The following is a 55,185-nucleotide window of genomic DNA, read 5'->3' as shown; positions in this document are numbered from 1 at the left end:
GCCGAAGCGCCGCCGCGTCTGACCAGCTGACACAGGAGATACGAGACAATGGCGCGTTACACCGGGGCCGACTGCAAGCGTTGCCGTCGGGAAAAGCAGAAGCTCTTCCTCAAGGGAGCTAAGTGCGAGAGCGCGAAGTGCCCGATCGAGATCCGTCCTTACCCCCCGGGTGAGCACGGACGCGGGCGCACCAAGGACAGCGAGTACCTGCTTCAGCTGCGTGAGAAGCAGAAGTGCGCGCGCATCTACGGTGTCCTCGAGAAGCAGTTCGTGAACTACTACAAGGAAGCGAACCAGAAGACCGGCAAGACCGGTGAGAACCTTCTGCGCATCCTTGAGACCCGCCTCGACAACGTGGTCTACCGGGCCGGCTTCGCCAAGTCCCGCGACCACGCCCGTCAGCTGGTCCGTCACGGACACATCACCATCAACGGCCGCAAGAACGACATCCCGTCGGCGCGCGTGGCCGTGAACGACATCGTCGAGGTCCGCGAGTCGTCCCGCACCCTCACCCCCTTCCAGGTGGCGCAGGGCGAGGCCGGCGACAAGACCGTGCCGGCGTGGCTCGAGGCCAACGCGGGCAAGCTGCGGATCCTCGTGCACAGCCTGCCCGAGCGCCAGGTGATCGACACCCAGGTGCAGGAGCAGCTGATCGTCGAGCTCTACTCGAAGTAATCGCTGTACTTTCTTCGGGAAAGCTCGTGGTCACGGGCGGTGCGGCAACCGTCACCCGACGGTTTCGCCGCACCGCCCGTACCCTCGTAGTACAGGGGGCGTCAAATAGCGGGCGCCCACGACAGAAGGACCACAGAACATGCTGATCGCTCAGCGACCCTCGTTGACCGAAGAGGTCGTCGACGAATTCCGCTCCCGGTTCGTGATCGAGCCGCTGGAGCCGGGCTTCGGCTACACCCTCGGCAACTCCCTGCGCCGTACGCTCCTCTCCTCGATCCCGGGTGCCGCGGTCACCTCCATCCGGGTCGACGGCGTCCTGCACGAGTTCACCACGGTGCCGGGTGTCAAGGAGGACGTCACCGACCTCATCCTCAACATCAAGCAGCTCGTCGTCTCCTCGGAGCACGACGAGCCCGTCGTGATGTACCTGCGCAAGCAGGGCCCGGGTGTCGTCACCGCCGCCGACATCGCGCCGCCGGCCGGTGTCGAGGTGCACAACCCCGACCTCGTCCTGGCGACGCTCAACGCCAAGGGCAAGCTGGAGATGGAGCTGACCGTCGAGCGCGGTCGCGGCTACGTCTCCGCGGTCCAGAACAAGCAGCAGGGCCAGGAGATCGGCCGCATCCCGGTCGACTCCATCTACAGCCCGGTGCTCAAGGTCACCTACAAGGTCGAGGCGACCCGAGTCGAGCAGCGCACCGACTTCGACAAGCTCATCGTCGACGTCGAGACCAAGCAGGCCATGCGCCCGCGCGACGCCATGGCGTCCGCCGGCAAGACCCTGGTCGAGCTGTTCGGCCTGGCCCGCGAGCTGAACGTCGACGCCGAGGGCATCGACATGGGCCCGTCCCCCACGGACGCCGCCCTGGCCGCGGACCTCGCCCTGCCGATCGAGGAGCTGGAACTCACCGTCCGCTCCTACAACTGCCTCAAGCGCGAGGGCATCCACTCGGTGGGCGAGCTCGTCGCCCGCTCCGAGGCGGACCTGCTCGACATCCGCAACTTCGGCGCGAAGTCGATCGACGAGGTCAAGGCGAAGCTGGCCGGTATGGGTCTGGCCCTCAAGGACAGCCCCCCCGGATTCGACCCCACCGCCGCGGCGGACGCCTTCGGCGCCGACGACGACGTGGACGCGGGCTTCGTCGAGACCGAGCAGTACTAGCCCCTGCGGGGTGCGTGTTCCGCGCCCCGTCCCGGGTGAGCGTTTCCCTGCTGCGCAGGGCGAGCGTTTTGAGGGGCGCGTGGGGGCACCTGCCAGGCGGAGCCTGGAGGAGAACTGCGCGCTCAGCCACATACGTGGCGCGGGTCGTCACCGGCCCGGTGGGTCAGATGCGGTCGCATCCGGACCACCGGCCGGTGGGGGGTTGCTCGCGCAGTTCTCCCCCTAGGCTCCGCCTGGGAGGTGCCCCCACGCGCCCCTGGTGGTTGCCCCTCGGGGCAGAACAGAACCTCCCAGGGCGGCAGCCCTGGGGACTCCGGGGCTCAGCCCCGGGACATACGAGCCGGCGGCCGCCGGTTCGCACTGACATCGGTACCTGATACGGCCGGTGCAGCGAAGAAGGAGAAAGACCATGCCTCAGCCCGCCAAGGGTGCCCGTCTGGGCGGCAGCGCCGCGCACGAGAAGCTGCTCCTCGCGAACCTCGCGAAGTCGCTCTTCGAGCACGGCCGCATCACCACCACCGAGGCCAAGGCGCGCCGTCTGCGCCCGGTCGCGGAGCGCCTGATCACCAAGGCGAAGAAGGGCGACATCCACAACCGTCGCCAGGTCCTGCAGGTCATCACGGACAAGAGCATCGTCCACACGCTCTTCACCGAGATCGGCCCGCGGTACGAGAACCGCCCGGGTGGCTACACCCGCATCACCAAGATCGGTCCCCGTCGCGGCGACAACGCCCCGATGGCGGTCATCGAGCTGGTCGAGGCGCTGACCGTGCAGCAGTCCGCTGTGGGCGAGGCCGAGGCCGCGACCAAGCGTTCCGCGAAGGACAAGGACGCGGCCGGTGAGGCCGCCCTCGCCGAGGTCAAGAACGACAAGGCCGAGGACGTCGAGGACGCGAAGCCGTCCGAGGAGTCGGACGAGGCCAAGGACGCCTGAGGCGTCCCGCAGGTACACCGGACGGACCCGCACCCTCCCGGGGGTGCGGGTCCGTTCCCCGCTCGAGGAGGACTGATCGTGAGCGACGAGCCCGCCCCCGGCTCTGTACGGGTCCGGCTGGACCTGGCGTACGACGGGGCCGACTTCTCCGGCTGGGCCAAGCAGCGGGAGCGGCGGACCGTGCAGGGGGAGCTGGAGGACGCCATCCGCACGGTGCTGCGGCTCGCCGAACCCGTCGAGCTCACCGTCGCCGGGCGCACCGACGCGGGTGTGCACGCGCGCGGGCAGGTCGCGCACGTCGACCTGCCGGGTGAGGTGTGGGACGCCGAGCGGGACAAGCTACGGCGACGGCTCGCCGGGCGGCTCCCCTGGGACGTCCGGGTCTTCGGCGTCGCCGAGGCCCCCACCGGCTTCGACGCGCGCTTCTCCGCGATCTGGCGGCGGTACGCCTACCGGGTGGGGGACCACCCCGGCGGGGTGGACCCGTTGCTGCGCGGACACGTCCTGTGGCACGACCGGCCCGTGGACGTCGAGGCCATGAACGAGGCCGGGCAGCTGCTGCTCGGCGAGCACGACTTCGCCGCGTACTGCAAGAAGCGGGAGGGGGCGACGACGATCCGCCGCCTGCTCCAGGTGAGCTGGGAGCGGCGGGAGGACGACGGGGTGGCCGTCGCCACGGTGAAGGCCGACGCCTTCTGCCACAACATGGTGCGGGCGCTCGTCGGGGCGATGATCCTCGTCGGGGACGGGCACAAGCACGTCGGCTTCCCCGCGGAGGTCCTTGCCGGACGGGTACGGCACTCCGCGGTGAACGTCGTCCGGCCGCACGGCCTCACCCTGGAGGAGGTCGGCTACCCCCCGGCCCACCTGCTGGCCGCGCGCAACGCGGAATCCCGCAACCTCCGCACGCTCGCTCCGCGGGGTACGTGCGCGTAGGGGGATGCCCCTTGCCCTTGCAGGGCGAGTGCGGATCCGGGGGGCTGGTCGCGCAGTTCCCCCCGCCCCTAAAACGCTCACCCTGCGCGGTAAGGGCTTGTTTCTCCCGCGCAGGGCAACACACCAGGGGCGCGGGGAACTGCGCGCGCAACCACCCACCGGCGGACGGTCGCGAACCCCACCGCAAGGGGCAGCCCGGAGCGCCTACTGGCGGGAGGGATCCGCAGCGGCGGCGTCCTTGCCGCGCTGGACGATGCGGGTGAACGCAAAATCACTCGCGTCGTTCGCCGCCTGCTTCCCCACCGTGTCGTCCGCCGCGAGCGTCGTCCCGTTCTTGAAGCCGGAGATGGCGAAGTAGGCGTACCGGCCGACCGCGTTGGAGGTCATCTGGCAGCGGACACCGCGGCAGAAGGAGGGGACGGCGCCGCCGTTCAGGGGGGCGACGTACTGCGAGACCGCCTGGACCTTCTTCGCGTGGGCGGCGTCCTGGAAGACGGCCACGCCGACGGTGACGGCGAGGTCGCCGTTCGTGTACGTGGCGCGGATGAGCTTCTGGCAGCCGTTGGCGCTGAGGGCCGTGGCGAGGGAGGCGCGGGCGTTCGCGGCGCAGGACGTCGTGACGTCGGTGCGCGACTTGATGTACGTACGGCCCTGCCACACGAACTGCTTGCCGGGGAAGAGGCTGTCCGGGGTGAGCGGCGCCTTGTCCTTCGCGGCGGTGCCGAGGTAGTCGAGCGGGTTCGCGGGGGGCGGCGGGGCGACGGAGGAGAAGGAGGGGGCGGGCGGCAGCGGCTCCTCGCTCGCGGTCGTGCTGCCGGAGGACGAGGGGGACGCGACGGGCTTGTCGTCGCTGCTCTTGCCGGACATCACCACGGCCGTGGCGACACCTCCGGCGATCACGGCGACGGCGACGATCCCGCCGGTGAGCATCAGGACCCGCTTGCGGCGGGTGCCGGAAGCTTCCTGCTGCTCGGCGAGCGCGTTCCAGTCGGGGGTGCCGCGGTCCGGCCCGGAGGGAGGGGCGGGGGCGGGGGCCGGCGCGGGGGAGGGGACGGGCGCGGGCGCCGGGGCCTGCTGCGGAACGGGCGCCGGGGCCGGTGCGGGGGCCTGCTGCTGGGCCCCGTACGGCTGCGTGGGGACGTAGTGCGACGGCGGCTGTTGCTGCTGCGGCGGCACGTACGGCTGCTGCTGCTGGGCGGGCGCGGGGGCCGGGCCCTGCCCCTGATGGCCCGCGTACGGCGGCGGCTCGACCGGCGTCTGCTGCGTCGCGGCGTACCCCGGCTGCTGCGCGGGCGCGGGTGCGGGCGCCTGGGCGGGGGCGGCGTCACCGGCGTACGCGGGGCGCTCGACGGGCGCCGGGCCCTGCGGCCCCTGCGGGGTCTGCTGGTCGGCGGGGCCGCGGTGGCGCGGGACGGGGCGGATGATCTGCGTCGACGGGTCCGTGTCGCGCGGCGCCTCCGCCGCGGGCGGCTGCTGCCCGCTCCAGGGGGTGCCGGGGCCGGGCCCGGCGGGCGGTGCGGACGGCGCGGCGTCGGGCTGCGGGGACCACGCCGGGCCGGGCTCGGGAGCCTGCGGGGGCGGGGTCTGCTGCCGGAACTGCGCGCGCGGGTCCGCGGTGTTCTGGCGGGAGGGGATGACGCGTCCCTCCAGGACTTCACGCTCGCCGTCGGCGGCGCTGTGACGCGGTTCCTGCGGTGGCTGCTGCCCGGGGCCATCGGTCATGTCGCGCATCATATGGCCGCGCCGCCCACCGGCCTACCGCCGCCCGCCAGGGGGCCCGGGGGCTGTCCGGCGGGCTGCGGGCGGGTGGCAAAAACGGGTTGGGGGGCGTCCGGCCGGGCGGGGACAATCGGTGCCATGGGACATGTGGAAGCAGCGCACCTGGAGTACTACCTGCCGGACGGGCGGGCGCTGCTCGGCGACGTCTCCTTCCGCGTCGGTGACGGCGCGGCCGTCGCGCTCGTCGGGGCGAACGGCGCGGGGAAGACCACCTTGCTGCGGCTGATCTCCGGCGAGATCGCCCCGCACGGCGGCGCCGTCACGGTCAGCGGCGGGCTCGGTGTGATGCGGCAGTTCGTCGGCAGCGTCCGCGACGACTCGACCGTCCGCGACCTGCTGGTCTCCGTCGCCCACCCGCGGATCCGGGCGGCCGCCGCGGCCGTGGACGCGGCCGAGCTGGCGATCATGGCGCAGGACGACGAGCCCGCGCAGATGGCGTACGCGCACGCGCTCGGCGACTGGGCGGAGGCGCGCGGCTACGAGGCCGAGACGCTGTGGGACATGTGCACGATGGCCGCGCTCGGCGTCCCGTACGAGCGGGCCCAGTGGCGCGAGGTGCGGACGCTGTCCGGCGGCGAGCAGAAGCGGCTGGTGCTGGAGGCGCTGCTGCGCGGCCCCGACGAGGTGCTGCTGCTGGACGAGCCGGACAACTATCTGGACGTCCCCGGCAAGCGCTGGCTGGAGGAGCAGATCGCGCAGACCCGCAAGACCGTGCTGTTCGTCAGCCACGACCGCGAGCTGCTGTCGCGTACCGCCGAGAAGATCGTCAGCGTCGAGACCGGCCCGACCGGTGCCACCGCGTGGGTGCACGGCGGCGGCTTCGACACCTTCCACGCCGCCCGCAAGGAGCGCTTCGCGCGCTTCGAGGAGCTGCGCCGCCGCTGGGAGGAGGAGCACGCCAAGCTCAAGGCGCTCGTGCTGCGGCTGCGGCAGCAGGCGGCGAACAGCCCCGACATGGCCTCCCGCTACCACGCGGCGCAGACCCGGCTGAAGCGCTTCGAGGACGCGGGCGCCCCGCAGGAGCCGCCGCGCGAGCAGGAGATCAGCATGCGGCTCAAGGGCGGCCGTACCGGGGTGCGCGCGGTCACCTGCGCGCAGCTGGGCCTCACGGGTCTGATGAAGCCCTTCGACCTGGAGGTCTTCTACGGCGAGCGGGTCGCGGTGCTGGGCTCCAACGGCTCCGGCAAGTCGCACTTCCTGCGGCTGCTGGCCGGGGACGAGGGCGTGGCGCACACCGGCGAGTGGAAGCTGGGCGCGCGGGTCGTGCCGGGCCACTTCGCACAGACCCACGCCCACCCGGAGCTGGCCGGGCGCACCCTCGTGGACATCCTGTGGGCCGAGCACGCGCGCGACCGCGGCCGGGCGATGTCGGTGCTGCGCCGCTACGAGCTGGAGCGGCAGGGCGACCAGCCCTTCGACAAGCTGTCCGGCGGGCAGCAGGCCCGCTTCCAGATCCTGCTCATGGAGCTGCAGGGCACCACCGCCCTGCTGCTGGACGAGCCCACCGACAACCTGGACCTGGAGTCCGCGGAGGCCCTCCAGGAGGGTCTGGAGTCGTACGACGGCACGGTGCTCGCCGTGACGCACGACCGCTGGTTCGCCCGTACCTTCGACCGCTTCCTGCTCTTCGCGGCGGACGGCACGGTACGCGAGACGAAGGAGCCGGTGTGGGACGAGCCGCGGGTCGTACGGGAGCGGTGAGGGCCGCGGCGGGGGGCGCGCCGGGCCCGTCACCCGAAGGGGCGCGTTTTGACCCTGCCGGGGGCGCCCGGGTATCCTCCTGGTTTGTTATGCGTATTGGCTTGCTCTATCTCACGTGAGGGGCCCTTACGCCGGTCCACCGGGCCGATGACCAGCGGCAGGGACACGGTTGCGTCGCCGTGTGCCGCCATGGCTGTCGTGATCGTCCGGGTGGCCTTGTCAGGACCCTTCTTCCGCGGCCCGCGGGCGAGCGGGAGAAACCACTACTGAGAAGAAGCGAAGGCTACGACCGTGCGTACGTACAGCCCCAAGCCCGGCGACGTTCAGCGCCAGTGGCACGTCATCGACGCGCAGGATGTTGTCCTGGGCCGTCTGGCGACACAGGCCGCTACCCTCCTGCGGGGCAAGCACAAGCCCATTTACGCGCCCCACGTGGACACCGGCGACTTCGTCATCGTGATCAACGCCGACAAGATCCACCTCTCGGGCAACAAGCGCACCCAGAAGATGGCCTACCGCCACTCCGGCTACCCGGGCGGTCTGCGCTCGGTGCGCTACGACGAGCTGCTCGCCAAGGCTCCGGAGAAGGCGATCGAGAAGGCCGTCAAGGGCATGCTCCCCAAGAACTCCCTGGGCCGTCAGATGCTCTCCAAGCTCAAGGTCTACTCGGGCGACCAGCACCCGCACGCTGCTCAGCAGCCGGTGCCGTTCGAGATCACCCAGGTCGCGCAGTAGTTCCGGCCACCAGCTACCAGAAAGAATCAGAGGAGAGTCGTGGCTGAGACCACTGCCGAGAACGTTCTCGAGGGCGACGAGTCCTACGAGGAGATCACCACCTTCGAGTCCGAGGCCGTCGAGGGGGAGTACACCTCCGAGTCCCTCGCCTCGCGCTTCGGCGACCCGCAGCCGGCCGCCGGCACCGGCCGCCGCAAGCGTTCCATCGCCCGCGTCCGGATCGTCCCGGGCAGCGGCAAGTGGAAGATCAACGGCCGCACCCTTGAGGGCTACTTCCCGAACAAGGTGCACCAGCAGGAAGTCAACGAGCCTTTCAAGGTGCTCGAGCTGGACAACCGTTACGACGTCATCGCCCGCATCAGCGGCGGCGGCATCTCCGGCCAGGCCGGTGCGCTGCGCCTGGGTGTCGCCCGTGCGCTCAACGAGGCGGACGTCGACAACAACCGCGGCCCGCTCAAGAAGGCCGGCTTCCTGACCCGTGACGACCGCGCGGTCGAGCGGAAGAAGGCCGGTCTGAAGAAGGCCCGCAAGGCGCCGCAGTTCAGCAAGCGCTGATCCGGCGGCGCGCTCCGCGCCGTCGGCCCCGCGGCTTGGCCCGGCTCTTCGGCTGGGCCATACGCGCGGTCGCCGTCGCCGGCGGCACGCCGTAGCCGTATCGCAACGCCCCGGAGGCACACCATGGCCTCCGGGGCGTTCGCATGGGGCGCCGCACGCGTATAAATCGGGTTGTACGACGTTCGCTTGTGCGACATCGGGTTGTACGACTGGTACAACCAAAGAGAGGGCGTCGGGCGTCAAAGAGCTGTCACGCCTGTGTCGGGACGACGCAGGCGGCACCGGACGGCGCGCAGGCCCGAGCCGCACGACGCGCCGCGGGCGCGCCGCAGGCGCAGCACATCGCCGAGACGGCAGCGCAGCCGTAACACATCGGAGGACACAACAGTGGGACGACTCTTCGGCACCGACGGGGTGCGGGGCATCGCCAACGCGGATCTCACCGCCGAGATGGCGCTCGGCCTGTCCGTCGCCGCGGCGCACGTACTCGCGGAAGCGGGCAGCTTCGCCGGACACCGGCCCGTCGCGGTGGTCGGGCGCGATCCGCGCGCCTCGGGCGAATTCCTGGAGGCCGCCGTCGTCGCGGGCCTCGCGAGCGCGGGTGTGGACGTCCTGCGGGTCGGTGTGCTGCCCACCCCGGCGGTGGCGTATCTCACCGGCGCGCTGGGCGCCGACCTCGGCGTCATGCTGTCCGCGAGCCACAACGCCATGCCCGACAACGGCGTGAAGTTCCTCGCCCGCGGCGGCCACAAGCTCGACGACGAGCTCGAAGAGCGCATCGAGACGATGTACGAGGAGCACCGCACCGGCGCCCCCTGGGTGCGCCCCACCGGCGACGGCGTCGGCCGGGTCCGCGACTACGACGAGGGCTTCGACCAGTACGTCGCCCACCTCATCGGCGTGCTGCCCAACCGCCTGGACGGCGTCACGGTCGTCCTCGACGAGGCGCACGGCGCCGCGTCCCGCGTGTCGCCCGAGGCCTTCTCCCGGGCCGGCGCCGAGGTCGTCACGATCGGCGCCCGCCCCGACGGCCTCAACATCAACGACGGCTGCGGCTCCACCCACCTGGAGCCGCTCAAGGCCGCCGTCCTGGAGCACGGCGCGGACTTCGGCATCGCCCACGACGGCGACGCCGACCGCTGCCTGGCCGTCGACGGCAACGGCGAGGAGGTCGACGGCGACCAGATCCTCTCCATCCTCGCGCTCGCCCTGCGCGAGCGCGGCCAGCTGCGGCACGACACCGTCGTCGGCACGGTCATGTCCAACCTGGGCTTCAAGCTCGCCATGGAACGCGAGGGCATCACCCTCGTGCAGACCGCGGTCGGCGACCGCTACGTCCTGGAGTCCATGAAGGAGCACGGCTACGCGCTCGGCGGCGAGCAGTCCGGGCACGTCATCGTCCTCGACCACGCCACGACCGGCGACGGCACGCTGACCGGCCTGCTGCTCGCCGCCCGCGTCGTCGAGACCGGCCGTTCGCTGGCCGACCTGGCGTCCGTCATGCAGCGCCTGCCGCAGGTGCTCGTCAACGTCCCCGACGTCGACAAGAGCCGCGTCCACACCTCCGCCGAGCTGGGCGCCGCCGTCGCAGAGGCCGAGGCCGAGCTGGGCGACACCGGCCGGGTGCTGCTGCGCCCGTCCGGCACCGAGCCGCTGGTACGCGTCATGGTGGAGGCCGCGGACATCGACCACGCCCGCGCGGTCGCCGGCCGCCTGGCCGACGCGGTGAAGTCGGCGCTGGGCTAGCCGATACCCGGGCGGCGCCCGGCGGGGGCCTTCGCCTCCGCCGAGCGCCGCTGCCTTTCCAGCAGGACCTTCTGCGTCAGCAGCGTCAGGGTGCCCGCGCACACGATGCCCGCGAGGTTCACCGCGAGCTGGACGGACGAGCCCCACGTCTCGTGCCAGGAGCCGTACGCGATCGCCAGCGCCGCGTTCGCGGCGGCCGGCACCGTCGTCACCGAGATCGCCACGCCGACGAGCGCGCCGGACTTCGCCGACGTCAGCGACAGCATCCCGGCGATGCCGGCCAGGAACGCCACGACGAACGAATCCCACGTCGGCTGCCAGATGAACTGCGTGGCCGGGTGCGGGGCGAAGAAGCGGGCCTGCGAGAACAGGCCCAGGCCGTTCATCGCGTACGCGAAACCGCCGGTGATCAGCATCGCGGCGGGGAAGCCCAGCGCCACCGCGATCAGCGACCGCGTCACCAGCCGCGGCCGGCGCCGCACCAGCCCCGTGCACACCCCGGCCAGCGGCCCGAACTCCGGGCCCACCACCATCGCGCCGACGATCAGGATCGAGCTGTCCAGCATCACGCCGTACGCGGCGAGCATCGTCGCGACCGTCAGGAACGCCAGGTAGGTGACGGTCAGGGTGGACTCCTCGTGCGTCGCCTCGACCAGCGACTCCCAGACCACCGCGTCCGCGCCCTCGCCCGGCGCCTCCTTCTCCGCGTCGTCCGCGCTGCGCGACAGCGTCACGTCGACCGTCTCGACCGCGATCGAGCCCGTCTCCGCCACCCCCAGGTCCCGCAGGGCCGCGAGCAGCGGATCGGCGGCCTCCCGCGCCACGTCGCACGTCAGCACATCGCCCACCGGGTCGTACGCGGCGCCCCTGACCACCGTCAGATGCGTGGCGCCGGGCGTATCCGACACCAGCGCGGCCACCGCCTCGGTCCGCTCGGCCGGCACGATCATCCGCAGGTGCAGCACGTCCCGGCCCTCCTAGAGCTTGCGCAGCGACAGGCGCCGGACCTTGTGCGCATGGTCCTTGCGCAGCACGAGGGTGGCGCGGCCGCGGGTGGGGAGGACGTTCTCCTCCAGGTTCGGGCGGTTGATCGTGCGCCAGATCATCCGCGCGTAGTCCATCGCCTCCGGCTCGGCCACCCGGGTGTACTTGGTGAAGTACGAGTCCGGGTTCTGGAAGGCCGTCTCCCGCAGCTTGCGGAAACGGCCGAGGTACCACTGCTCGACGTCCTCGGTGCGGGCGTCGACGTAGACGCTGAAGTCGAAGTAGTCCGCCAGGCCCGCCCGCGTACGGCCGTCCCGCCCCGGCAGCGCGGGCTGCAGCACGTTCAGGCCCTCGACGATCAGGATGTCCGGGCGGCGCACCACCAGCCGCTCGCCGGGGACGATGTCGTACGACAGATGCGAGTACACCGGGGCGGTGACCTCGGGCGTGCCGGACTTCACGTCCGCCACGAAGCGGGTCAGCGCTCGGCGGTCGTACGACTCGGGGAAGCCCTTGCGCGCCATCAGGCCGCGCCGCTCCAGCTCCGCGTTCGGATACAGGAAGCCGTCCGTCGTGACCAGTTCGACCCGCGGGTGCTCGGGCCACCGCGCCAGGAGGGCCTGGAGGAGGCGGGCGGTCGTCGACTTCCCGACCGCCACACTGCCGGCCACGCCTATCACGAAGGGCGTCCCCGGCTGCGGCGTCGCGCCGTCGTCCGAGGTGCCCGCGAGAAACGTGTTGAGGGCGCCGCGCAGGCCGCTGTGCGCGGCGATGTAGAGGTTGAGCAGGCGGGAGAGCGGGAGGTAGACCTCCTCGACCTCCGCGAGGTCGATGACGTCGCCGAGACCGCGCAGCTTTTCCACCTCGTCGGCGGTGAGCGGGAGCGGCGTCCGGTCACGCAGGGCGCTCCACTGCTCCCGCGTGAGGTCGACGAACGGGGTGGGGGTGGGGGGCTTGTGGCCTGCGGCCGGGCTTGAGGTGGTCGAGGGTGTCGGCACGGATGCATTTTCGCAGCGCGGGGGTTTCGCTCCGGGGTGGGGGTGGGGGTGGGTTGCGCGATCTTCCGCCGGTGGTGGGTTGCTCGCGCCGTTCTCCCCCAGAGCTTCGCCTGGGAGGTGCCCCCACGCGCCCCTTTCGCGGCGGCGCCGTTGCTGGGGCGGGGGCCGCCACGGGGCACCTCCTCGGAATGCGCCTTCGCCCTCTTACCTGGTTGGTGAGCCACCGACAGCGCATTCCTGCGGGGGCACCCCGCACCGTCCCCCTCCGGGCCGGTTGGGCGGCTGCCTGCCGGTGGGGGTGAGCGTTTTCGGCGTGTGGGGGCACCCCCCGGGAGGGGCTATGCCTCGGCGATGACGACCGCGGAGGCGACGCCCGCGTCGTGGCTGAGGGACAGGTGCCAGGTGCGGACGCCCAGCGTGGCGGCCCGCGCTGCCACCGTGCCCTTGACGGTGAGGCGGGGGCGGCCGGACTCCTCGGCGACGACTTCCGCGTCGAGCCAGCTCAGCCCGGCGGGGGCGCCGAGGGATTTCGCGAGGGCTTCCTTCGCGGCGAAGCGGGCGGCGAGGGAGGCGATGCCGCGGTCCTCGCCGGAGGGGAGCTTGAGCTCGTCCGGGGTGAAGAGGCGTTCGGCGAGGCCGGGGGTGCGGTCGAGTGCGGCGCCGAACCGCTCGATCTCCGCGACGTCGATGCCCACTCCGATGATCACGCCGATCAGCTTAGAGGTGCCCGGCGGGTGGCGGGTCCGTATGGTCGGAGGAAAGGCGGACGGGAGGGTGACCGGATGAGGTACGCGCACACGGTGCAGGCCGTACGGGACGCCGAGGCGGTGCTCATGGCGCGGCTGCCGGAGGGGGCGCTCATGCAGCGGGCCGCCGCCGGGCTCGCGGCGGTGGGGGCGGACGTGCTGGGGCGGGTGTACGGGCGGCGGGTCGTGGTGCTCGCGGGGAGCGGCAGCAACGGGGGTGACGCGCTCTTCGCCGCGGCGCGGCTGGCCCGGCGGGGGGCCGGGGTGACGGCGGTGCTGCTGGCACCGGAGCGGGCGCACGCCGAGGGGCTGGCGGCGTTGCGGGCGGCGGGCGGCCGGGTCGCGGAGGGGCTCGACGCGGTGCGGCGGGCGGACCTGGTGTTCGACGGGATCGTGGGGATCGGCGGGAAGGGCGCGCTGCGGGACAACGCCGCGGAGCTGCTGGACGCCGTGCGGGGGGCGGTCGTGGCCGTGGACCTGCCGAGCGGGGTGGACGCGGACACCGGCGAGGTCGCGGGAGCGGCCGTACGCGCCGACGTGACGGTGACCTTCGGGACGTACAAGCCGGGGCTGCTGGTCGATCCGGGGGCCGGGCGGGCCGGGGCGCTGCGGCTGATCGACATCGGCCTGGAGCCGGGCGCGCCCGAACTGGAGGCGCTCCAGCACGCCGACCTCGCGCGGCTGCTGCCGCGGCCCGCGGGGGAGAGCGACAAGTACCGCCGGGGCGTGGTCGGTGTGGTGGCCGGGTCGGACCGCTATCCGGGGGCGGCCGTGCTGGCCGTCTCCGGGGCGCTGCGGGCCGGGGCCGGGGCCGTGCGGTACGTCGGCGGGGGCGGGCCCGCGGTGCTGGCGCGGCATCCGGAGGTGCTGGTGTCGAGCGGTTCGCCGCATGCCGCGGGGCGGGTGCAGGCGTGGGTGGTCGGGCCGGGGCTCGGTGACGACGCGGGGGCGCGGGCGGCCGTCGCGGAGGTGCTGGCCGCGGACGTCCCCGTGCTCGTGGACGCGGACGGGCTGCGGCTGATGGCGCGGGAGACGGTACGGGCGCGTACCGCCCCGACGCTGCTCACCCCGCACGCGGGGGAGGCCGCCGCGCTGCTCGGCCGCACCCGGGAGGAGGTCGAGGGCGCGCGGCTGGCGGCGGTCCGGGAGCTGGCCGGGCACTTCGGGGCGACGGTGCTCCTGAAGGGCTCCACCACGCTGGTGGCGGCGCCCGGCGGCGGGCCCGTGCGGGTCAACGCCACGGGGACGCCGTGGCTGGCCACCGCCGGGAGCGGCGACGTCCTGTCGGGTCTGGCCGGGTCCCTGCTGGCGGCGGGCCTGCCCGCGCTGGACGCGGCCTCCGCCGCCGCCTACCTCCACGGGCTCGCGGCCCGTCTGGCGGGCGGGCCGCTGGCCGCGATGGACGTGGCGGAGGCGATCCCCGCGGCGTGGCGGTCGGCGACGTCCTGACCCGCGGGCTCAGTCGGCGGGGCGCAGGGCGCGCAGGGACCGGGTGAAGGCGGGTGTCGCCGCTGCCAGCGGCGCGAAGAAGGCCGCGTCGCAACGCTCCGCGGCGGCGACCGCGGCGTTCGCGAGGTCCCGGCCCCGCGGTGTGGCGGTCAGGGTGCGGGCGCGGGCGTCGTGCGGGTGCGGGGCCCGGGTCAGGAGGCCGCGGGCTTCCAGCGCGCGCAGGACCTGCGAGGTCATCATGGGGTCGGTCGCCGCGTGGTCGGCGAGCCGCCGCTGGGTGACGGGCGCGGGTGCCTCCGCCGCCTGGAGGTAGGTCAGGGACGCGAGCAGCACGAACTGCACATGCGTGAGCCCGTACGGCTTGAGCGCGGCGCGCTGCGCGGCCTGCCACCGGTTGGTGACCTGCCACAGCAGCAGCCCGGTGCTCTCGTCGGCGGACGCGTGCCCGGTCGCGAGCCCGGCGTGCGGCCCGCCCGTACCGGCGGGGCCCGCGTTCTGGGCGGACGCCGTCATGCCGCCTCCGCGACGGCGCGCAGCCGGTCGAGGTCGGGCTGGAGCGACTGCGCGATGCCCTTGCCCAGCGCGAGGTTCCAGATCCGCGCGAGCGGCCCGCGCATCGTCACGGTGACGTCCACCCGGGTGGTCCCCTCAGCGGTGACGGTGACCAGGTGGCGGAAGGTGAGCCGGGCGCCGAGCAGTTTCGAGACGTCCGTGAACTCCTCGCCGGGCACCAGCGCCGCCACGACGAACGGCACCTTCGGCGCGCCCTTGGGCTTGAGTTCGCCCTTGGCGCCCTTGACGAACGGGCCCTTGAGCCGCACCCATTCGGTGTCGGTGTTCCACTCGGGCCAGGTCTCCATGTCGGCCCAGCGGGCGAAGAAGGCGTCGGGGGCCGCGGAGGACGTGATCTGTGCGGTAGCCAGCGTGATCATGCGATTAGTATGCGCGCATACTAATGTGCCGTCAAGGGCACCGCTGCCCCGCGCCTGACACACTGACCTGGATGAACGACATGACGAACCAGCGCGCTCTAGCCCGTATCGACCTCGCCGCCCTGCGGGCGAACGTCGCCGCGCTGCGGGCGAAGGCCCCCGGTGCGGCCTTCATGGCCGTCGTGAAGGCCGACGCGTACGGTCACGGCATGGTGCCGTGCGCGCGTGCCGCGGTGCAGGCGGGCGCCGGCTGGCTGGGCGTGGCGACCCCCGAGGAGGCGCTCGCGCTGCGCGCCGCGGGCATCGGGCCGGAGCAGGCCCGCGTGCTGTGCTGGCTGTGGACGCCCGGCGGGCCGTGGCGCGCGTGCGTCGAGAACGACATCGACGTGACCGTCAGCGCGCAGTGGGCGCTCGCCGAGGCCGTGGCGGCGGCGCAGGCCGCGGGCCGCCCCGCGCGGATCCAGCTCAAGATCGACGCCGGGCTCGGCCGCAACGGGGCGCAGCCCGCCGAGTGGCCCGCGCTGACGCTTGCGGCGCGGGCGGCGGAGAAGGCCGGGTTCGTCCAGGTCACGGGCGTGTGGGCGCACTTCAGCTGCGCGGACGAGCCGGGCCATCCCTCGATCGCCCGCGAACTCGCGGTCTTCCGGCGGGCCGTCGAGCAGGCCGCGGACGCCGGGCTGGAGCCCGAGGTGCGGCACATCGCGAACTCGCCGGGCACCCTGACGCTGCCCGAGTCGCACTTCGACCTCGTCCGGCCGGGCGTCGCGATGTACGGCATCTCCCCGGTGCCGCAGGTCGGCGACCCCGCCGACTTCGGGCTGCGGCCGGTCATGACACTGGCGGCGCGGCTGGCGAACGTGAAGTCCGTACCCGGCGGCCACGGCGTGAGCTACGGCCACCACTACGTCACACCCGGCCCGACGACGCTTGCGCTGATCCCCGTGGGGTACGCAGACGGTGTGCCGCGGCACGCGTCCGGCGCCGGGCCGGTCCTGGTCGCCGGGAAGTGGCGGACGGTGGCCGGGCGGGTGGCGATGGACCAGTTCGTGGTGGACCTCGGCGGCGACGCCGCGGCCGCGGGCGACGAGGTGCTGCTGTTCGGCCCCGGCGACCGGGGCGAGCCCACCGCGGAGGACTGGGCGCGCGCGTGCGGCACGATCGCGTACGAGATCGTCACACGCATCGGCCCGCGCGTGCCGCGGGTGTACGACGGGTGTGCCTGAGCCGGTGGGAGACGGCGTGAAGTGGGAGCGGGCCGGGCTGGTCGGCGCGGCCATCGGCGTGGTCGCCGCGGGCGCGGCCGCCGGGGTGGCCATCGAGCGGGTCACCGTCGGGCGCGGCGTCCGCCGCAAGGCGCAGCTGGCGCTGGACGCCGCGGGTCCCTACGGCAGCCTGCGCGGGCAGCCGGGCACCGCCGTCGCCGAGGACGGCACCGAGCTGTACTACGAGACGGACGAACTGGTCGAGGTCCCGGCCGTGGCCGTGGCCGAGCCCGCGCGGCGCGGCTGGCGCCGCCGCCGCGAGAGCCCGCCCGAACCCGAACCCGCGCCGCTCACCGTGGTCTTCTGCCACGGCTACTGCCTCAACCAGGACTCCTGGCACTTCCAGCGCGCCGTGCTGCGCGGCACCGTCCGCGCCGTCTACTGGGACCAGCGCAGCCACGGCCGCAGCGAACGCGGCCGCGACCAGGCCGCGGGCGGCCCCGTCACCATCGACCAGCTCGGCCGCGACCTCAGGGCGGTGCTCGACGCGGCCGCGCCCGAGGGCCCGGTGGTGCTCGTCGGGCACTCCATGGGCGGCATGACGGTCATGGCCTTCGCCGACCAGTACCCGGAGTACGTGCGCGAGCGCGTCGCGGGCGTCGGCTTCGTCTCGACCTCGTCCGGCAAGCTCGCCGCCGTCACCTTCGGTCTGCCCGCGGTCGGCGCGCGGGCCTTCCGGGCGGTCGCGCCGGGCCTGCTGAAGATCATGGGCAGCCAGGCCGACCTGGTCGAACGCGCCCGGCAGGCGACCGCCGAACTGTTCGCGGGCATCATCAAGCGCTACTCGTTCGGCTCGGACGTCGAACCCGGCGTCGAGCGCTTCGCCGAGCGGCTCATCGAATCCACGCCGATCGACGTCGTCGCCGAGTTCTACCCCGCCTTCACCGAGCACGAGAAGGGCGAGGCGCTCGCCGTGTTCGACGGGCTGCCCGCGCTCGTCCTCGCCGGTGACAAGGACCTGCTCACGCCGAGCGCCCACAGCACCGAGATCGCCGAGCGGCTGCCCGCCGCCGAGGCCGTGATCGTGCCCGGCGCCGGCCACCTGGTGACGTTCGAACGCCCCGACGTCGTCAACCCGGCGCTCGCCCGGCTCATAGCGCACGCCGCCGACTCCGTCCGCGCGCCGGTCGGCGACGGGTTGCGCGAGCTGGCCGCCGCGGGCGATGCACAGCCCGTGTACGGCGGGTGACGTGCGGCGGATCGGGGCCGTACGGCGCGTAGGCTTCCCGTACATGGGCACACCGCACGACGACCGCCACCCGACGGGCACGCAGGACCGCCTCCCCCCGGCGATCCGCGTCACCGTACGCACCCCTGAGCGCATGCGCGACCTGGGCCGGCGGCTCGCCGCCCTGCTCGGGCCCGGCGACCTGGTCCTGCTCAACGGGGAACTGGGCGCGGGCAAGACCACGCTGACCCGCGGGCTCGGCGAAGGCCTCGGCGTCCGCGGCGCCGTCACGTCCCCGACCTTCGTCATCGCCCGCGTCCACCCCTCGCTGACCGGCGGCCCCGCGCTGGTCCACGTCGACGCGTACCGCCTCGGCGGCGGGCTCGACGAGATGGAGGACCTCGACCTCGACGTCTCGCTGCCGGAGTCGGTGGTCGTCGTCGAATGGGGCGAGGGCAAGGTCGAGGAGCTGTCCGAGGCGCGGCTCCAGGTCGTCATCGAACGCACCGTCGGCTCCACGCCCGAGGCGGACGACGACGCGCGCATCGTGACCGTGAGCGGCATCGGCCCCCGCTGGTCCACGGTGGAGCTCGGGCCGCTCGCGGAGTAGCCGCCGCTCCGGTGCGGGGCGTGACGGTACGTGGCCGCGCGCGGCCGGGCGCGGGGGCGTACGGGAGCATGTGACGGCGTGCGCCGGGAGGGGCGGACGCGCCGGGCGCGCGTGCGTACGCCGGGGGCGCCCGGGGGTGTGCACCGACAGGCTGTCGGGAAGCTGTTGCATACGGGGCCGGGTCGTGATGTCCTGGTTCCGGTACCCCTTGTTAGGGCTGCCTAACTTCCACGGTTCGGGGAGGTCACGATGCCTGTGCCTGCGGCGCCTGCGTTCAAGGACGTGCTGGCCTCGGCGGAGGCCGCGCGCCTCGTCTCCACACCGCCCCCACCCCCGGCGGCGACCCCGCCGGCTCCCCCCGCGAAGGTCCCCTCCCAGGACGCGGCATAACTCTTCCGGGTGAGCCCCGGGGGCTGCCACTTGCCGTGGTGCCCGGGATCCTCCCGCCGCGGGGGCTTGTCGCGCAGTTCCCCGCGCCCCTAAAAACGCTCACCCTGCGGGCAGCGGGCACCCCACCAGGGGCGCGGGGAACTGCGCGCGCAACCACGACGGCGCGGCAGGCAACAGCTCACAGCAAGTGGCAATCACCTGGGGGCGCGGGGAACTGCGCGCTCAGCCCACCACCGGGGGACGGTCGCGAATCCCACCGCAAGGGGCAGCCCAGTGCGAAAAGGGGCGCGGGGAACTGCGCGCGCAACCCACCACCGGGGGACGGTCGCGAACCCCACCGCAAGGGGCAGCCCGGTGCGAAAAGGGGCGCGGGGAACTGCGCGACCAGCCCCCACCGGCAGAAGGTCGCGGCGGCCACCACAAGGGGCAGCCCGGCGCGTCAGGCCATGACGTTGATCGCAAGACCCATCGTCGCGAACTGCCACATCGCATCCGTGTCCGCCCGCGACGCGCGGATCGCCGAGCTGTGCGCGCCCGCCTTCGGCAGGGAGCCGTCCACCGCGGCGCTGAAGCCGATGTTCGCCACCCCGCGGGTCGCGAAGAGCACCGTGTGCTCGACCTGCTTCCCGTCGCCGCCCGTACCGAGGTCGCGGCGGAAGAACACGTGGTGCAGCCCCTTCGTGGGGGTCACGTCACCCGCGACGACCGCGTACGTGCGCTGCACCTTGTTGCCGTCGTCGACGAGCCACACCCGCTGCTGGCCGACGCTGTAGACGACGCGTTTGCCTATGCCCGAGTGCGGCGGCAGCGGGTACGACTTCGGTGTCGGCTTGACCGTCGCGGACTTCTTCGGCGGGGGGGCCGAGTGCGCGGCCGGTGTCTTGGGGGCGGAGCCCGACGCCTGGGCCGCGAGGACCGCGATGATCGCGATGGCGCCCGCGGTCAGCCCGGTGACCATGGTGCCGGCCTTGACTGCCACGGGGTGTCCTCCACTCGGGTTGCGCTCTCGCTCCCCGTTGACGGTAGCAGCCGCGGCGACCGGCGGAACGTGTCCGCGGGCGCTGCCCGTACCCTGGGGGGCGTGCTGCTGCTTGCCTTCGACACCGCCACGCCCGCCGTGACCGCCGCCCTGCACGACGGGGAGCGGGTGCTCGCCGAGTCCACGGTGGTGGACGCGCGCCGGCACGGCGAATTGCTGGTGCCCGCCGTCGACCGGGTGCTGTCCGCCGCGGGGCGCGGGCTGGACGACGTCACCGGCGTGGTCGTCGGCGTCGGACCGGGCCCGTACACGGGTCTGCGCGTCGGCCTGGTCACCGCCTCCGCGTTCGGCGACGCCCTCGGTGTCCCCGTGCACGGTGTGTGCACGCTCGACGGGCTGGCGTGGGCCGCGGGGGAGGCGGGGCTCGCCGGGCCCTTCACCGTCGCGACGGACGCCCGCCGCAAGGAGGTGTACTGGGCGCGCTACGACGGCCCCGCCGCGCGGGTGACCGAGCCCGCCGTGGACCGGGCCGCCGACCTCCCGGCGGACGTCCGCGCGCTGCCCGCGGTCGGCGCGGGCGCCGCGCTCTACCCCGACGCCTTCCCGGACCGCCGCCCCGAGCCCGCGCACCAGTCGGCCGGGGCGCTCGCCGCGCTCGCCGCCCACCGGCTCGCGACCGGCGCGCCCTTCCTGCCGCCGCTGCCGCTCTACCTGCGCCGCCCGGACGCGCAGGTGCCGGCGGGCTACAAGGCGGTCCTGCCGACGTGAGCACGGCCCTGGAAGTGGTCCTGCGGGACATGCGGTGGTGGGACCTGGACCGCGTCATCGGCCTCGAACACGACCTCTTCCCCGACGACGCCTGGTCGCGCGGCATGTTCTGGTCGGAGCTGGCCGACGCCCGGCACCCGGCGGCGACCCGTACGTACCTCGTCGCGGAGACGCCCGAGGGCCGGCTCGTCGGATACGCGGGGCTCGCCGCGGTCGCCGGCACCGGCGACGTGCAGACCATCGCGGTGGCCCGCGACCACTGGGGCACCGGGCTCGGCGCGCGGCTGCTCGGGGCGCTGCTCCAGGCGGCGACGGACGCGGAGTGCCGCGAGGTGCTGCTGGAGGTGCGGGTCGACAACCCGCGCGCGCAGCGGCTCTACGAGCGGTTCGGCTTTGAACCGATCGGTGTCCGCAAGGGCTACTACCAGCCGGGCAACGTCGACGCGCTCGTCATGCGCCGCGCCGACCCGGCACCCACCCACGACAACGGCTGAACCAACGGCTGAGGAACGAACCCATGGCTGACGAACCCCTCGTACTCGGCATCGAGACCTCGTGCGACGAGACCGGTGTCGGAATCGTGCGCGGGCACACGCTGCTCGCCGACGCCGTCGCCTCCAGCGTCGACGAGCACGCCCGCTACGGCGGCGTCGTCCCCGAGGTCGCCAGCCGCGCCCACCTGGAGGCGATGGTCCCGACGATCCAGCGGGCCCTGAAGCAGGCCGGGATCAGCGCCCGCGACCTCGACGGCATCGCCGTGACCGCCGGACCCGGCCTCGCGGGCGCGCTGCTCGTCGGGGTGTCGGCGGCGAAGGCGTACGCGTACGCGCTCGGCAAGCCGCTCTACGGCGTCAACCACCTCGCGTCGCACATCTGCGTCGACCAGCTCGAACACGGCGCGCTGCCCGAGCCGACGATGGCCCTGCTGGTCTCCGGCGGCCACTCCTCGCTGCTGCTCGCCCCCGACATCACCTCCGACGTGCGGCCGCTCGGCTCCACCATCGACGACGCGGCCGGTGAGGCCTTCGACAAGGTCGCCCGCGTCCTCGGCCTCGGCTTCCCCGGCGGCCCGGCGATCGACCGGCACGCCCGTGACGGCGACCCCGCCGCCATCGCCTTCCCCCGCGGCCTGACCGGCGGCCGCGACCCGCTCTACGACTTCTCCTTCTCCGGCCTCAAGACGGCCGTGGCCCGCTGGGTCGAGGCCCGCCGCCGCGACGGCCAGGACGTGCCGGTCGCGGACGTCGCCGCGTCCTTCCAGGAGGCCGTCGTGGACGTCCTGACCCGCAAGGCGATCCGCGCCTGCCGCGACAACGGCGTCGACCACCTGATGATCGGCGGCGGTGTCGCCGCGAACTCGCGGCTGCGCTCCCTGGCCATGGAACGCTGCGAGGCCGCCGGGATCCGGCTGCGCGTCCCGCGCCCCGGCCTGTGCACGGACAACGGTGCGATGGTCGCCGCCCTCGGCGCCGAGATGGTCGCCCGCGGGCGCGCCGCCTCCACCCTCGACCTCCCGGCCGACTCCTCCCTCCCCGTCACGGAGGTCTCCGTCCCCGGCCACACCCACGAGCACGTCCACGAGGTCTCCGCCGAGAACCTCTACGGCTGAGCGATGCCCCTGACCCTGATGTGGGAGGCCGCCGCCGCCCCCGGCTCCGGCCCCGCCCTCCTCGCCTGGGCCCGCGCCGCCGCCCCGCCCGGCCCCCACCTGCGCCGCGAGTTCTTCACCGCACCCGGCGACCGTGTCCTCGTCCTGACCTGGTGGCCCTCCGCCGAGGACGCGGTGGAACTCCCCTCCCCACCGGAGGAGCTGATCCGCCGCGAGGTCCACCGCTGGCGCTTCACCTCAGTGGCAGTGGAGCAGCCCTAACCCGCTGGCGCCCACCCCGACCCCCGTGCGAGCCTGGGCCCTCCCCGCCACCGACCCCGGAGCCCCGGATGACCCGCGACGAAGCGCTCAGGCAGCTCGACGACCTCGGCCGCGAGCAGGCGTTCGGCCGGCGCATCGGGTCCGACCGGCTCATCCGGGCAGGATTGGACGCGCTGCTCGCGGGCGTCGACACCCCGTCCCTCGCCCTGCTGGCCGGCCTGCTGAAGCGGGAGGAGCCCGAGGCACAGGCGCTCTTCGACGCGGTGCTGGACGAACTGGGCCTTCGCTTCCATCCGCCCGCCCACCCCGTCGCCGCGCGGTGGGCGCTGGCCACCTGGACCGCCGCCCGCATCGTCGACGGCTCCCGTGACCCCGTCGCCGGCGCGTACGACGTCTGGAGCGTCGCCACGGAACTCGGCTACCCCGACGAACTGCAGCCCTTGGTGGTCTGCGCGATCAACCTCGACGACTGGCAGGCCGACTGGAGTCCCGCCCGTGAGGACCTGGCCGCGGAGGCGGTCGAGGCGGCCCGCCGCTACCTGGCCGGTCGCCACCCGGAGGGGCTGCGCGAGGCGCGAGGATGCTGACCGCCCAGCCGATTACAACGCACAGGCGGGCGACGACGACCCTCCCGCGGACGCCGAGGGCCTGATCCGCGGCCTGCTGGAGACGGCCCCGAGTGCCCTCCCCCCGCTCCTCCACGCCGTCCAGCGGGATCTCCGCGGCTTCCTCTCCCTGGCCGTCCGGTGGGCCGTCCACCGCGTTCCGTCCCTCGCGGACGGCCTGGCGGCGGCCCTGGACGCGGGTCTGGCCGTCGGCGCACCGCCGGCCTCGGGGTGACCGGGCGGCCCGAGCGCTGCCGCGGGGTCAGCCGCGTCGCGACCAGTCCGCGTCCAGCCGGTCGGTCAGGTCCGCGGCCGTGAAGGCGGCGAGGAGGTCCTCGCGGCCCTCGGTGAAGTGGGCCCAGCTGTCGTGGTGGACCGGGACGACGCGGCGGGCGGCGAGGATGCGGGTGGCCTCGGCGGCCTGGGCGCTGTCGAGGACGAGCGGGGCGCCGTCGAAGAGGGCGGGGAAGCGCGGGGCGCCCGCGAAGAGGACGGCGGTGTCCACGGGGGCGAAGCGCGCGGCGATCTCCCGGACGGCGTCGAGGGAGGCGTTGTCGCCGCTGACGTAGACCGTCGGCAGGCCCTCCCCGGTGAGGACGAAGCCGACGACCTGGCCGGTGGACGGCTCGACCTGCTCGCGCGGGCCCGGACCGTGGACGGCGGGCACGGCGGTGACGGTGACGGTGCCGCCGCTCGGGCGCTTCAGCTCGACCGTCTCCCAGTCGGCCAGGCCCCTGACCCGCTCCCCGAGGCTTCCGCCGAGGCGTTCGCCGCCGCCGGGAGTGGTGAGCGTGAGGGGGACGTCGGCGAGCAGGGCGCGGCCGGAGTCGTCGAGGTTGTCGGCGTGCTCGTCGTGGGAGAGCAGGACGACGTCGAGGGGGCCGAGGTCGGCGGGGGTTCCGGCGGCGGGGGCGGTCTTCGTCAGGAGCGGGCGGCCGGGCCGCCCGTACTCGCCGGGGCCGTCGAACGTCGGGTCGGTCAGGAAGCGCAGGCCGCCGTACTCGAACGCGGCGGTCGGGCCGCCGAACGTGCGGACCGGGAACTGACCGGCGGTGGGCTGGGACATGGGTCTCCCTCGTTTCTCACGTGAAAACGTCGCGTTTTCCGTGAGAGCAGCCTAGGTCGGCATCACGGAAAAACGCAAGCGCTACCATGAGACCCATGGACGTCACCCCGGCCACCGGCACCACGCAGCCCGCGCTGCCCCCCGCCCCCGGCGCCGACCGGTACCGCTCCCTCGACTTCGCCGACACCACCGCGACCCTGCCCGCCGGGCAGAGCCACGACCTGCTCGCGACCCCGGAGTCCGCCACCCGCTGGCTCACCGCGCACGACCTGATCGGCCCGGACGTGCGCGTCTACGAGATCTGCACGCAGCGGATGCGTACGCTGCGCACGCACGTACGCGCCCTGTTCGCCGCCCGCATCGACGGCTCCGCCCCGCCCGAGGCGTCCCTGCTCGCGCTGAACACGGCCCTCACCGCCGTCCCCACCGCGCCCCTGCTCGCCTGGAGCGAGGCCGAGGGCCCGCACCGCGTCCAGGAGCACCCCGTCGACGAGGCCGTCAACCACGTGCTGGCCGCCCTCGCCGCCGACGCCGCCGACCTGCTCACCGGCCCCGACGCCGGCATCCTCGCCGCCTGCGGCTCCGCCCCCTGCGACCGCTTCCTGCTGCGCACCCACGGCCGCCGCCACTGGTGCTCCACGCGCTGCGGCGACCGCGCCCGCGCCGCCCGCGCCTACGCCCAGCGCGGGGCCGCCTCCGGCTGACGGCGGGGGAGAATGGGCGGGTGACGCCCGAGGACCTGGAAATACTGCTGGCGCCCAGTGGGCAGGAACTGCTCGCGGGGCTGCGCGGGCACGACCCCGCCGACGACCTCGCCGTCGCCACCCGGCTGCGGCGGACGTACGAGGCCCCGCTCGTCGCCGCCGCCCTCACGCAGACGCGGCTGCGGCAGCGCGGTGCCGCGAAGTTCGGGGCCGACGCCGAGCGCATGTACTTCACGCCGCACGGCCTGGAGCAGTCCACCCGGGCGACGGTCGCCGACCACCGCGCCCGGCGCTTCGCCGCGTCCGGAGCCGGGAGCGTCGCCGACCTGTGCTGCGGGGTGGGCGGCGACGCCATCGCCCTGCTGCGGGCGGGCCTCACCGTCACCGCGGTCGACCGCGACCCGCTGACCTGCGCGGTCGTCCGGGCGAACGCCGACGCGCTGGGCCTGGGCGAGCGGCTGGAGGTCGTGTGCGGGGACGTCGCGGATGTCGCGGACGTCGGTGCCGGGGGCCGCGACGGGGTCTTCGTCGACCCCGCCCGCCGCACCGCCCGCGGCCGCGTCTTCGACCCCGAGGCGTACTCCCCGCCCCTGTCCTGGGCCCTGGAGGCGGCCGCGAAAGGCTCCCCGGGCGCGGTGAAGGTCGCGCCGGGCATCCCGCACGAGGCCGTACCGGAGGGCGCGGAGGCCGAGTGGATCTCGGACGGCGGCGACGTCAAGGAAGCGGTGCTGTGGTTCGGCGCGGGCGGTGCCGGTGGGCGCCGCGCGACCCTCCTCCCGTCCGGCGCGACCCTCGTCGGCCGCGGTCTGCCCGACCCCCCGGTCCGCCCGGTCGCCCGCTACCTCTACGAGCCCGACGGCGCCGTCATCCGCGCCCACCTCGTCGCCGAGGCCGCGCAGGAGCTGGACGCCGCCCTCATCGACCCGACCATCGCCTACGTCACCGCGGACGACCTGCGCCCGACCCCGTACGCCACCGCGTACGAGATCACCGACGTCCTCCCCTTCCACCTCAAGCGCCTCAAGGCCCTCCTGCGCGAACGCGAGGTCGGCATCCTGACGGTGAAGAAGCGCGGCTCGGCCGTCGACCCCGAAGACCTCCGCCGCCGCGTCCGCCCCCAGGGCCCGAACTCCGCGACAGTCTTCCTGACCCGCGTGGCGGGAGCCCCCACGATGCTCCTGGGTCGGCCGGCCACGAGGTGACGGCCCCGCCGGGCGGGCCGTTCCGGCTCGAACACGAACTGCGCTCCCGACGGGGTCACCACGAGCGTGCTCTGATCGCCGAAGGTCAGCGGGGCGTACGGTTCCCAGCGGCAGTCGGCGGCGTCCAGCGCGGAGACGACGTCCGCGTACGTGAGGCCGCCGGGGAAGGCGGCCGGGCCGTTCGTGCCGACGGCCCGATCTCGAAAGGCTCGCCGAGAGCCGCGGTCACGTCGTTCCAGGCGGCTCCGCTGAACACCGGGCCGAGGCGGCCCGTCCGCGCGATGGCGGTCAGGACGTCAAGAAGCTTCACGGGGTGTGAGCCTGGCACAGGCCGGAAACGGCGAACGCCCGCCACCCCCCGGGAGGGGGTGGCGGGCGTCGGGGCCCGGTGAGGGGTCAGTGGGAGTGGCCGTGGCTGTGGCCGGCGGCCGCCTCGGGCTCCTCTTCCTTCTTCTCGACGACCAGGGTCTCGGTCGTGAGCAGGAGGGAGGCGATCGACGCGGCGTTCTCCAGGGCGGAACGGGTGACCTTGACCGGGTCGATGACGCCGGCCTTGACCAGGTCGCCGTACTCGCCGGTGGCGGCGTTGAAGCCGTGGCCCTTGTCGAGCTCGGCGACCTTGGAGGTGATGACGTAGCCCTCCAGGCCGGCGTTCTCGGCGATCCAGCGCAGCGGCTCGACGGCGGCGCGGCGGACGACGGAGACGCCGGTGGCCTCGTCGCCGTCCTTGCCGAGGTTCTCGTCGAGGACCTTGACGGCGTGGACGAGCGCGGAGCCACCGCCGGAGACGATGCCCTCCTCGACGGCCGCGCGGGTCGCGGAGATCGCGTCCTCCAGGCGGTGCTTCTTCTCCTTCAGCTCGACCTCGGTGGCCGCGCCGACGCGGATGACGCACACGCCGCCCGCGAGCTTCGCGAGGCGCTCCTGGAGCTTCTCGCGGTCCCAGTCGGAGTCGGTGGTGGCGATCTCCGCCTTGATCTGGGAGACGCGGCCCTCGATCTCGGACTTGTCGCCGGCACCGTCGACGATGGTGGTCTCGTCCTTGGTGATGGTGGCGCGGCGGGCGGAGCCGAGCAGGTCCAGGCCGGCCTGGTCGAGCTTGAGGCCGACCTCCTCGGCGATGACGGTCGCACCGGTGAGGGTGGCGATGTCGCCGAGCATGGCCTTGCGGCGGTCACCGAAGCCGGGCGCCTTGACCGCGACGGCGTTGAACGTGCCGCGGATCTTGTTGACGACCAGGGTGGACAGGGCCTCGCCCTCGACGTCCTCGGCGATGATCAGCAGCGGCTTGGAGCCACCGGCCTGGATGACCTTCTCCAGCAGCGGCAGCAGGTCCTGGATCGAGGAGATCTTGCCCTGGTGGATGAGGATGTACGGGTCGTCGAGGACGGCCTCCATCCGCTCCTGGTCGGTGACGAAGTACGGCGAGAGGTAGCCCTTGTCGAAGGCCATGCCCTCGGTGAACTCCAGGTCCAGCCCGAAGGTGTTGGACTCCTCGACGGTGATGACACCGTCCTTGCCGACCTTGTCCATCGCCTCGGCGATCAGCTCGCCGACCTGCTTGTCCTGCGCGGACAGCGCGGCGACGGCGGCGATGTCGTCCTTGCCCTCGATCGCACGCGCGGTGGCCAGCAGCTCGTCGGAGACGGCCTTGACCGCGGCGTCGATGCCCTTCTTGAGGGCGGCCGGGGAGGCGCCGGCGGCGACGTTGCGCAGGCCCTCGCGGACCAGCGCCTGGGCCAGCACGGTCGCGGTGGTGGTGCCGTCACCCGCGATGTCGTTGGTCTTGGTCGCCACCTCCTTGACGAGCTGGGCGCCCAGGTTCTCGTACGGGTCCTCCAGCTCGACCTCGCGGGCGATCGTCACACCGTCGTTGGTGATGGTCGGCGCGCCGAACTTCTTGTCGATGACGACATTGCGGCCCTTGGGGCCGATGGTCACCTTCACGGTGTCGGCGAGCTTGTTGACGCCGCGCTCCAGGGCGCGACGGGCGTCCTCGTCGAACTTCAGAATCTTGGCCATGCCTGCGAACTACCTCGTCTACTCGTCTAACACGTCGTCACGGACGAAAAGGACGGCGGAACAACCCCGCCCCGGGGACCCGGCCTCAAGGACGCGGACACCCGGGGCGGGATCAAGGGCTTGTGCAGCCGGGACTTACTTCTCGACGATCGCGAGAACGTCGCGGGCCGAGAGGACGAGGTACTCCTCGCCGTTGTACTTCACCTCGGTGCCGCCGTACTTGCTGTACAGCACGACGTCGCCGACGGCGACGTCGAGGGGCAGCCGCTGGCCGTCCTCGAAGCGGCCCGGACCCACGGCCAGGACGACGCCCTCCTGGGGCTTCTCCTTGGCGGTGTCCGGGATGACCAGGCCGGAGGCCGTGGTCTGCTCGGCGTCGAGCGGCTGGACCACGATGCGGTCCTCAAGCGGCTTGATGGCAACCTTGGTGCTGGCGGTCGTCACGATCCGACCTCCCCCTTCAAAGGGCTCACGGGAGTGTCTGTCAGGGTCGGCGACCTGGTAGGCCCGTCGTCGCGGGTGCCGGACCTGCCTCGTCGCTGAGTTCTGGCACTCAGACTCGCTGAGTGCCAGAAGTGAGCGTAGGCCGCTCTTAGCACTCGGTCAAGCGGAGTGCCAGCCGTGTGCGTGGCGGAGGAACGTACGACCGAGGATCGTTCAGCCGCGCTTGGGGTCGTAGCGGCGGCCCGCCGTCGTGGAGGCGGCGGCGAACAGCCGCGACGGAACGTGCCGGGCCAGCGCGACCGCGGCCTTGTAGCGCACGTCCGGGACGCTCACGACGCGCCCCCGGGCCAGGTCGCGCAGCGCGGCGGAGACCACCGCGTCCGCGTCGAGCCAGGCGAACCGCGGCAGCCGGCTCGCGTCCATGCCGGCCCGCTGGTGGAATTCGGTGCGGACGAAGCCCGGACACAGCGCGAGGAAGCGGATGCCGGAGCCGCGCAGGTCGAGGGCGGCGCCCTCGGTGAAGCGGACGACCCACGCCTTGCTCGCCGCGTACGTGCCGCGCGGCATGAACGCGGCGACCGACGACACGTTGATCACGAAGCCGCGCCCGCGCTCGCGCATGCCCTCGGTGGCGGCCGCGGTGAGCCGCAGCACCGCCTCGCAGTGCAGCGTGAGCATGCGCAGCTCGTCGCCGATCGGGGCGTCGGGGAAGCGCCCGCTCTGGCCGAAGCCCGCGTTGTTGACCAGGACGTCCACCGGCGGCAGGACGGGGCTGCGCAGCCGCTCCTCGACCGCCGCGATGCCGGCGTCCCCGGCGAGGTCGGCCTGGAGGATCTCGACGTCGACGCCGTAGCGCCCGCGCAGCTCCTCGGCGCGCTCGCCGAGCCGTACCGCGTCGCGCGCGACGAGCACCAGGCCGTGCCCGTCGGCGGCGAGCCGGCGGGCGAAGGCCGCACCGATGCCGGCCGTCGCGCCCGTGATGAGGGAAGTCGTCATGCGGGCAGCGTACGGGGCCGCCCCCGCCCTCAGCCCAGGCGTTTGCGGACCGCCGCCAGATCCTCCGGCGGGAGCGCGTCGGCGTCCAGCAGGCGGGGCAGCAGCCCGGGTTCGGTGGTGAGGGCGCGGAAGGCGAGGCTCACCGTCACGTCGTGGTGGGCCGGGCGGTGGACGACCTCCAGCGTGTCGCCCGAGGCCAGCTCGCCCGGCTCGACGACCCGCAGGTACGGGCCGGGCCGCGCGTCCTGCGTGAAGCGCTTCATCCAGCCCTGTTCGCCGAGCCACCCGGCGAACGTCACGCACGGGATGCGCGGGCAGGACACCTCCAGCAGCGGCCCGCCGGGACCGCCGATGCGCCACCGCTCGCCGATCAGCGCCTCGTTGACGTCGTAGCCGGTGGTCGTCAGGTTCTCCCCGAAGGAACCGCTGGGCAGGGCGCGGCCGAACACCGCCGCCCAGCGGTCGAGGTCCTCGCGTGCGAAGGAGTAGACGGCCTGGTGGGTGCCGCCGTGGTGCTTGACGTCGTACACCCGGTCCCCGGCCAGACCCACCGCGCCCGTGCCCTTGGGGCCTGGCGCGGTGACCGCGACCGGCCCGGTGACGGGCTGCTTGTCGATGCCGGTCGCCTCCAGCCCCTTCCAGGGGTTCGGCTGCGGCCGCCCGACGTTGACGCTCAGTACGTGCACGGGGTGTGCCTCCTCCGCCCGAGCGCGGGCGCGGTCGCGGGTGTGTGGGTACGGGTGTGGTGGGTGCCTACGCGGGCGCGGTGATCAGGTACGGGGTCGTCACGCTGAGCGCCGCGAAGCCGAGGCGCTGGAGGATCGGGCGGCTCTGGTCGGACGCGTCGACCTGGAGGTAGCCGTAGCCCGCGGCCTGCGCGAGCCGGGCGCGGTGGGCGACCAGTGCGCGGTAGATGCCCTTGCCGCGCCAGCGTTCGACGGTGCCGCCGCCCCACAGCCCGGCGAAGTCCGTGCCGGGGCAGAACTCCATCCGGGCCGCGCACACCGGCTCGTCGCCGGCCATCGCGACCACGATGCTCACGGTGTCGCCGCGCTCCGCGATCTGGTCGAGCATGCGGGCCCGCAGCCGCTCCGCGCTCGTACCGAAGGCCTGCTCGTGGACGGCCGCGGCCAGGTCCACGCCCGCGGTGTCGGTGACGGGCTCCAGCCGCACATGCTCGGGCAGCGCGGCGCCCTCCGTGTGCGCGATGACCTCGGCGATGTCGCCGATCATGAGCGTCTCGGGCGGCTCGGGCGTGAAACCGGCCGCGCGCAGCCGTTCACCGAGGTCGGCGGGGCTGTCGTGCGCGTAGGTCTTCCACTCGAACTCCCGGTCCGCCGCCTCGGCGGTGCCCAGCCAGGCGAGCTGGGCGGCGATCGCGGCGTCCGCGGTCGCCTCGTCCAGGTCGGACCAGAGGACGCCGCACCATTCGTGGGGCCCGGCACCGACCTGCCGTACGACCCCGTCGAGGCGGTCGACCCGGGTGGTGGGGCTCTCCGGCGGGGCGTCGCGGCGCATCTGGCGGTCGAAGAGCGCGAGTACGTGGTTGTTGTCCATTGACGGCATTCCACCACCGCCGTCGTGGCAGGCCAACCGCATTTCCGGGCGGCCGCCGCCGGTACGGGAGGGCCTCGCGGTCAGCTCGCGCCGGAGGTACGGCCGGTGCGGGAGGTGTGCCTGCGCTTGTCGGTGCGGGCCGCGGCGCGGGGCCGGCGGGCGGCACGCGGGCCAGGCGCGGAGGAGCCGGAGCCCCGCCGTCCGCGGGACCGGCGGCCGCGCGGGGACGACGCCCCGGAGTCGGCGTCCGCCCCGGGCCCGGGATCGGGCGTCCGGTCGGCGCGCGGGGCGCGTTCGGCGTCCGGCGCGTCCTGGCCGGTGGCCTCGCTCGTCATGTGCGCGGCGCCCTCCACCGCGTCGTCGGCCGCGTCGGCCACGTCCTCCACCGCGTCCTCCGTGGCGCCCTCCACCGCGTCGCCGGTGTCCCGTACGACCTCTCCTGCCGCGTCGCCGGTGTCCTGGACGGCCTTCCCCGCCGCCTCGCCCGTGTTCTCCACGGCCTTGCCCGCCGCCGGGGCGAGTTCCCCGGCCGCGCGGCCGGTCTCGCGGCCGACCGCGGCCACGGCCTCGCCCGCGGGCGCGGTGATGCGCTCCACCAGCTCCGGGTTTCGGTCGAGGGTGCGCAGGACGTCGGCGAGGATCGCGGCGACGTTGTCCAGCCGGACGTTCAGCAGCGCCTGCGCGTCGACACCCGACAGGTCGAGCTCGACGTCGCCGAGGTGCGCCTCCGCGCCGACCTCCAGTTTGAGCACGTCCAGCACCTCGGCGTGCAGCGCCACCCGGGCGTGCAGGTCCTCCACGTGCAGGTTGAGCCCGTCCACGTGCAGGGTGGGCACGTCGAGGTGGACGTCGGGGTCGGCGCCGGAGTCCCGGGGGTTCGGGCGGCCGGAGGACGGGGCGGGGCTTCGCTCGTCAGTCATCGTCCTCGTCCGCCTCCTCCGCGTCGTCGTCCCCCTCGTCCTCGTCGTCGTCCTCGGCCTCGTCGAGTTCCCCCTCCTCCTCGGCCATGGCCTCCTCGTGCGAGCGCACCACCTGGCCCTCGCGGATCTCGCCGCGCCAGCCCTCGGCCTCCTCGTCGGCGAAGGTCACGTACCGCTGGAAGTTCTTGAAGTCCAGCCGGGCCCGGCGGCCCTGGGCGCGCCAGAGGTTGCCGGTCTTCTCCACGAAGCCGGTCGGGGAGTAGACCAGGACGAGGATGATCCTGGTCAGCGTCGGGGTGATCTCGTGGAAGCTGACGGCTCCCTGCGTGGTGCCGGACGAGCCCTCGGTCGTCCACACGATCCGGTCGTCGGGCAGCTGCTCCTGGACGGTGGCCTTCCACGTCCGGGTGGACGGGCCGATCTTGACCATCCACTCGCTCGTGGTGTCGTCGCCGCGCTCCGCGCTCTGCACGGCCTTCGCGAAGCCGCTGAACGACTCGTACTCGGTCCAGTGGTCGTAGGCGGTGCGCAGCGGTACGCCGACGTCGATGACCTCGACGATGTTGGTCGCCTTGGTGTCGGTCTGCGCGTCGCCGCCGCCGTCGCCGGAGTCGTCGTCCTCGGAGTCGTCCCCCGGCGTCACCGCACTCTTGATCTTCCCGGCGACCCCGCTCGCGGAACCGCCGACCGTCTCCTCCGCGAGGGCCTTCGCGGGCGACTCGCCGTGCAGGACGCGCGAGCCGACCTTCGGGAGGGTGCCGCCGTCCTCCTCCTGGGCGACGCGGTCGGTCGCGTCCCGCAGCCTGGTGCCGACCGTGCGGGCGGCGCGGCGAGTCCGGGCGGACATGTACTGGCCCAGTTCGTGACGCAGCATCGCCAGGGGGCCCTGCTCCGTCTCCGCGTTCTTCTGTCCGGTTGCCATCGGATCACCTGTCCCGTTGCGTTCGTGAGCCGGACGTGGCCCGCGGCTGGGCCTTCTTCGCGGTCCGCGCGGCCTTGCCCGCCTTCTGCGCCGTCTTCCGGGCCGCCTTCTCCGGGGCCTTCGCGCCACCGTCCTGCTTGCCGCGCGCGCCCGTACCGGACGGCTTCCCGGCGGGCGCCTTCTTCCGCGCGGTGGACCGGGCGGCGGGGGCGGCCTTCTTCGCGGGGCGGGAGGCGCCGCGGGTCCGGGACGCGCTCCGCGTGTCCTTCGGCCCGGCGTCCTCCCCGCCGTCGTCCTCGTCCGCCTGCCCGGAGGTCTCCTCCTCGGCGGCGGGCTCCTCCGTGGCCGGCTCGTCCAGTCCGGCGAGCGCCGCGGTGCGTTCCCGCAGGGTGTCGCCGAGGGCGGACGCGCCCCGGCCGGCGACACCGCGGACGGCCTTGCCGACCGGCCCGCCGCGGCGGTGCTTCTTGCCGCCCTCGCCGGCCCCGTCCTTGTCCCCGTCGTCCCCGTCCGTCCCGCCCGGGATCCCGGGTACCTTGCGGACGGCGCCGGCGAGGGCGCTGCCGGGGCGCAGCCCCCGCCCGGCCAGGAGCGCGGCGGCTGTCAGCGCCACCTGGCCTCGTTTGGTACGGCCGAGCACATAGCCGCCGGCGATGGCGGCCGCCAGGCCGATGTTCCGCGGTTCGTCCATCACGGTGCGCCTTCTCCCGATGGGTGCGCATGGCGACGGGGCGCGCCGGGCCTCCCGGCGTGCGAGGCACGGCACGGCGCTCCGTCCTCTCCTCCCAGTGTCGTCGAGTCGGCACGAAGCGCATCTCAGGAAGCCTGTTTTTTGCGGACGAATATGGACGGATCCGGTCAGCCGGCCGCCGCCGCCAGGACCAGGTCGACGTCGGCGGCGGTGTTGTAGAAGTGCGGCGCCAGCCGGACGTTCCCCGCGCGGGCGGCGAAGACGGCGCCCGCGGCGCGCAGCCGCTCGGTCACCGCGGCCGGCACCCCGGGCACGGCCACGATCGCGGACGGGCCCGGCACGGGGGAGTAGCCCAGCGCGGTGAAGCCGTCGCGCAGGCGCTGGGCGAGGGCGGTGTCGTGGGCGTGGACGCGGTCGATGCCCAGTTCCTCGACGAGGGAGAAGGACGCGGCGGCGGCGATGTGCGGCAGGTAGGCCGGGCGGGTGTCGAAGCGGTGCGCGCCCGGCGCGAGTTCGGCGATGGGGCCGTAGATGGCGTCGCGGTCGGCGGCGGCGTACCAGCCGGCGAAGGTCGGCGCGAGGGTGTCCTCGGCGCCGGGGCGGACGGTGAGGAAGGCGGCGCCGTGCGGGGCGCACAGCCACTTGTAGGTGTGGCAGACCACGTAGTCGTCCAGGGACGCGTCCAGCGGCAGCCAGCCCGCGGACTGTGTGGCGTCCACGAGCGTACGGGCGCCGTACGCGGCCGCCGCGGCGCGGATCGCGGGCAGGTCGGCGACCCGGCCGTCCGACGACTGCGCGGAGCTGACGGCGACCAGCGCGGTGCCCGGACGTACGGCCCCGGCCAGCTCCTCCAGCGGGACGAGCCGCAGTGTGATGTCGGGGCGGGCGGCGAAGGGGTGCACGAGGGCGCTGAAATCCCGCTCGTACGCGACGACTTCGGCGCCCGGCGGCAGGGCGGTGGCGATCAGGCCGACGCTGCCCGCGACGGACCCGGCGAGCGCGACCCGGTCGGCGGGTATGTGCGCGAGCCGGGCGAAGGCGGCGCGGGCCGCGGTGACCGCGGCCTCGAAGGTGTCGCTCCCGGTGTGCCCGGCGGCCCACGGGCCGAGGGCGTCGTGCAGGGCGGTGACGGCGCGGGCCGGGGGGATGCCGACGGTCGCGGTGTTGAGGTAGCCGGGGACCAGCGCCGGGTATTCGGCGGGGGCGAGGGGGCTGGTGAGGTCGAGGGGAGCGGTGGTGTCGGAGCTCATGACACCTCAGCCTGGACCGGGCCCGGGGCAAAGTCCATCGCTGATCTCTTGGGCTCACCCCTAAGCAATGCTTATGGTGGACCGATGATGGAGGCACGGCACCTGCGCGTCCTGCGGGCGGTGGCGCGCGGCGGGTCCTTCTCCGCCGCGGCCCGCGCGCTGGGCTGCACCCAGCCCGCGGTCAGCCAGCAGATGAAGGCCCTGGAACAGTCCGCGGGCACCCCGCTGCTGGTGCGCGGCCCGCGCGAGATGCGGCTGACACAGGCGGGCGAGGCGCTCGTCCGGCACGCCGACGGCATCCTCGCCGGGCTCACCGCCGCGGAGGAGGAGATCGCCGCGATCGCCGGGCTGCGCGCCGGGCGGGTGCGGCTGGCGTCCTTCCCGTCCGGCACGGCGACGCTGGTGCCGGGCGCGGTCGCGGAGATGCGGGCCGCGCACCCGGGCACCGAGATCTCGCTCGTGGAGGCCGAACCGCCGCGCTCGGTGGAGCTGCTGCGCGCCGGGGACTGCGACATCGCGCTGGCCTTCCGCTACGCCGACCTGCCGACGCCCGCGGAGGAGTCGTGGGACGACCTGGTGGTGCGCCCGCTGCTGAGCGACCCGCTGGTGTGCGTCGTACCGCCCGGCCACCGGCTCGCGCGGGAGCAGGCGGCGGCGGAGCTGTCGCATCTCGCGGGCGAGCGCTGGATCGCGGGCTGCCCGCGCTGCCGCAGGCATCTGGTCGAGCTGTGCGAGCGCGCGGGCTTCACGCCCCGGATCGACTTCGCGACCGACGACTACCCGGCCGTGGTCGGCCTGGTCGCGGCGGGCCTCGGCGTGACGGTGCTGCCCCGGCTGGCGCTGGAGTCGGTACGGGCGCGGGGCGTCGTGGCGGTGGGCCTGGGGGAGGGGGTGCGGCGCGAGGTCGTGGCGCTGACGCTGCCCGACCTCGCGCAGGTGCCTGCGGTGGACGTGATGCTGGGGCGGCTGGCGCGCGCGGGGCTGCGGCTGCGGGCCGTGTGACGGGCGGTCGAACGCGGGGAGGAGGGGAGGGGCCGGTCAGTTCTGCGGGACGGGCATCCGGTTGCGGGAGCGGCCCATCATCTCCTCGCGCTCGTCCTCGGTGAGCCCTCCCCACACCCCGTACGGCTCGCGGACGGTGAGGGCGTGCGTCGCGCATTCGGCACGCACCGGGCAGCGGCTGCACACCTCCTTGGCGGCGGCCTCGCGCGCACTGCGGGCGGCACCGCGCTCACCCTCGGGGTGGAAGAACAGCGAGCTGTCGACGCCGCGGCAGGCTGCCACGAGCTGCCAGTCCCAGAGATCGGCGTTAGGGCCGGGTAGGCGGGAGAAGTCTGCCATTGCTCATCCCCTCGACGGGTGCGTGACGGCCAAGACGACCTCGGTGTCTCCGACCGTACATCTACTGTCGTAGTAGATGTAAATATGACTCATCGCCAATCTAACGGCGATTAGCCCATGCATCAGGAAAGAGCGGCCAAAGGGTGCAAAGACGCCGCAAAAGCGGCATCACCGCCCGTTCAGCAGTATTCGACGCGCCGCCCGTCCCGTCTCCTGTGCCGGACGCCCCGCGGAATTTTCCCGGCTCACCCGTTCTGACCTGCGGCGTGGCGGATCCGTAGGCGCATGATCACGTAGAGTGCCGATCGCGACGACCAAACCTCGTAACTCTTTCGGGTGAGGGTCGTTGAGTGTGGCGGAAGTGGTTACTTCGTACAGCCTGGAGGCACAACGTGACGCGGTTCAGCTGCGGGGGGCGGTCATGACTTCCGTCCTCGTCTGCGACGACTCCCCGCTCGCCCGAGAGGCCCTGCGCCGCGCGGTCGCGACCGTACCCGGTGTCGAGCGCGTAACGACCGCGGCCAACGGCGAGGAAGTGCTCCGCCGCTGGGGGGCCGACCGGTCCGACCTGATCCTCATGGACGTCCGGATGCCCGGCCTCGGCGGGGTGGAGACGGTGCGGCGGCTGCTGTCCGCCGACCCCGGCGCCCGGATCATCATGCTCACCGTCGCCGAGGATCTCGACGGGGTCGCGCTCGCGGTCGCCGCCGGCGCCCGCGGCTACCTGCACAAGGACGCCTCGCGCGCCGAACTGCGGGCCACCGTCACGCAGGCGCTCGCCGACCCCACCTGGCGGCTCGCCCCGCGCCGGCTGCGGTCCGCCGAGATGGGCGCCGCGCCGACCCTCACGGCCCGGGAGATCCAGGTCCTGGAGGGCATGAGCCACGGGCGGTCCAACGCCGAGATCGGCCGCGAGCTGTTCCTGTCGGAGGACACCGTCAAGACGCACGCCCGGCGGCTGTTCAAGAAACTGGGCGCCTCCGACCGCGCGCACGCCGTCGCCCTCGGCTTCCGCTGGGGCCTGGTCCGCTGAGGTCGGCCGAGCCCACCGGGTCCGCCGGGTCCGCCGTGCGGGTCACCCGGCGCGCTACGCCGTACGCCGTACGCATTACGCCGTACGGTGAAGCCCCGCACGAGTCCACGCTTTCCCGGGGGAGGACGCATGCTTGACGTATGGACTTCCTCGGGGATCGGCGGGGGCACCGGATGGCAGAGCGGACAGCGCAGGACGAGGCGGAGCACGCGGCGGACCGGACCGTGCAGATGACGGCCCCGGCCGCCGACCCGGGAGCCGAACCGGCCACCGGTACGGGCCCGGCGGCTCATAACGCTTCGGTGCAGAAGTACCCCCGCGATGCGGCGGAAGCTCCGGCGGCGAGGCACCATGGGTGGATGCGCGACGACGACACTCAGGCCGGCACGGCCATCGGTGCCCTCGTCCGCCGCGCCGCCGCGGGCGACCAGCGGGCGACCCACGAACTGCTCGCGCACGTCCACCCGCTCGCCGAACGCTATTGCCGCACCCGGCTGAGCCGGCTGCCCGGCGACGCCCGGCACTTCGTGGACGACCTCGCCCAGGAGGTCTGCCTCGCGGTGCTGTGCGCGCTGCCGCGCTACCGCGACCTCGGGCGGCCCTTCGAGGCCTTCGTGGTGTCCATCGCCGCCCACAAGGTCGCCGACCTGCAACGCGCCGCGATGCGCCACCCCGGCAGCACCGCCGTACCGTCCGACGAGATGCCGGAGAAGCCCGACGACTCGCTCGGCCCCGAGGAGCGCGCGCTGCTCAACAGCGACGCGGCCTGGGCCCGCGGCCTGCTCGACCGGCTGCCCGGCCACCTGCGCGAACTGGTGCTGCTGCGGGTCGCGGTCGGGCTGAGCGCCGAGGAGACCGGACAGGTGCTGGGCATGTCGCCGGGCGCCGTACGCGTCGCGCAGCACCGCGCGCTGAGCCGGCTGCGGGCCATCGCCGAGGAGTCGGCCGCCGCCCACCCGCCGCGCGCCCGAGGCCTCAGCGCCTGAGCCGCCCGCGGGTGACGGGTCCGTCACCCTGCGCGCGTCCTAGCTGGTGAGCGCCCCGCGCGGGTGACGCCGGGGCGGGTGGTCCGGGGAATACCGGCGAACCCACTACCATTGAACAACTCGCCGGGCAAGACCATTCGAGAAGGTGTCATGACGCTGAACGCCGACGGAGTAGCCGAGAAGTTCGCCGCCCTGGGGCTGACCTACGACGATGTGCTGCTGCTGCCGGGCGCGTCGGACGTACTGCCCAACCAGGTCGACACCTCGTCGCTGATCTCCCGCAACGTCCGGGTGAACATCCCGCTGCTGTCCGCGGCCATGGACAAGGTCACCGAGGCGCGGATGGCCATCGCCATGGCCCGCCAGGGCGGCGTCGGCGTGCTGCACCGCAACCTGTCCATCGAGGACCAGGTCAACCAGGTCGACCTGGTCAAGCGGTCCGAGTCCGGCATGGTCACCGACCCGATCACCGTCCGCCCGGACGCGACGCTCGCCGAGGCCGACGGCCTGTGCGCGAAGTTCCGCATCAGCGGCGTCCCGGTCACCGACGAGGCGGGCAAGCTGCTCGGCATCGTCACCAACCGCGACATGGCCTTCGAGACCGACCGCAGCCGCCAGGTCCGCGAGGTCATGACGCCGATGCCGCTGGTCACCGGCAAGGTCGGCATCTCCGGTGTGGACGCGATGGCGCTGCTGCGCCGCCACAAGATCGAGAAGCTGCCGCTCGTCGACGAGGACGGCCGGCTGCGCGGCCTCATCACCGTCAAGGACTTCGTCAAGGCCGAGCAGTACCCGAACGCCGCGAAGGACTCCGAGGGCCGGCTCGTCGTCGGCGCCGCCGTCGGCGCCGGACCCGAGGCCCTGGACCGCGCGCAGGCGCTGGTCGGCGCGGGTGTGGACTTCCTCGTCGTCGACACCTCGCACGGCCACAACAGCAACGCGCTGAACTGGATGGCCAAGATCAAGTCCGCCGTCGGCATCGACGTCGTCGGCGGCAACGTCGCCACCCGCGACGGCGCCCGCGCGCTCATCGACGCGGGCGTGGACGGCGTCAAGGTCGGCGTCGGCCCCGGCTCCATCTGCACCACCCGCGTCGTCGCCGGCATCGGCGTCCCGCAGGTCACCGCGATCTACGAGGCCGCGGTCGCCTGCCAGGACGCGGGCATCCCCGTCATCGGCGACGGCGGCCTCCAGTACTCCGGCGACATCGGCAAGGCGCTGGCCGCGGGCGCGCAGAGCGTCATGCTCGGCAGCCTGCTCGCGGGCTGCGAGGAGTCCCCCGGCGAGCTGCTCTTCATCAACGGCAAGCAGTTCAAGTCCTACCGCGGCATGGGCTCGCTCGGCGCGATGCAGTCGCGCGGCCAGGGCCGCTCGTACTCCAAGGACCGCTACTTCCAGGGCGAGGTCTCCTCCGACGACAAGCTCGTGCCCGAGGGCGTCGAGGGCCAGGTCGCCTACCGGGGCCCGCTCGCGGCGGTCCTCCACCAGCTCGTCGGCGGCCTGCGGCAGACCATGGGCTACGTCGGCGCGGCGAATGTCGCCGAGATGGCGACGAAGGGCCGGTTCGTCCGCATCACCGCGGCGGGCCTCAAGGAGTCCCACCCCCACGACATCCAGATGACGGTCGAGGCCCCCAACTACCACGGCTGAAGCCCCCTGCCGCGCAGGGCCCGAGCCGGGGCGCGGCGCCGCACGCGGGGTGCGGGATACTGGGGCCGCAGGCCAAGGAGAGAGGCACAGGACGTGACAGAGATCGAGATCGGGCGGGGCAAGCGCGGCCGCAGGGCGTACAGCTTCGACGACATCGCCGTGGTGCCGAGCCGCCGTACGCGTGACCCCAAAGAAGTCTCGATCGCCTGGCAGATCGACGCCTACCGCTTCGAGCTGCCGTTCCTGGCCGCGCCGATGGATTCCGTCGTGTCGCCGGAGACGGCGATCCGGATCGGCAATCTGGGCGGGCTCGGGGTGCTGAACCTCGAAGGGCTGTGGACGCGCTACGACGACCCGGAGCCGCTGCTCGCGGAGATCGCGGAGCTGGACGACGCGCGGGCGACCGCGCGGCTCCAGGAGATCTACGCGGCGCCGATCCGTGAGGAGCTGATCGGGCAGCGCATCAAGGAGGTCAGGGACGCCGGGGTGGTGACGGCGGCGGCGCTGTCGCCGCAGCGCACCGCGCAGTTCTCGAAGACGGTCGTGGACGCGGGGGTGGACCTGTTCGTGATCCGCGGCACCACCGTGTCGGCGGAGCACGTGAGCGGGTCGCACGAGCCGCTGAACCTGAAGCAGTTCATCTACGAGCTGGACGTCCCGGTCATCGTCGGCGGCTGTGCGACGTACACCGCGGCGCTGCACCTGATGCGGACGGGCGCGGCGGGCGTGCTGGTGGGCTTCGGCGGCGGCGCCGCGCACACCACGCGCAACGTGCTGGGCATCCAGGTGCCGATGGCGACGGCGGTCGCGGACGTGGCGGCGGCCCGCCGGGACTACATGGACGAGTCCGGCGGCCGGTACGTGCACGTCATCGCGGACGGCGGCTTCGGTTCCAGCGGCGATCTGCCGAAGGCCGTGGCCTGCGGTGCGGACGCGGTGATGATGGGCTCGCCGCTGGCGCGGGCGACGGACGCGCCGGGCCGCGGCTTCCACTGGGGCATGGAGGCGGTGAACACCGAGCTGCCGCGCGGCAAGCGGATGAACCTGGGCACGGCGGGCACCACCGAGGAGATCCTCCTCGGCCCCTCGCACGCGCCCGACGGCTCGATGAACCTCTTCGGCGCGCTGCGCCGCTCGATGGCCACGACCGGCTACTCGGACCTGAAGGAGTTCCAGCGCGTCGAGGTGACGGTCTCCCCGACCCACCACCGCTGACGCCTGCGGCGCGTACGACGAAGAGGGGCGGCCCCGCGGGGCCGCCCCTCTTCCGTGTGCTTGCGGCTGCGTCAGCCCGCGACGCGGCGGGTGACGACGAAGCCCTCCAGCCCGGCGACGGCCAGGAAGAGGAAGGACTTGAAGTCGAAGTCGTGCTTCCACTCCCGGAAGACGTCGCCGCCGTGGTCGGTGAGGACCTTGAACCAGGAGATGTCCAGACCGTTCTGCGACGCGAAGTGGCTGGCGATCATCGACAGGCCGATCATCTCGCCCAGGAACACGCCGAGCAGCGCGAGCACGACACCGACGATCGGCAGCGCGGGGTTGCGGCCGCCGACCTTGCCGAGGACGGCGCCGATCACCAGGCCGACCACCAGCGCGATGTAGCCGACCTCGGTGTAGCTGCCGTCGTCCTTGGCCATCGCGCGCATGATGCCCGCGTACGCGAACGCGGCGGCGAGCATGACGACGACACCGGCGAGGATCGCGACGCCCGGGTTCTTCTGCTGCGGGGCCATGCCGACCGGGGCGGGCGGGGCGTAGGCGCCTGCGTTGAAGCCGCCGGGTGCGGGCTGGCCGGGCTGGCCGCCGGCGTACGGCGACGCGCCGTAGGGCGACTGCGGCTGGCCGGGCTGCGGCTGGCCGTACGGGTTCTGGCCGCCGGGCTGCTGCGGCGGCGGGTAGTTGGCGCTCATGAGGACTTCCCCCGGGGACGGACGTGCTGCGGGTTTTCGTGGCGCGGCGCGCTGTGGGCTTGATGCGCACATGCCCGCGCACGAGTGGTGACAGCGAAATCTAGCAGGGGGAGGTGACAATCGGACAAGACGATTCGTCCGGTCGTTACACGACCCGTACGTATGGCCCGACCTGGACCGTTGTCCGGGAGTGTCCGGAAGTCGGACAGGGGACGCCGGCCGGCTCCCGGGGTGCGGTTGCGGCCGGCTGTCCGGCATCCGCGCAGGTGAGGGTCGTGTGCGGGGAAGGTGCTGATCCCGTGCGGGAGTTGACGGGATCTCAGAGCCGGGCGGCGGCGCCCGCAGGGGTCGCGCCCCGGGTGTCGAGCAGCAGTTGGGCCTTGACCGCGAGGCCCTGGAGGTCGTACGTGCGGTGGTGCTGGAGCAGCAGGGTGAGGTCGGCCTCGGCGGCGGCCTCCCACAGCGAGTCGGTGCGCGGGACGGGGCGGTCCATGACGCGCCACTGGGGTACGTAAGGGTCGTGGTAGCAGAGCTGGGCGCCGAGTTCGAGCAGCCGGGTGGCGATCTCGCGGGCGGGCGCGCCCTGCTGGTCGGCGAGGTCCGCCTTGTACGTGACGCCGAGCAGCAGGACGCGGGCGCCGCGCAGCGACTTGCCGTGCTCGTTGAGCAGGGCCGCTGCGCGCTGGACGACGTAGCGCGGCATGCGGCCGTTGACCTCGGCGGCGAGTTCGACCATCCGCAGGGGGTGTCCGGGCAGCCGCGGGTGGGCAGGCGGGGTGAAGTGCGGTGCTGCGTTGGGGTCCAGGGGGTGGGCGGGTCCGCCGACGCCGGGTCCGGGGCGGAAGGCCTGGAAGCCGAAGGGCTTGGTCTCGGCGCAGCGGATGACGTCCCACAGGTCGACGCCGAGGTCGTGGCAGAAGACGGCCATCTCGTTGGCGAAGGCGATGTTGACGTGCCGGTAGTTGGTCTCCAGCAGTTTGACGGTCTCGGCCTCGCGGATGCCGCGGGCGCGCACCACGCGCTCGGTGAGCCGGCCGTAGAAGGCGGCGGCGGCCTCGGTGCAGGCCGGGGTGGCGCCGCCGACGACCCTGGGAGTGGTGGCGAAGTGGACGGCGCGGTTGCCCGGGTCGAGGCGGCCGGGGGAGTAGGCGAGGTGGAAGTCGCGGCCGGCCCGCAGGCCGTGCGCTTCGAGCAGCGGGCGCAGGAAGCCGTCGGTGGTGCCGGGGTAGACCGCCGATTCGAGGACGACGGTGGTGTGCGGCCGCAGGTGCGGGGCGAGCGCGCGGGCGGCGGCGGCGACCGCGGACAGGTCCAGCGCGTGGTCCTCGCCGGGCGGGGTGGGCGCGCAGATCACCGCGGTGCGCACCCGGCCGAGCACCTTGGGGTCGCCGGTCGCGCGGAAGCCGCAGGAGAGCATGCGGCGCAGGTCGGCGGCGGCCAGCGAGCCGGGCGGTACGCGGCCCGCGGTGATGTCCGCGACCGCCGCCGGGTCGGGGTCGTAGCCGATGACGCCGATGCCCGCGGCGGTCGCCGCCTGGGCGAGCGACAGCCCGGTGGGGCCGAGTCCGAGCACGGCGAGGTCTGCGGGCATGGGTGTCCTCCCTGGCGACCACCACGAACCACCTCGAATGGCTCACACATGGCGTCAAAGCAGGCTAACCAGACAAATGACTGATATGACCACTCGCCGCGCCGGTCAGGGCGATGACACGCCCCCACCTCAGCCGTACGGGCTGCCCTGGCAGCGCCCGGCGCGTCCGGTCACTATCGAGGGGACGGGTCCGCCCGACGTCCCGCCCGGACCCCGGGACGACCCGGAGCCCCGTACGACCGCACGACCCGCTCAGACCGACGACCGCCGGAAGGCACGGAGGCACGGATGCGTACCACGACACTCGGACCCGACCAGCGGGCCGCGGCCATCGCCCGGATGGCGGAGCAGGAGCTCGACATCCTGGTGGTGGGCGGCGGCGTCGTCGGCGCCGGGACCGCGCTGGACGCCGTGACCCGCGGCCTGTCGACCGGCCTGGTCGAGGCCCGCGACTGGGCCGCGGGCACCTCCAGCCGCTCCAGCAAGCTCATCCACGGCGGGCTGCGCTACCTGGAGATGCTGGACTTCGCGCTGGTCCGCGAGGCCCTCAAGGAGCGCGGGCTGCTGCTGGAACGCCTCGCCCCGCACCTCGTCCGCCCGGTGCCCTTCCTCTACCCGCTCCAGCACAAGGGCTGGGAGCGGCTCTACGCGGGCACCGGCGTGGCCCTCTACGACACCATGTCGGTCTCCTCCGGCCACGGCCGCGGGCTGCCCATGCACCGCCACCTCACCCGCCGGCACGCGCTGCGGGTCGCCCCCGCGCTGCGCAAGGACGCGCTGGTCGGCGCGCTCCAGTACTACGACGCCCAGGTGGACGACGCGCGCTTCGTGGCGACCCTGGCGCGTACCGCCGCCTCCTACGGCGCGCACGTGGCCAACGGGGTGCGGGTGACCGGCTTCCTGCGGGAGGGCGAGCGTGTTGTCGGCGCCCGGGTGCACGACGGCGAGGCGGGCGGCGAGTACGAGATCCGCGCCCGGCAGGTCGTCAACGCGACCGGGGTGTGGACGGACGACACACAGGCGCTGATCGGCGAGCGCGGGCAGTTCCACGTGCGGGCGTCCAAGGGCATCCACCTGGTGGTGCCCAAGGACCGGATCCACTCGACCACCGGGCTGATCCTGCGCACCGAGAAGTCCGTGCTGTTCGTCATCCCGTGGGAGCGGCACTGGATCGTCGGCACCACCGACACCGACTGGGACCTCGACAAGGCCCACCCGGCGGCCTCCAGCGCCGACATCGACTACCTGCTGGACCACGTCAACTCCGTACTGGCCACCCCGCTCACCCGCGACGACGTCCAGGGCGTCTACGCGGGCCTGCGGCCGCTGCTGGCGGGCGAGTCCGACGCGACCAGCAAACTGTCGCGCGAGCACACCGTCGCCCACCCGGTGCCCGGCCTGGTGGTGGTCGCGGGCGGCAAGTACACGACGTACCGGGTCATGGCCAAGGACGCGGTGGACGAGGCGGTGCACGGCCTGGACCACCGGGTCGCGCCCTGCTGCACCGAGGAGATCCCGCTCGCCGGGGCCGAGGGCTACCAGGCGCAGTGGAACGCCCGCGCCAGGACGGCGGCCCGTACCGGGGTGCACGTCGCACGCGTGGAGCACCTGCTGGGCCGCTACGGCGGGCTGACCGAGGAGCTGCTGGAGCTGATCGCCGCCGACCCGTCGCTGGCCGCCCCGCTCGGCGGCGCCGACGACTACCTGCGCGCCGAGGTCGTCTACGCGGCCTCGGCCGAGGGCGCACGGCACCTGGACGACGTGCTGGCCCGCAGGACGCGTATCTCGATCGAGACCTTCGACCGCGGCACCCGCTGCGCGCGCGAGGCCGCCGAGCTGATGGCACCCGTCCTGGGCTGGGACGCCGCGCAGATCGACAAGGAAGTGGCGTACTACGAGAAGCGCGTCGAGGCCGAGCGCGAATCCCAGCGCCAGCCCGACGACTTGACCGCGGATGCCGCGCGGCTGGGGGCGCCGGATATCGTGCCACTCTAGACGCGGGACGTCTGGGCGCGGCAAATCCGCGCAAAACGGGGGACGGTGGAGGGGCGCGAGATGGTGGGACCGGCGGACCAGGGGCGGTTGGTCGCGGGCCGCTACCGGCTGCTCGAACGCATCGGCCGCGGCGGGATGGGCACGGTCTGGCGGGCGCAGGACGAGCTGCTCGACCGTCAGGTCGCCGTCAAGAAGCTGCACCCGCCGCAGCCGGACATGGACGACGACGAGCTGGCCACGCTCTTCGAGCGCACCCGGCGGGAGGCCCGCGCCGCGGCCCGCATCAGCCACCCCAACGTCATCGTCGTCCACGACGTCGTGGACGACGCGGGGCTGCCGTCGATCGTCATGGAGTACGTCCCCTCCATGACGCTCGGCGACCTGGTCAAGGAGCACGGCGCGCTGGCCCCCGGCGACGCCGCCCGGATCGGCCGCGGCATGGTCGCCGCGCTCATCGCCGCCCACCGCGCCGGAGTGCTGCACCGCGATGTCAAGCCCGGCAACGTGCTGCTCGGCCACCCCGTCGGCGGCCCGCCCCGCGCCGACACCGATACGGGTACCGGTACCGGGACCGGCACCGGGCGGGTGCCGCTGGGCAGCCGCATCGTGCTCACCGACTTCGGCATCGCCCAGTCCTCCGGCACCTCCACCCTGACCCGCACCGGCGAGATCATCGGCTCCATCGACTTCCTGTCGCCCGAGCGGCTGCGCGGCGCCCCGCCCGGCCCCGAGGCCGACCTGTGGGCGCTGGGCGCCACGCTCTACCAGGCCGTCGACGGCCGCTCGCCCTTCCGCCGCCCCACCGCGATCGAGACCGCCTACGCCATCGCCGAGGAGACGATCGAACCGCCGCCCGGCGCGGGCGCGCTCACCGAGGTGATCGCCGGACTGCTGGCCAAGGAGCCCACCGAGCGGCTGTCCGCCGAGCAGGCCGAGCGGATGCTGCGGATACCCGCGGCCGAACCCGACACCGCGTTCGTCGAGCGCACCGGCCTGACCAGGCCCGTGCCGCCGCCCCCGGCCGGGCCGGTACGGCAGGTCACGATGACCGCGCCGCCCGGGACGGGCCCGCACACCGGGCCGGGACAGCCCGCGTACACCGGCAGCGTGCCGCCGCCGCGCGAGCCGCAGCAGGGCCCGCAGCAGGGGTCGCAGCAGGGGTCGCAGCAGGGGTCGCAGCACGGTCCGCCGTCCGGCGACCGGCGGCGCCGCCCCTGGCCCTGGGTCGCCGCCGCCGTCGCGGTCGCCGTGGTGGCCGCGGCTGTCGCGGTCGCCGTCGACCGGGCCCACAACTCCGACGCCGCGAGCCCCGACCCGTCCCCGACCGCCACCGGCACGGCCGCCCCCACGAGCGGCACCCCGACGCAGGACCCGACGACGGCGCCGCCCACCACCGGGGCCCCGACCTACGAGCCGCCGCCCGTCCCCGACGGCTACCACCTGGCCGAGCAGGCCAACCGCGGCTACCAGGTCCCGGTGCCCGACGGCTGGCACAAGAAGGTCTACGACGGCGGCGACCAGGTCAGCTACATAGACCCCACCGACACCGTCGCCCTCAAGATCAGCGCGCTGGACTTCGCCGGCCTCGACCCGTACCAGCACTGGATCGACCTGGAGCCGCAGACGCAGGGGCAGGTCAAGGACTACCACCGCGAGCGGATGGAGCGGACGAAGACCGCGGACGGCCAGGAGGCCGCGCTGTGGCAGTTCACCTTCCAGGGCACCACCAAGCCCTTCCGCGCCCTCGACCTCGGTTTCGGCAAGCCCGGCGGCCGGGAGTACGCGGTGTACCTGTCGGCACCGAAGGCGCAGTGGTCGGACTACAAGCCGGTGTTCGACAACGCCGTCGCCGGATTCCGGGAGACCGGCTGACACCGCCCGGCCGGTTCGCACCGCCGTTCGCCGAACCACCGGGGCCCTTCCTGCGTATTGGCCTGTGAGTGCCCGCTTCGGGGATGATGGGGATTCACCCGTACGACCACAGAGGGAAGCCATGAGCGAGGTCGAAGGTACCGACGGACGTCTGCTCGCCGACCGGTACCGGCTCGACGGCGTGCTCGGCAAGGGCGGCATGGGCACGGTCTGGCGCGCGACCGACGAGACCCTGGGCCGTACCGTCGCCGTCAAGGAACTGCGCTTCCCCGGAAACGTCGACGAGGAGGAGAAGCGCCGCCTCGTCACCCGCACCCTGCGCGAGGCCAAGGCGACCGCGCGGATACGCGGCACCGGCGCGATCACCGTCTACGACGTCGTCAAGGAGGACGACCGGCCGTGGATCGTGATGGAGCTGATCGAGGGCCGCTCGCTGTCCGACCGGATCCGCGACGACGGCCCGCTCACCCCGCGCCGCGCCGCCGAGGTCGGCCTCGTCGTGCTGGACGTGCTGTCCGCCGCGCACCGCGAGGGCATCCTGCACCGCGACGTCAAACCCTCCAACGTCCTCATCGCCGACGACACCCGCGTCGTGCTCAGCGACTTCGGCATCGCCCAGATCGACGGCGACCCGTCCGTCACCTCCACCGGCATGCTCGTCGGCGCCCCCTCCTACATCTCGCCCGAACGCGCCCGCGGCCAGAAGCCCGGCCCGCCCGCCGACCTGTGGTCGCTCGGCGCGCTGCTCTTCGCCGCCGTCGAGGGCCGCCCGCCGTACGACAAGGGGTCGGCCATCGCGACCCTCACCGCGGTGATGACCGAGCCGGTCGGCCCGATGCCCAACGCCGGACCGCTCGCCCGCGTCATCTCCGGGCTGCTCACCAAGGACCCCGACAAGCGCCTCGACGAGCACGCGGCCCGCACCCTGCTCCGGGAGGTCGTCGACGCTCCGGAGCCGCCCGTGGACGCCCCGCGCATATCCAGCGGCGAGACCCGCACCAGCGTGCTCCCGCCCGTGCCGGAGCAGGCCCCCGCGTCCCCCGCCCCGGCCGGCGAGCCCGCCGCGGCCTCCGCCGCCGTGCCCGACCTCGACCGGGCCCGCGAGGCGCTCGCCGCGGTGCGCCGCGCCGCCGCGAAGCCCAAGCCGAAGGCCGCCGCCGTCCACCCGGCGGGCGCGCCCGGCGCACCCGCCGACGCCGTGCCGCGCCCGGCGCGCGCCCCGCTCACCGACGTCGTACCGCGCCGCACGCTCTTCGTCGTGGTCGTCGCCGTCCTCGCGGTGATCGCCGCGATCATCGGCGTCCTGGTCGCCAACTCCGGTGGCGGCAGCGGTGACAAGAAGGGCGACGGCACGAAGCAGGGCACCACGGCCAGTACGGCCGGCACCGCCGGAAAGGGCGCGGACGGCAAGGACACCGCGCAGACCTCCGCCCCCACCACGCAGCCCGGCGACGGCGACGACCAGGGCGACGACCACGGCGGCAACAAGGGCAAGGGCAAGGGCGGCGACGACGCCGAGGACGGCGACGCGGCGGCGGCCCCCGGCGCCGCCCCCCAGGGCTTCCAGCTCGTCACCGCCAACGGCGGCGCGGCCGTCGCCCTCCCCGACGGCTGGAAGCGCCTGCCGGACCGGGCCGGTTACCGCACGGGCACGTACTACAGCGGGCCGAACGGCGCGCGCCTGATGGTCGACTACACCAACTCGCCCAAGCCCAGCGCGCTCGCGGAGTGGCAGAAGAGCGCCGCCCACAACACCATCACCGGCTACCAGCAGATCGCCGTGAAGAGCGTCCCGTATCGCACGTACGACGCGGCGGACTGGGAGTACAAGCGCACCTCCGAGGGTAAGCAAGTGCACGTCCTGAACCGCGGCATGGTGACGGACAAGCACCACGGCTACGCGCTGCTCTTCACCACCCCCGTGGACGACTGGAACAGCCCGGAGAACCGGCAGATGCGCGAGGTCGCCTTCGCCACCTTCAAACCGGCCGGATGAGTGCGAGGCAGCACGTATGGTAAGGGTGCACGAACCGTCCGCAGCCGGATGAGAACCGGACGCGACCGGTTCGGTACGCGCAAGGACCGCAGTCGACCGGGCCAGGGAGGGGGCGCCGTGGACGAATACGCAGGGCGGGTGCTCGCCGACCGCTACCGGCTGCCCCGGCCGCCCGCCGACGAGTTCGAACTCGTCGAGACCCGCGCCTTCGACACCTACAGCGGCCAGGAGGTCCTGGTCCGCCAGGTGCTGCTGCCCGAGGTCGTCGGCGACGACGACGAGTACGGCGGGTACGACGGCCACGACGGCTTCGGCGACGGGCCCGGCGCGCTCGGCGAGAGCGCCCGGCGCGCCCTGGACGCCGCCCGCGCCGCCGCCGCGATCCCCGACCACCCCCGCCTGGTGCAGGTCTTCGACATCTTCGTCGAGGGCGGCAGCCTCTGGATCGCGAGCGAACTGGTGTCCGGACGGCCGCTCGCCGCGTTACTCGCCGAACGCCCCATCGACGCCTACCGCGCCGCCGAGATCGCCTCCGACGTCCTCACCGCGCTGCGCGCACTGCACGCCGACGGCTGGACGCACCGCAACGTCACCGCCAGCACCGTGCTGGTGTGCGACGACGGCCGCGCCATGCTCGGCGGCCTCGCCGCGGGCGCCGCCCAGGAAGCGCTGTGCGGCTACGACCCGCTGCCCGAGGGCGACTCCGAGCCCGTCCCCGCCATGACCGGCCCCGCCGAGGAAGGCTCCGACGAGCCCAACGGCCCGCCCGACGGCGCCGCGCCCGACGCCGCCGCCTGGCACGGGCCGCGCTCCGCGCTGGAAGCCGAACGGGCCAGGCAGAACCGCATCACCGTCGTCGGCGCCGTCACCGAACGCTGGGCCCCCGAACAGGCCCACCCCGTCCACGAGAAATGGCAGCTCTCGCCGCCCGTCGGCCCGCCCGCCGACCTCTGGGCGCTCGGCGCGCTCCTCTTCCGCTCCGTCCAGGGCCACCCGCCCTACCCCGAGGAGAACGCGGCCGAACTCGTCCAGATGGTCTGCTCCGAACCGCCCGCCTTCGCCGAGGAGTGCGGGGCGCTGCGCCCGCTCGTCGAATCACTGCTGCGCCCCGACCCCGAGGAACGCCCCGAGGCCGAGGAACTGGGCGGCTGGCTGCGCTCCCTCATCCGCTCCGCCCCCGAACCCGACCTCGGCGAGCACACCGTCTTCGTCGAGGCCGACCCCGCGAAACTGCCCGTCAAACGCCGCAAGGGCGAACTCGTACGGCGCCGCCGCCGCGAATCCGCCGACCCCGGCGGGCTCCAGCACCGCCGGCACGCCCGCGGCAAGCAGGCCAGGGCGGCACGGCCCGCACGCCCGGCCCGCCCCGAACGCGCGCCCCGCGAACGCGCCCCCCGCGCGGAGCAGGAGCACTTCCTGCACGAGCAGGTCGTCTCCTCCCGCGGACCCGCCCAGGACGGCGGCGCCGCGCCGCGCCGCCTCGGCCTGCGGCTGCTCGTCGTGCTGCTCGCGCTGCTCGTCGTCGCCGCGGTCGCGGTGGTGCTGCTCATGCCGCACCGCGACACGTCCTCCGACGGCTCCAACGGCGACCGCACGGTGCCCGCGCAGATGCCGGGGTCCCACTCCGGCGGCTCCGGCGGCTCTGGCGGCACGCACGCGGCGCCCTCCTCGGCCCCCGCCGCCCCCTCACACTCCGCGTCCGCCACCAAGGCGCCCACCAGCGCGGCCCCGCCGCCCTCCGCGCCCCCCGACCTCGGCCCCGACTTCGCCCTGCGCACCGACCCCGCGGGCTTCACCGTCGCCGTCCACACGGGGTGGCAGCGCGCGGGCAAGAACGGCAAGGACCAGGTCCGCTACACCGGCAGCGACCTCACGATGACCGTCGTCCCCGGCCGCGACAAGGCCACCGGCGACGCGCAGGATCCGCTGGCCTACCAGCTCGTCGAACCCGAACTCGCGGATTTCCGCGCGTCTTCCTGGTCCTCGGCGTCGGGCCTCCAGACCGTGACCGTGCACGGTCACACCGCCGCGGAGGGGGAGTACACGTGGCGCGACGCGAACCAGCAGTCCGTGTACGCGCGGAATCTGGCGATCCAGATCGGCGGGCGGTATCACGTCGTGCTCGTGTACGGGCCGGACGTGCAGCGGGCCGCTGTGCAGCGGGCTTTCGACAAGGTGGTCGAGACGTACACCGCGGGCTAGCGGGCCGCCGGGTGCTCTTGCTTTGAGGGTGGGGCGCTTCGTTCTGCGTGGTGCGGTTCGCCGCGCGACCCTCTGCCGGTGGGGGCTGAGCGCGCAGTTCCTCGCGCCCCTTTCGCGGCGCGCCGCGGGGTGGGGTCGGGGGCCGCCACGGGGCACCTCCTCGGAATGCGCGTTCGGCCTCCTACCTGGTTGGTGAGCCACCGACAGCGCATTCCTGCGGGGGCACCCCGCACCGTCCCCCTCCCGGCGTTTCGTCGGCGGCTGCCTGCCGGTGGGGTGGATGTCTTGGGGACTGCGATTCGCCCCCGACGGCGAATGCGCCCCACAGGGAGACCGCAACTCTTGCTCCTACCCGCACGGGTGGTGGGGGTGGGAAACACCCCGCGCCGTCAGGCGCGGGCACCTCCCGCGGCGGGAAGCCGGTCGCTCGGGGGGCGGGACCCGATAGGGTCCGGGGGTCGGGGACGGGGAGCGCCCGGAGGGGGTATGGGGACGGACCGGGTTGTCGCGGAGAGGTATCGGCTGGGCGCGCGCCTGGGCCGCGGCGGCATGGGCACCGTCTGGGCCGCGACGGACGAACTGCTGCACCGCACCGTCGCCGTCAAGGAACTGCACCTTGCCGACGGCGAGCAGCGCGCGCTGCGCGAGGCGCGGGGCCTCGCGCGGATCCGGCATCCGAACGTGGTCGTCGTGTACGACGTCGTGGAGCAGGACGGCCGGCCGTGGATCGTGATGGAGCTGGTGGACGGCCGCTCGCTCGCGGAGGTGCTGCGCGAGGACGGCCCGCTTCCGCCGCGCGAGGCCGCGCGGGTGGGCGCGGCGGTCGCGGGCGCGCTGCTCGCGGCCCATGAGCGCGGCATCCAGCACCGTGACGTGAAGCCCGCGAACGTGCTGCTCGACCGTACGACCGGCCGCGTCGTGCTCACGGACTTCGGTATCGCGCGGGTGCCGGGCAGCGACACGGTCAGTGAGACGGGCGCCTTCGTGGGCTCGCCCGAGTACACCGCGCCGGAGCGGATGGATCCGAACCAGGCTGCGGGGCCGGAGTCGGACCTGTGGTCGCTGGGGGCGCTGCTGTGCGCGGCGGTGGAGGGGCATTCGCCGTTCCGGGGCGAGTCGGTGGCGGAGATCGTGCACGCCGTGGCGTTCGCGGACATCCGCCCGCCGGAGGCGGTGGGTCCGCTGCTGCCGGTCGTACGGGGGCTGCTGGAGCGGGATCCGGCGCGCCGGATGGCGGCGGCGGATGTGCGGACGGTGCTGGTCGCGTACGCGGAGGCGGGCATCGAGCCGCCGACCCCGCCCACCGTGCCGCGGGCCGTGCCGGAGCCGGGGCCGGGGCGTGGGCGGAAGGGGCGGCGGCGTCGGTTGCTGGCGGGGCTCGCCGCTGCGGTGCTGATCGCGGTGGTGGCGGGCGGGACCGCCGCTGTTGTCGTGCTCAGGGGCAGGGACGGGGGTGGCGCCGCCCCGTCCCCGGCGGTCACCACGCAGGCGCCCGCCACGACGACCGCGGCCCCGCGCCCGACGCCCACCGCGTCCCCGCTCCCGGCGGGCTTCCGTACGGTCGCCGACCCGCACGGCTGGTCGGTCGCCCTGCCGGACGGGTGGGACCGGCAGGAGGTTCCGCCGCGGGTGTACTACTGGTCGGCGGATCACGCGTTCCGGTTCGGGGAGCGGATACAGCCGCCGGGCAAGGGGACGGCGTACGACGTGATGCACGGTCAGGACGTGCAGGCGCGCGGGGCGAAGGGCCCGTACCGGGGCTACCGGGACGGGGTGGTGACGCGGACCGCGCAGCAGGGGGCGGACGCCGCGCTGTGGGAGTTCACCTACGACGGTTTCGGTGACGGGAAGGGCGCGCGGCGCACCTTCGACCTGTGCTGGGTGCAGGACGGGCGGATGTACGACGTGTGGCTGTCCGGGCCGCTGGACAGGACCGAGGAGACCAGGGCCCTGTTCGACACCGCCCGGCGGACGTTCACACCGTGACGGGGGCGCCGCGGCGCAGCGCGGCGATGCCCTCGTCGAGCGCGGCCTCCAGGTGCGCGGTGCTGCCGGTGGACATGAGGATGAGCACCCCGCCCTGGATCGCGGCGAGCAGCGCGGCGGCGACGCGTTCCGGGTCGATGTCGGGTGCGGTGCGGCCGGCCGCCCGCATGTGGGCGACGCCTTCCGCGAGCGCGGACTGCCAGTGCTGCATCAGCTCGGCGACGACGGCCCGGGTCGCGGGGGTGGAGCGGCCCGCCTGGGAGACGGCGATGCTCAGCGGGCAGTCCTGGCCCTGCGCCCGGTAGTGGCCGACGACCTTCTCCCGCCAGGCCCGCCACGCCTCCCAGGAGGTGAGCGTGCCCAGCTCCGGCTGCTGGTCGGCGAGGACGCGGTCGGCCTCGTGCCGTGCGACGGCGAGGAACAGCTCCTCCTTGCCGCCGGGGAAGTAGTGGAAGAGCTGGCTCTTGCTGGTGGAGGTGGCGGCGAGCACGTCGTCCAGCGTCACCGAGAAGACGCCCTGGCGGCGGATCTCGGCGGCGGCGCCCTCCAGGATGCGGTCGCGGGTGGCCGCACCCCTGCTGGTGAGCGTCATGGGTCTCCTCTACGGGATGAGCAGCAGCTTGCCGGTGGTGCGGCGCGACTCCAGGTCGGTGTGCGCGGTCGCGGCCTCGGCGAGCGGGTAGCGCCCGCCGACACGTACCCCGATCCTGCCCTGCGCGAGCATCGCGAAGACCTCCGCGCTGCGCCGCCGCAGTGCCTCGGGGGTGCGGACGTGGTGCTGCACCATGGGGTAGCTGAACAGGATGCTGTTGGGCAGGTCCGTCACGGAGAAGGACGGGACGCCCATGAAGGGCCCGTAGTAGGCGTGTGTGCCGTGCGGGCGCAGGGCGAGCTGGGAGGAGCGGAAGGTCGCGGTGCCGCCGCCGTCGTAGACGACGTCCGCGCCCTCGCCGCCGGTCAGCTCCCGGACCCGGTCCTCGAAGCCGCCGCCGGACCACACCAGGACGTGGTCGGCGCCGGCCTCCTTCGCGACGGGGACCTTGTCCTCACGGGAGACCAGGCCGATGACGGTGCCGCCGCGGGCCTTGATCATCTGGGTGAGCATGAGGCCGACGCCGCCGGCCGCGGCGTGCACGACGGCGGTGTCGCCGGGGCGTACGGCGTAGGTCTCGGTCGTGAAGTGGTTGGCGGTCAGGCCCTGCATCATGACGGCGGCGGCGGTCTCGTCGTCGATGCCGTCGGGCACCCGGACGAGGGACGTGACAGGGATCGCGGCGCGTTCGGCGTAGCTGCCGGGGTGGTAGAACCAGGCGACGCGGTCGCCGACCGTGAGGCCCTCGGGCCCGTCGGCCTCGGCGGCGCCCTCGCCGAGCGCGACGACGGTGCCCGCGCCCTCGACGCCGAGGCCGAAGGGCGGGGTCCAGCCGGGGCCGCCGATCTGCCGGGCGCCGACGTCCATGTAGTTCACGCCCGCCACGGCCACCTCGACCAGGGCCTGGCCGGGGCCGGGGGCGGGCTCGGGGATGTCGGCGACATCCATGACCTCGGGGCCGCCGTGCTGCTCGACGCGGATCGCGCGCATGGGCTGTTTCCTTTCCGGAGGGGCCCGGGGGAGGTCCGGGGGCCCGCTGGGGGGACGTCTTCGACGGTAGGAAGTGAAAAATGGACCGGCAAGTCCAGTTCTGTCGGGAGCACCCGGCGGGCGGCGAAGCTGCCGCCAAAGGTGTTACCGCCGGTAGAAAGTGGCTACTCATGGGTAGCCACACCGGGCCCCGCGTCGTAATCTCACCGGCATGACGGATTCGCCGCAGCCGACCCCCAGTCGCGACGACGCCCCCGCGGCCGCCACCGCCACCGCCGACGCC

At 73.9% G+C, this 55,185-nt stretch carries 54 protein-coding genes (2 of these 54 running past the window's edge); 32 read left to right on the top strand and 22 right to left on the bottom strand.

Features of this window, described 5'->3' with window-relative positions; genetic code table 11:
• From rpsK to truA, 5 genes are all read left to right on the top strand, one after another.
• Positions 1 to 22: the end of a 30S ribosomal protein S11 gene (gene rpsK, locus ACWERV_RS08860; protein ID WP_003956432.1), read on the top strand. It extends 383 nt beyond the left edge of the window; only the last 22 of its 405 coding nucleotides appear in the window; the start codon falls outside the window, past its left edge; it ends in the stop codon at positions 20 to 22.
• A 26-nt stretch (positions 23 to 48) separates the two neighbouring features.
• Positions 49 to 675 carry a 30S ribosomal protein S4 gene (gene rpsD, locus ACWERV_RS08855; RefSeq protein WP_398185338.1) on the top strand — a complete coding sequence of 209 codons (627 nt, stop codon included), beginning with the start codon at positions 49 to 51 and terminating at the stop codon, positions 673 to 675.
• Between the two features lie 139 nt (positions 676 to 814).
• A complete protein-coding gene (locus tag ACWERV_RS08850; RefSeq protein ID WP_031524756.1) occupies positions 815 to 1,837 on the top strand; it encodes a DNA-directed RNA polymerase subunit alpha in 1,023 nt (340 codons plus the stop codon).
• A gap of 409 nt (positions 1,838 to 2,246) precedes the next feature.
• Positions 2,247 to 2,771: a 50S ribosomal protein L17 gene (gene rplQ / locus ACWERV_RS08845; RefSeq protein ID WP_398185333.1), complete on the top strand. Its 525-nt coding sequence runs from the start codon at positions 2,247 to 2,249 to the stop codon at positions 2,769 to 2,771.
• A 78-nt stretch (positions 2,772 to 2,849) separates the two neighbouring features.
• A complete protein-coding gene (gene truA, locus ACWERV_RS08840; RefSeq protein WP_452930543.1) occupies positions 2,850 to 3,707 on the top strand; it encodes a tRNA pseudouridine(38-40) synthase TruA in 858 nt (285 codons plus the stop codon).
• A 204-nt stretch (positions 3,708 to 3,911) separates the two neighbouring features.
• On the opposite strand, the gene ACWERV_RS08835 is transcribed toward truA, so the two are convergent.
• Complete coding sequence (locus ACWERV_RS08835; RefSeq protein WP_452930540.1) at positions 3,912 to 5,429, bottom strand: hypothetical protein; 1,518 nt, start codon at positions 5,427 to 5,429, stop codon at positions 3,912 to 3,914.
• A 135-nt stretch (positions 5,430 to 5,564) separates the two neighbouring features.
• Between ACWERV_RS08835 and ACWERV_RS08830 the strand changes: the two genes are divergently transcribed.
• The 4 genes from ACWERV_RS08830 to glmM all read left to right on the top strand — a co-directional run bounded on the left by ACWERV_RS08830 (position 5,565) and on the right by glmM (position 10,223).
• Positions 5,565 to 7,187 carry an ABC-F family ATP-binding cassette domain-containing protein gene (locus ACWERV_RS08830; protein ID WP_398185324.1) on the top strand — a complete coding sequence of 541 codons (1,623 nt, stop codon included), beginning with the start codon at positions 5,565 to 5,567 and terminating at the stop codon, positions 7,185 to 7,187.
• Between the two features lie 291 nt (positions 7,188 to 7,478).
• Complete coding sequence (rplM, locus tag ACWERV_RS08825; protein ID WP_398185321.1) at positions 7,479 to 7,922, top strand: 50S ribosomal protein L13; 444 nt, start codon at positions 7,479 to 7,481, stop codon at positions 7,920 to 7,922.
• Positions 7,923 to 7,961: 39 nt separating this feature from the next.
• Positions 7,962 to 8,477 carry a 30S ribosomal protein S9 gene (gene rpsI / locus ACWERV_RS08820; RefSeq protein WP_398185318.1) on the top strand — a complete coding sequence of 172 codons (516 nt, stop codon included), beginning with the start codon at positions 7,962 to 7,964 and terminating at the stop codon, positions 8,475 to 8,477.
• A 387-nt stretch (positions 8,478 to 8,864) separates the two neighbouring features.
• A complete protein-coding gene (gene glmM / locus ACWERV_RS08815) occupies positions 8,865 to 10,223 on the top strand; it encodes a phosphoglucosamine mutase (RefSeq protein WP_398185314.1) in 1,359 nt (452 codons plus the stop codon).
• Here the strand turns inward: glmM and ACWERV_RS08810 are convergent.
• From ACWERV_RS08810 to ACWERV_RS08800, 3 genes are all read right to left on the bottom strand, one after another.
• On the bottom strand, positions 10,220 to 11,188 hold the full coding sequence (locus ACWERV_RS08810; protein ID WP_452930535.1) for a DUF389 domain-containing protein: 969 nt from the start codon (positions 11,186 to 11,188) through the stop codon (positions 10,220 to 10,222). The genes glmM and ACWERV_RS08810 overlap by 4 nt on opposite strands.
• Before the next feature lie 12 nt (positions 11,189 to 11,200).
• Positions 11,201 to 12,205, bottom strand: a complete 1,005-nt coding sequence (gene coaA, locus ACWERV_RS08805) for a type I pantothenate kinase (protein ID WP_398185308.1) — start codon at positions 12,203 to 12,205, stop codon at positions 11,201 to 11,203.
• A 338-nt stretch (positions 12,206 to 12,543) separates the two neighbouring features.
• Positions 12,544 to 12,912, bottom strand: a complete 369-nt coding sequence (locus tag ACWERV_RS08800) for a holo-ACP synthase (protein WP_452930532.1) — start codon at positions 12,910 to 12,912, stop codon at positions 12,544 to 12,546.
• Positions 12,913 to 12,987: 75 nt separating this feature from the next.
• Between ACWERV_RS08800 and ACWERV_RS08795 the strand changes: the two genes are divergently transcribed.
• Positions 12,988 to 14,400, top strand: a complete 1,413-nt coding sequence (locus tag ACWERV_RS08795; RefSeq protein WP_452930529.1) for an NAD(P)H-hydrate dehydratase — start codon at positions 12,988 to 12,990, stop codon at positions 14,398 to 14,400.
• A 9-nt stretch (positions 14,401 to 14,409) separates the two neighbouring features.
• Here the strand turns inward: ACWERV_RS08795 and ACWERV_RS08790 are convergent, their stop codons facing one another.
• Together ACWERV_RS08790 and ACWERV_RS08785 are read right to left on the bottom strand one after the other, a co-directional pair.
• Entirely contained in the window at positions 14,410 to 14,913 is a 504-nt protein-coding gene (locus tag ACWERV_RS08790) for a MarR family winged helix-turn-helix transcriptional regulator (protein WP_452930526.1), read from the bottom strand.
• The gene (locus tag ACWERV_RS08785; protein ID WP_452930523.1) at positions 14,910 to 15,332 is read right to left on the bottom strand and encodes an SRPBCC family protein; all 423 of its coding nucleotides are present in this window, start codon (positions 15,330 to 15,332) and stop codon (positions 14,910 to 14,912) included. The genes ACWERV_RS08790 and ACWERV_RS08785 overlap by 4 nt, the downstream gene beginning before the upstream one ends.
• A 71-nt stretch (positions 15,333 to 15,403) precedes the next feature.
• Between ACWERV_RS08785 and alr the strand changes: the two genes are divergently transcribed.
• The 4 genes from alr to ACWERV_RS08765 all read left to right on the top strand — a co-directional run bounded on the left by alr (position 15,404) and on the right by ACWERV_RS08765 (position 18,762).
• The gene (gene alr, locus ACWERV_RS08780) at positions 15,404 to 16,555 is read left to right on the top strand and encodes an alanine racemase (protein WP_452930520.1); all 1,152 of its coding nucleotides are present in this window, start codon (positions 15,404 to 15,406) and stop codon (positions 16,553 to 16,555) included.
• The gene (locus ACWERV_RS08775; protein WP_452930517.1) at positions 16,548 to 17,783 is read left to right on the top strand and encodes an alpha/beta fold hydrolase; all 1,236 of its coding nucleotides are present in this window, start codon (positions 16,548 to 16,550) and stop codon (positions 17,781 to 17,783) included. Before alr ends, ACWERV_RS08775 begins: the two co-directional genes overlap by 8 nt.
• 43 nt (positions 17,784 to 17,826) lie before the next feature.
• The gene (gene tsaE, locus ACWERV_RS08770) at positions 17,827 to 18,372 is read left to right on the top strand and encodes a tRNA (adenosine(37)-N6)-threonylcarbamoyltransferase complex ATPase subunit type 1 TsaE (RefSeq protein ID WP_452930514.1); all 546 of its coding nucleotides are present in this window, start codon (positions 17,827 to 17,829) and stop codon (positions 18,370 to 18,372) included.
• A 249-nt stretch (positions 18,373 to 18,621) separates the two neighbouring features.
• Complete coding sequence (locus ACWERV_RS08765) at positions 18,622 to 18,762, top strand: hypothetical protein (RefSeq protein ID WP_452930512.1); 141 nt, start codon at positions 18,622 to 18,624, stop codon at positions 18,760 to 18,762.
• A 439-nt stretch (positions 18,763 to 19,201) separates the two neighbouring features.
• Here ACWERV_RS08765 and ACWERV_RS08760 read toward each other — a convergent pair whose 3' ends face one another.
• Positions 19,202 to 19,741, bottom strand: coding sequence for a hypothetical protein (locus ACWERV_RS08760; protein WP_398185285.1), 540 nt, complete (start codon positions 19,739 to 19,741; stop codon positions 19,202 to 19,204).
• Positions 19,742 to 19,843: 102 nt separating this feature from the next.
• Here ACWERV_RS08760 and tsaB point away from each other — a divergent pair, with 102 nt between their 5' ends.
• The 5 genes from tsaB to ACWERV_RS08735 all read left to right on the top strand — a co-directional run bounded on the left by tsaB (position 19,844) and on the right by ACWERV_RS08735 (position 22,966).
• Positions 19,844 to 20,509 (top strand): tRNA (adenosine(37)-N6)-threonylcarbamoyltransferase complex dimerization subunit type 1 TsaB, encoded by a 666-nt coding sequence (gene tsaB, locus ACWERV_RS08755; RefSeq protein ID WP_452930509.1) that lies wholly within the window; start codon positions 19,844 to 19,846, stop codon positions 20,507 to 20,509.
• Between the two features lie 29 nt (positions 20,510 to 20,538).
• A complete protein-coding gene (gene rimI, locus ACWERV_RS08750) occupies positions 20,539 to 21,003 on the top strand; it encodes a ribosomal protein S18-alanine N-acetyltransferase (protein WP_452930669.1) in 465 nt (154 codons plus the stop codon).
• Between the two features lie 23 nt (positions 21,004 to 21,026).
• Positions 21,027 to 22,118: a tRNA (adenosine(37)-N6)-threonylcarbamoyltransferase complex transferase subunit TsaD gene (gene tsaD / locus ACWERV_RS08745; protein WP_398185279.1), complete on the top strand. Its 1,092-nt coding sequence runs from the start codon at positions 21,027 to 21,029 to the stop codon at positions 22,116 to 22,118.
• 3 nt (positions 22,119 to 22,121) lie between these two features.
• Positions 22,122 to 22,379: a hypothetical protein gene (locus ACWERV_RS08740; protein ID WP_452930506.1), complete on the top strand. Its 258-nt coding sequence runs from the start codon at positions 22,122 to 22,124 to the stop codon at positions 22,377 to 22,379.
• Positions 22,380 to 22,447: 68 nt separating this feature from the next.
• The gene (locus ACWERV_RS08735; RefSeq protein WP_452930501.1) at positions 22,448 to 22,966 is read left to right on the top strand and encodes a hypothetical protein; all 519 of its coding nucleotides are present in this window, start codon (positions 22,448 to 22,450) and stop codon (positions 22,964 to 22,966) included.
• Between the two features lie 280 nt (positions 22,967 to 23,246).
• Here ACWERV_RS08735 and ACWERV_RS08730 read toward each other — a convergent pair whose 3' ends face one another.
• On the bottom strand, positions 23,247 to 24,050 hold the full coding sequence (locus tag ACWERV_RS08730; protein ID WP_452930499.1) for an MBL fold metallo-hydrolase: 804 nt from the start codon (positions 24,048 to 24,050) through the stop codon (positions 23,247 to 23,249).
• Between the two features lie 95 nt (positions 24,051 to 24,145).
• On the opposite strand from ACWERV_RS08730, the gene ACWERV_RS08725 reads away from it, so the two are divergent.
• A complete protein-coding gene (locus tag ACWERV_RS08725) occupies positions 24,146 to 24,754 on the top strand; it encodes a CGNR zinc finger domain-containing protein (protein ID WP_452930496.1) in 609 nt (202 codons plus the stop codon).
• 20 nt (positions 24,755 to 24,774) lie between these two features.
• Entirely contained in the window at positions 24,775 to 25,956 is a 1,182-nt protein-coding gene (locus ACWERV_RS08720) for a THUMP-like domain-containing protein (RefSeq protein WP_452930493.1), read from the top strand.
• 396 nt (positions 25,957 to 26,352) lie between these two features.
• Here ACWERV_RS08720 and groL read toward each other — a convergent pair whose 3' ends face one another.
• The 9 genes from groL to ACWERV_RS08675 form a co-directional block, all read right to left on the bottom strand.
• The gene (gene groL / locus ACWERV_RS08715) at positions 26,353 to 27,978 is read right to left on the bottom strand and encodes a chaperonin GroEL (protein WP_452930490.1); all 1,626 of its coding nucleotides are present in this window, start codon (positions 27,976 to 27,978) and stop codon (positions 26,353 to 26,355) included.
• Positions 27,979 to 28,113: 135 nt separating this feature from the next.
• Positions 28,114 to 28,422: a co-chaperone GroES gene (groES, locus tag ACWERV_RS08710; protein ID WP_031516465.1), complete on the bottom strand. Its 309-nt coding sequence runs from the start codon at positions 28,420 to 28,422 to the stop codon at positions 28,114 to 28,116.
• Between the two features lie 213 nt (positions 28,423 to 28,635).
• On the bottom strand, positions 28,636 to 29,418 hold the full coding sequence (locus tag ACWERV_RS08705; RefSeq protein WP_398185254.1) for an SDR family NAD(P)-dependent oxidoreductase: 783 nt from the start codon (positions 29,416 to 29,418) through the stop codon (positions 28,636 to 28,638).
• A 29-nt stretch (positions 29,419 to 29,447) separates the two neighbouring features.
• The gene (locus tag ACWERV_RS08700) at positions 29,448 to 30,104 is read right to left on the bottom strand and encodes an MOSC domain-containing protein (RefSeq protein ID WP_452930486.1); all 657 of its coding nucleotides are present in this window, start codon (positions 30,102 to 30,104) and stop codon (positions 29,448 to 29,450) included.
• 67 nt (positions 30,105 to 30,171) lie between these two features.
• Positions 30,172 to 30,975 carry a GNAT family N-acetyltransferase gene (locus tag ACWERV_RS08695; protein ID WP_452930484.1) on the bottom strand — a complete coding sequence of 268 codons (804 nt, stop codon included), beginning with the start codon at positions 30,973 to 30,975 and terminating at the stop codon, positions 30,172 to 30,174.
• An 80-nt stretch (positions 30,976 to 31,055) separates the two neighbouring features.
• Positions 31,056 to 31,895 carry a hypothetical protein gene (locus tag ACWERV_RS08690; RefSeq protein WP_452930481.1) on the bottom strand — a complete coding sequence of 280 codons (840 nt, stop codon included), beginning with the start codon at positions 31,893 to 31,895 and terminating at the stop codon, positions 31,056 to 31,058.
• Positions 31,888 to 32,817, bottom strand: a complete 930-nt coding sequence (locus ACWERV_RS08685; RefSeq protein WP_452930478.1) for an SRPBCC family protein — start codon at positions 32,815 to 32,817, stop codon at positions 31,888 to 31,890. The genes ACWERV_RS08690 and ACWERV_RS08685 overlap by 8 nt, the downstream gene beginning before the upstream one ends.
• 4 nt (positions 32,818 to 32,821) lie before the next feature.
• Positions 32,822 to 33,508, bottom strand: a complete 687-nt coding sequence (locus ACWERV_RS08680; RefSeq protein ID WP_452930475.1) for a hypothetical protein — start codon at positions 33,506 to 33,508, stop codon at positions 32,822 to 32,824.
• A 167-nt stretch (positions 33,509 to 33,675) separates the two neighbouring features.
• Positions 33,676 to 34,758: an aminotransferase class V-fold PLP-dependent enzyme gene (locus ACWERV_RS08675; RefSeq protein ID WP_452930472.1), complete on the bottom strand. Its 1,083-nt coding sequence runs from the start codon at positions 34,756 to 34,758 to the stop codon at positions 33,676 to 33,678.
• Between the two features lie 84 nt (positions 34,759 to 34,842).
• On the opposite strand from ACWERV_RS08675, the gene ACWERV_RS08670 reads away from it, so the two are divergent.
• A complete protein-coding gene (locus tag ACWERV_RS08670; protein WP_452930469.1) occupies positions 34,843 to 35,760 on the top strand; it encodes a LysR family transcriptional regulator in 918 nt (305 codons plus the stop codon).
• Positions 35,761 to 35,796: 36 nt separating this feature from the next.
• Here ACWERV_RS08670 and ACWERV_RS08665 read toward each other — a convergent pair whose 3' ends face one another.
• Positions 35,797 to 36,099 (bottom strand): WhiB family transcriptional regulator, encoded by a 303-nt coding sequence (locus ACWERV_RS08665; protein WP_398185237.1) that lies wholly within the window; start codon positions 36,097 to 36,099, stop codon positions 35,797 to 35,799.
• Between the two features lie 421 nt (positions 36,100 to 36,520).
• Between ACWERV_RS08665 and ACWERV_RS08660 the strand changes: the two genes are divergently transcribed.
• The 4 genes from ACWERV_RS08660 (at position 36,521) to ACWERV_RS08645 (ending at position 40,983) form a co-directional block, all read left to right on the top strand.
• On the top strand, positions 36,521 to 37,132 hold the full coding sequence (locus ACWERV_RS08660; protein WP_003948568.1) for a response regulator transcription factor: 612 nt from the start codon (positions 36,521 to 36,523) through the stop codon (positions 37,130 to 37,132).
• A gap of 359 nt (positions 37,133 to 37,491) precedes the next feature.
• Positions 37,492 to 38,118: an RNA polymerase sigma factor ShbA gene (shbA, locus tag ACWERV_RS08655; protein ID WP_398185858.1), complete on the top strand. Its 627-nt coding sequence runs from the start codon at positions 37,492 to 37,494 to the stop codon at positions 38,116 to 38,118.
• A gap of 150 nt (positions 38,119 to 38,268) precedes the next feature.
• Positions 38,269 to 39,768: an IMP dehydrogenase gene (gene guaB, locus ACWERV_RS08650; RefSeq protein WP_398185234.1), complete on the top strand. Its 1,500-nt coding sequence runs from the start codon at positions 38,269 to 38,271 to the stop codon at positions 39,766 to 39,768.
• Between the two features lie 93 nt (positions 39,769 to 39,861).
• A complete protein-coding gene (locus ACWERV_RS08645) occupies positions 39,862 to 40,983 on the top strand; it encodes a GuaB3 family IMP dehydrogenase-related protein (RefSeq protein WP_398185231.1) in 1,122 nt (373 codons plus the stop codon).
• Between the two features lie 71 nt (positions 40,984 to 41,054).
• On the opposite strand, the gene ACWERV_RS08640 is transcribed toward ACWERV_RS08645, so the two are convergent.
• Positions 41,055 to 41,678 carry a DUF1427 family protein gene (locus tag ACWERV_RS08640; protein WP_452930464.1) on the bottom strand — a complete coding sequence of 208 codons (624 nt, stop codon included), beginning with the start codon at positions 41,676 to 41,678 and terminating at the stop codon, positions 41,055 to 41,057.
• Between the two features lie 319 nt (positions 41,679 to 41,997).
• Positions 41,998 to 43,269: a nucleotide sugar dehydrogenase gene (locus tag ACWERV_RS08635; protein WP_452930461.1), complete on the bottom strand. Its 1,272-nt coding sequence runs from the start codon at positions 43,267 to 43,269 to the stop codon at positions 41,998 to 42,000.
• Between the two features lie 288 nt (positions 43,270 to 43,557).
• Here ACWERV_RS08635 and ACWERV_RS08630 point away from each other — a divergent pair, with 288 nt between their 5' ends.
• The 5 genes from ACWERV_RS08630 (at position 43,558) to ACWERV_RS08610 (ending at position 53,320) form a co-directional block, all read left to right on the top strand.
• Positions 43,558 to 45,264 (top strand): glycerol-3-phosphate dehydrogenase/oxidase, encoded by a 1,707-nt coding sequence (locus ACWERV_RS08630; protein WP_452930458.1) that lies wholly within the window; start codon positions 43,558 to 43,560, stop codon positions 45,262 to 45,264.
• 60 nt (positions 45,265 to 45,324) lie between these two features.
• Positions 45,325 to 47,136, top strand: coding sequence for a protein kinase domain-containing protein (locus tag ACWERV_RS08625; protein ID WP_452930455.1), 1,812 nt, complete (start codon positions 45,325 to 45,327; stop codon positions 47,134 to 47,136).
• 121 nt (positions 47,137 to 47,257) lie between these two features.
• Positions 47,258 to 49,132: a serine/threonine-protein kinase gene (locus ACWERV_RS08620; RefSeq protein WP_452930454.1), complete on the top strand. Its 1,875-nt coding sequence runs from the start codon at positions 47,258 to 47,260 to the stop codon at positions 49,130 to 49,132.
• Between the two features lie 117 nt (positions 49,133 to 49,249).
• Positions 49,250 to 51,334 (top strand): protein tyrosine kinase, encoded by a 2,085-nt coding sequence (locus ACWERV_RS08615; protein ID WP_452930451.1) that lies wholly within the window; start codon positions 49,250 to 49,252, stop codon positions 51,332 to 51,334.
• A gap of 486 nt (positions 51,335 to 51,820) precedes the next feature.
• Positions 51,821 to 53,320: a serine/threonine-protein kinase gene (locus ACWERV_RS08610; RefSeq protein WP_452930448.1), complete on the top strand. Its 1,500-nt coding sequence runs from the start codon at positions 51,821 to 51,823 to the stop codon at positions 53,318 to 53,320.
• Here the strand turns inward: ACWERV_RS08610 and ACWERV_RS08605 are convergent.
• Positions 53,310 to 53,912 carry a TetR/AcrR family transcriptional regulator gene (locus tag ACWERV_RS08605; protein ID WP_398185206.1) on the bottom strand — a complete coding sequence of 201 codons (603 nt, stop codon included), beginning with the start codon at positions 53,910 to 53,912 and terminating at the stop codon, positions 53,310 to 53,312. The two genes, ACWERV_RS08610 and ACWERV_RS08605, sit on opposite strands and share 11 nt — an antisense overlap.
• Positions 53,913 to 53,921: 9 nt before the next feature.
• Positions 53,922 to 54,902 carry a quinone oxidoreductase family protein gene (locus ACWERV_RS08600; RefSeq protein WP_452930445.1) on the bottom strand — a complete coding sequence of 327 codons (981 nt, stop codon included), beginning with the start codon at positions 54,900 to 54,902 and terminating at the stop codon, positions 53,922 to 53,924.
• Between the two features lie 211 nt (positions 54,903 to 55,113).
• Here ACWERV_RS08600 and ACWERV_RS08595 point away from each other — a divergent pair, with 211 nt between their 5' ends.
• A protein-coding gene (locus ACWERV_RS08595) for a succinic semialdehyde dehydrogenase (protein WP_398185201.1) crosses the window boundary here: on the top strand, positions 55,114 to 55,185 show its beginning. 1,593 nt of this gene lie beyond the right edge of the window; only the first 72 of its 1,665 coding nucleotides appear in the window; the start codon lies at positions 55,114 to 55,116; the stop codon falls past the right edge of the window.

The sequence above is a fragment of the Streptomyces sp. NPDC004031 genome (genome assembly GCF_053604375.1).
The sequence above is the reverse complement of the archived record's forward strand: the minus strand, read 5'-3'. Positions and strand labels throughout refer to the sequence as shown.

What these genes read in the sequence shown, in the direction of transcription:
- rpsD (WP_398185338.1), top strand. Translation starts at nt 49, where the DNA reads ATGGCGCGTTACACCGGGGCCGACTGCAAGCGTTGCCGTCGGGAAAAG.
- ACWERV_RS08850 (WP_031524756.1), top strand. Translation starts at nt 815, where the DNA reads ATGCTGATCGCTCAGCGACCCTCGTTGACCGAAGAGGTCGTCGACGAA.
- rplQ (WP_398185333.1), top strand. Translation starts at nt 2,247, where the DNA reads ATGCCTCAGCCCGCCAAGGGTGCCCGTCTGGGCGGCAGCGCCGCGCAC.
- ACWERV_RS08835 (WP_452930540.1), bottom strand. Translation starts at nt 5,429, where the DNA reads ATGACCGATGGCCCCGGGCAGCAGCCACCGCAGGAACCGCGTCACAGC.
- ACWERV_RS08830 (WP_398185324.1), top strand. Translation starts at nt 5,565, where the DNA reads ATGGGACATGTGGAAGCAGCGCACCTGGAGTACTACCTGCCGGACGGG.
- ACWERV_RS08795 (WP_452930529.1), top strand. Translation starts at nt 12,988, where the DNA reads ATGAGGTACGCGCACACGGTGCAGGCCGTACGGGACGCCGAGGCGGTG.
- ACWERV_RS08790 (WP_452930526.1), bottom strand. Translation starts at nt 14,913, where the DNA reads ATGACGGCGTCCGCCCAGAACGCGGGCCCCGCCGGTACGGGCGGGCCG.
- ACWERV_RS08785 (WP_452930523.1), bottom strand. Translation starts at nt 15,332, where the DNA reads ATGATCACGCTGGCTACCGCACAGATCACGTCCTCCGCGGCCCCCGAC.
- alr (WP_452930520.1), top strand. Translation starts at nt 15,404, where the DNA reads ATGAACGACATGACGAACCAGCGCGCTCTAGCCCGTATCGACCTCGCC.
- tsaE (WP_452930514.1), top strand. Translation starts at nt 17,827, where the DNA reads ATGGGCACACCGCACGACGACCGCCACCCGACGGGCACGCAGGACCGC.
- ACWERV_RS08765 (WP_452930512.1), top strand. Translation starts at nt 18,622, where the DNA reads ATGCCTGTGCCTGCGGCGCCTGCGTTCAAGGACGTGCTGGCCTCGGCG.
- rimI (WP_452930669.1), top strand. Translation starts at nt 20,539, where the DNA reads ATGCGGTGGTGGGACCTGGACCGCGTCATCGGCCTCGAACACGACCTC.
- tsaD (WP_398185279.1), top strand. Translation starts at nt 21,027, where the DNA reads ATGGCTGACGAACCCCTCGTACTCGGCATCGAGACCTCGTGCGACGAG.
- ACWERV_RS08740 (WP_452930506.1), top strand. Translation starts at nt 22,122, where the DNA reads ATGCCCCTGACCCTGATGTGGGAGGCCGCCGCCGCCCCCGGCTCCGGC.
- ACWERV_RS08735 (WP_452930501.1), top strand. Translation starts at nt 22,448, where the DNA reads ATGACCCGCGACGAAGCGCTCAGGCAGCTCGACGACCTCGGCCGCGAG.
- ACWERV_RS08730 (WP_452930499.1), bottom strand. Translation starts at nt 24,050, where the DNA reads ATGTCCCAGCCCACCGCCGGTCAGTTCCCGGTCCGCACGTTCGGCGGC.
- ACWERV_RS08725 (WP_452930496.1), top strand. Translation starts at nt 24,146, where the DNA reads ATGGACGTCACCCCGGCCACCGGCACCACGCAGCCCGCGCTGCCCCCC.
- groL (WP_452930490.1), bottom strand. Translation starts at nt 27,978, where the DNA reads ATGGCCAAGATTCTGAAGTTCGACGAGGACGCCCGTCGCGCCCTGGAG.
- ACWERV_RS08705 (WP_398185254.1), bottom strand. Translation starts at nt 29,418, where the DNA reads ATGACGACTTCCCTCATCACGGGCGCGACGGCCGGCATCGGTGCGGCC.
- ACWERV_RS08695 (WP_452930484.1), bottom strand. Translation starts at nt 30,975, where the DNA reads ATGGACAACAACCACGTACTCGCGCTCTTCGACCGCCAGATGCGCCGC.
- ACWERV_RS08690 (WP_452930481.1), bottom strand. Translation starts at nt 31,895, where the DNA reads ATGACTGACGAGCGAAGCCCCGCCCCGTCCTCCGGCCGCCCGAACCCC.
- ACWERV_RS08685 (WP_452930478.1), bottom strand. Translation starts at nt 32,817, where the DNA reads ATGGCAACCGGACAGAAGAACGCGGAGACGGAGCAGGGCCCCCTGGCG.
- ACWERV_RS08680 (WP_452930475.1), bottom strand. Translation starts at nt 33,508, where the DNA reads ATGGACGAACCGCGGAACATCGGCCTGGCGGCCGCCATCGCCGGCGGC.
- ACWERV_RS08675 (WP_452930472.1), bottom strand. Translation starts at nt 34,758, where the DNA reads ATGAGCTCCGACACCACCGCTCCCCTCGACCTCACCAGCCCCCTCGCC.
- ACWERV_RS08670 (WP_452930469.1), top strand. Translation starts at nt 34,843, where the DNA reads ATGATGGAGGCACGGCACCTGCGCGTCCTGCGGGCGGTGGCGCGCGGC.
- ACWERV_RS08665 (WP_398185237.1), bottom strand. Translation starts at nt 36,099, where the DNA reads ATGGCAGACTTCTCCCGCCTACCCGGCCCTAACGCCGATCTCTGGGAC.
- ACWERV_RS08660 (WP_003948568.1), top strand. Translation starts at nt 36,521, where the DNA reads ATGACTTCCGTCCTCGTCTGCGACGACTCCCCGCTCGCCCGAGAGGCC.
- shbA (WP_398185858.1), top strand. Translation starts at nt 37,492, where the DNA reads ATGCGCGACGACGACACTCAGGCCGGCACGGCCATCGGTGCCCTCGTC.
- guaB (WP_398185234.1), top strand. Translation starts at nt 38,269, where the DNA reads ATGACGCTGAACGCCGACGGAGTAGCCGAGAAGTTCGCCGCCCTGGGG.
- ACWERV_RS08640 (WP_452930464.1), bottom strand. Translation starts at nt 41,678, where the DNA reads ATGAGCGCCAACTACCCGCCGCCGCAGCAGCCCGGCGGCCAGAACCCG.
- ACWERV_RS08635 (WP_452930461.1), bottom strand. Translation starts at nt 43,269, where the DNA reads ATGCCCGCAGACCTCGCCGTGCTCGGACTCGGCCCCACCGGGCTGTCG.
- ACWERV_RS08630 (WP_452930458.1), top strand. Translation starts at nt 43,558, where the DNA reads ATGCGTACCACGACACTCGGACCCGACCAGCGGGCCGCGGCCATCGCC.
- ACWERV_RS08625 (WP_452930455.1), top strand. Translation starts at nt 45,325, where the DNA reads ATGGTGGGACCGGCGGACCAGGGGCGGTTGGTCGCGGGCCGCTACCGG.
- ACWERV_RS08620 (WP_452930454.1), top strand. Translation starts at nt 47,258, where the DNA reads ATGAGCGAGGTCGAAGGTACCGACGGACGTCTGCTCGCCGACCGGTAC.
- ACWERV_RS08610 (WP_452930448.1), top strand. Translation starts at nt 51,821, where the DNA reads ATGGGGACGGACCGGGTTGTCGCGGAGAGGTATCGGCTGGGCGCGCGC.
- ACWERV_RS08605 (WP_398185206.1), bottom strand. Translation starts at nt 53,912, where the DNA reads ATGACGCTCACCAGCAGGGGTGCGGCCACCCGCGACCGCATCCTGGAG.
- ACWERV_RS08600 (WP_452930445.1), bottom strand. Translation starts at nt 54,902, where the DNA reads ATGCGCGCGATCCGCGTCGAGCAGCACGGCGGCCCCGAGGTCATGGAT.